55 protein-coding genes and 2 pseudogenes (1 of these 57 cut by a window edge) are annotated in these 56,444 nt (G+C 74.8%); 31 read left to right on the forward strand and 26 right to left on the reverse strand.

The window, feature by feature from the left end:
• Positions 1-265, reverse strand: partial view of an SDR family oxidoreductase gene (locus AC0GKK_RS00815; RefSeq protein WP_405416894.1) — the start only. It extends 527 nt beyond the left edge of the window; 265 of the gene's 792 nt are visible here — the first part of the coding sequence; the start codon lies at positions 263-265; the stop codon falls past the left edge of the window.
• 152 nt (positions 266-417) lie between these two features.
• Between AC0GKK_RS00815 and AC0GKK_RS00820 the strand changes: the two genes are divergently transcribed.
• The 3 genes from AC0GKK_RS00820 (at position 418) to AC0GKK_RS00830 (ending at position 4,611) form a co-directional block, all read left to right on the forward strand.
• A complete protein-coding gene (locus tag AC0GKK_RS00820) occupies positions 418-2,040 on the forward strand; it encodes an ABC-F family ATP-binding cassette domain-containing protein (protein ID WP_062395368.1) in 1,623 nt (540 codons plus the stop codon).
• Between the two features lie 303 nt (positions 2,041-2,343).
• Positions 2,344-2,553: a helix-turn-helix domain-containing protein gene (locus tag AC0GKK_RS00825; protein ID WP_010240451.1), complete on the forward strand. Its 210-nt coding sequence runs from the start codon at positions 2,344-2,346 to the stop codon at positions 2,551-2,553.
• 186 nt (positions 2,554-2,739) lie between these two features.
• Entirely contained in the window at positions 2,740-4,611 is a 1,872-nt protein-coding gene (locus AC0GKK_RS00830; protein ID WP_489882906.1) for an ABC transporter ATP-binding protein, read from the forward strand.
• Between the two features lie 22 nt (positions 4,612-4,633).
• Here AC0GKK_RS00830 and AC0GKK_RS00835 read toward each other — a convergent pair whose 3' ends face one another.
• The 3 genes from AC0GKK_RS00835 to AC0GKK_RS00845 are packed head-to-tail and all read right to left on the reverse strand — an operon-like array spanning position 4,634 to position 6,861.
• Positions 4,634-5,260, reverse strand: coding sequence for a DAK2 domain-containing protein (locus tag AC0GKK_RS00835; protein WP_346103675.1), 627 nt, complete (start codon positions 5,258-5,260; stop codon positions 4,634-4,636).
• On the reverse strand, positions 5,257-6,261 hold the full coding sequence (locus AC0GKK_RS00840) for a dihydroxyacetone kinase subunit DhaK (protein ID WP_405416898.1): 1,005 nt from the start codon (positions 6,259-6,261) through the stop codon (positions 5,257-5,259). The genes AC0GKK_RS00835 and AC0GKK_RS00840 overlap by 4 nt, the downstream gene beginning before the upstream one ends.
• A 27-nt stretch (positions 6,262-6,288) precedes the next feature.
• A complete protein-coding gene (locus AC0GKK_RS00845) occupies positions 6,289-6,861 on the reverse strand; it encodes a TetR/AcrR family transcriptional regulator (RefSeq protein WP_226357288.1) in 573 nt (190 codons plus the stop codon).
• Between the two features lie 123 nt (positions 6,862-6,984).
• Here AC0GKK_RS00845 and egtA point away from each other — a divergent pair, with 123 nt between their 5' ends.
• The 4 genes from egtA to egtD all read left to right on the forward strand — a co-directional run bounded on the left by egtA (position 6,985) and on the right by egtD (position 11,498).
• On the forward strand, positions 6,985-8,412 hold the full coding sequence (gene egtA, locus AC0GKK_RS00850; protein WP_405416900.1) for an ergothioneine biosynthesis glutamate--cysteine ligase EgtA: 1,428 nt from the start codon (positions 6,985-6,987) through the stop codon (positions 8,410-8,412).
• Positions 8,413-8,480: 68 nt separating this feature from the next.
• Positions 8,481-9,770 (forward strand): ergothioneine biosynthesis protein EgtB, encoded by a 1,290-nt coding sequence (gene egtB, locus AC0GKK_RS00855; protein ID WP_374231375.1) that lies wholly within the window; start codon positions 8,481-8,483, stop codon positions 9,768-9,770.
• Complete coding sequence (gene egtC, locus AC0GKK_RS00860; RefSeq protein WP_346103683.1) at positions 9,763-10,512, forward strand: ergothioneine biosynthesis protein EgtC; 750 nt, start codon at positions 9,763-9,765, stop codon at positions 10,510-10,512. Before egtB ends, egtC begins: the two co-directional genes overlap by 8 nt.
• Positions 10,509-11,498: an L-histidine N(alpha)-methyltransferase gene (egtD, locus tag AC0GKK_RS00865; RefSeq protein WP_251782414.1), complete on the forward strand. Its 990-nt coding sequence runs from the start codon at positions 10,509-10,511 to the stop codon at positions 11,496-11,498. Before egtC ends, egtD begins: the two co-directional genes overlap by 4 nt.
• On the opposite strand, the gene AC0GKK_RS00870 is transcribed toward egtD, so the two are convergent.
• Together AC0GKK_RS00870 and AC0GKK_RS00875 are read right to left on the reverse strand one after the other, a co-directional pair.
• A complete protein-coding gene (locus AC0GKK_RS00870; protein WP_405416901.1) occupies positions 11,485-11,661 on the reverse strand; it encodes a helix-turn-helix domain-containing protein in 177 nt (58 codons plus the stop codon). The two genes, egtD and AC0GKK_RS00870, sit on opposite strands and share 14 nt — an antisense overlap.
• Before the next feature lie 194 nt (positions 11,662-11,855).
• Positions 11,856-12,062: pseudogene (locus tag AC0GKK_RS00875) on the reverse strand (AraC family ligand binding domain-containing protein); the annotation flags it as partial.
• A 55-nt stretch (positions 12,063-12,117) separates the two neighbouring features.
• On the opposite strand from AC0GKK_RS00875, the gene AC0GKK_RS00880 reads away from it, so the two are divergent.
• Positions 12,118-12,690: a class I SAM-dependent methyltransferase gene (locus AC0GKK_RS00880; protein WP_346103687.1), complete on the forward strand. Its 573-nt coding sequence runs from the start codon at positions 12,118-12,120 to the stop codon at positions 12,688-12,690.
• A 10-nt stretch (positions 12,691-12,700) separates the two neighbouring features.
• The gene (locus AC0GKK_RS00885) at positions 12,701-13,159 is read left to right on the forward strand and encodes a cupin domain-containing protein (protein WP_489882907.1); all 459 of its coding nucleotides are present in this window, start codon (positions 12,701-12,703) and stop codon (positions 13,157-13,159) included.
• Here AC0GKK_RS00885 and AC0GKK_RS00890 read toward each other — a convergent pair.
• Positions 13,098-13,604 carry a hypothetical protein gene (locus AC0GKK_RS00890; protein ID WP_489882908.1) on the reverse strand — a complete coding sequence of 169 codons (507 nt, stop codon included), beginning with the start codon at positions 13,602-13,604 and terminating at the stop codon, positions 13,098-13,100. The genes AC0GKK_RS00885 and AC0GKK_RS00890 overlap by 62 nt on opposite strands.
• Before the next feature lie 497 nt (positions 13,605-14,101).
• Between AC0GKK_RS00890 and AC0GKK_RS00895 the strand changes: the two genes are divergently transcribed.
• The 5 genes from AC0GKK_RS00895 to AC0GKK_RS00915 all read left to right on the forward strand — a co-directional run bounded on the left by AC0GKK_RS00895 (position 14,102) and on the right by AC0GKK_RS00915 (position 19,148).
• On the forward strand, positions 14,102-15,127 hold the full coding sequence (locus AC0GKK_RS00895) for a reverse transcriptase family protein (protein WP_489882909.1): 1,026 nt from the start codon (positions 14,102-14,104) through the stop codon (positions 15,125-15,127).
• A gap of 243 nt (positions 15,128-15,370) precedes the next feature.
• On the forward strand, positions 15,371-16,495 hold the full coding sequence (locus AC0GKK_RS00900) for an MFS transporter (protein WP_489884073.1): 1,125 nt from the start codon (positions 15,371-15,373) through the stop codon (positions 16,493-16,495).
• A gap of 81 nt (positions 16,496-16,576) precedes the next feature.
• Positions 16,577-17,098 carry a hypothetical protein gene (locus AC0GKK_RS00905; protein ID WP_489882910.1) on the forward strand — a complete coding sequence of 174 codons (522 nt, stop codon included), beginning with the start codon at positions 16,577-16,579 and terminating at the stop codon, positions 17,096-17,098.
• Positions 17,099-17,353: 255 nt separating this feature from the next.
• Positions 17,354-17,773 carry a hypothetical protein gene (locus AC0GKK_RS00910; RefSeq protein ID WP_489882911.1) on the forward strand — a complete coding sequence of 140 codons (420 nt, stop codon included), beginning with the start codon at positions 17,354-17,356 and terminating at the stop codon, positions 17,771-17,773.
• 82 nt (positions 17,774-17,855) lie between these two features.
• Complete coding sequence (locus AC0GKK_RS00915) at positions 17,856-19,148, forward strand: HNH endonuclease signature motif containing protein (RefSeq protein ID WP_489882912.1); 1,293 nt, start codon at positions 17,856-17,858, stop codon at positions 19,146-19,148.
• Positions 19,149-19,171: 23 nt separating this feature from the next.
• Here the strand turns inward: AC0GKK_RS00915 and AC0GKK_RS00920 are convergent, their stop codons facing one another.
• The 8 genes and pseudogenes from AC0GKK_RS00920 to AC0GKK_RS00955 all read right to left on the reverse strand — a co-directional run bounded on the left by AC0GKK_RS00920 (position 19,172) and on the right by AC0GKK_RS00955 (position 27,488).
• A complete protein-coding gene (locus AC0GKK_RS00920) occupies positions 19,172-19,858 on the reverse strand; it encodes an NUDIX hydrolase (protein ID WP_489882913.1) in 687 nt (228 codons plus the stop codon).
• On the reverse strand, positions 19,851-20,237 hold the full coding sequence (locus AC0GKK_RS00925; RefSeq protein WP_489882914.1) for a VOC family protein: 387 nt from the start codon (positions 20,235-20,237) through the stop codon (positions 19,851-19,853). Before AC0GKK_RS00925 ends, AC0GKK_RS00920 begins: the two co-directional genes overlap by 8 nt.
• 126 nt (positions 20,238-20,363) lie before the next feature.
• On the reverse strand, positions 20,364-21,674 hold the full coding sequence (locus tag AC0GKK_RS00930; RefSeq protein WP_489882915.1) for an extracellular solute-binding protein: 1,311 nt from the start codon (positions 21,672-21,674) through the stop codon (positions 20,364-20,366).
• A complete protein-coding gene (locus tag AC0GKK_RS00935; protein ID WP_489882916.1) occupies positions 21,671-22,498 on the reverse strand; it encodes a carbohydrate ABC transporter permease in 828 nt (275 codons plus the stop codon). Before AC0GKK_RS00935 ends, AC0GKK_RS00930 begins: the two co-directional genes overlap by 4 nt.
• Complete coding sequence (locus AC0GKK_RS00940; protein ID WP_489882917.1) at positions 22,495-23,370, reverse strand: carbohydrate ABC transporter permease; 876 nt, start codon at positions 23,368-23,370, stop codon at positions 22,495-22,497. Before AC0GKK_RS00940 ends, AC0GKK_RS00935 begins: the two co-directional genes overlap by 4 nt.
• Positions 23,367-24,760 (reverse strand): annotated as a pseudogene (gene gad, locus AC0GKK_RS00945) (glutamate decarboxylase). Before gad ends, AC0GKK_RS00940 begins: the two are co-directional and overlap by 4 nt.
• Positions 24,761-24,793: 33 nt before the next feature.
• The gene (locus AC0GKK_RS00950; protein ID WP_489882918.1) at positions 24,794-26,179 is read right to left on the reverse strand and encodes an acyl-CoA synthetase; all 1,386 of its coding nucleotides are present in this window, start codon (positions 26,177-26,179) and stop codon (positions 24,794-24,796) included.
• Positions 26,180-26,204: 25 nt separating this feature from the next.
• The gene (locus AC0GKK_RS00955; RefSeq protein ID WP_489882919.1) at positions 26,205-27,488 is read right to left on the reverse strand and encodes an SLC13 family permease; all 1,284 of its coding nucleotides are present in this window, start codon (positions 27,486-27,488) and stop codon (positions 26,205-26,207) included.
• Between the two features lie 119 nt (positions 27,489-27,607).
• Here AC0GKK_RS00955 and AC0GKK_RS00960 point away from each other — a divergent pair, with 119 nt between their 5' ends.
• The gene (locus AC0GKK_RS00960) at positions 27,608-28,357 is read left to right on the forward strand and encodes an IclR family transcriptional regulator (protein WP_251782428.1); all 750 of its coding nucleotides are present in this window, start codon (positions 27,608-27,610) and stop codon (positions 28,355-28,357) included.
• A gap of 78 nt (positions 28,358-28,435) precedes the next feature.
• Here the strand turns inward: AC0GKK_RS00960 and AC0GKK_RS00965 are convergent, their stop codons facing one another.
• The gene (locus AC0GKK_RS00965) at positions 28,436-31,243 is read right to left on the reverse strand and encodes an aconitate hydratase (protein ID WP_489882920.1); all 2,808 of its coding nucleotides are present in this window, start codon (positions 31,241-31,243) and stop codon (positions 28,436-28,438) included.
• A gap of 330 nt (positions 31,244-31,573) precedes the next feature.
• On the opposite strand from AC0GKK_RS00965, the gene AC0GKK_RS00970 reads away from it, so the two are divergent.
• Positions 31,574-32,941, forward strand: coding sequence for a C40 family peptidase (locus AC0GKK_RS00970; RefSeq protein ID WP_251782430.1), 1,368 nt, complete (start codon positions 31,574-31,576; stop codon positions 32,939-32,941).
• On the opposite strand, the gene AC0GKK_RS00975 is transcribed toward AC0GKK_RS00970, so the two are convergent.
• The gene (locus AC0GKK_RS00975; protein WP_224402348.1) at positions 32,925-33,833 is read right to left on the reverse strand and encodes a LysR family transcriptional regulator; all 909 of its coding nucleotides are present in this window, start codon (positions 33,831-33,833) and stop codon (positions 32,925-32,927) included. The two genes, AC0GKK_RS00970 and AC0GKK_RS00975, sit on opposite strands and share 17 nt — an antisense overlap.
• Before the next feature lie 72 nt (positions 33,834-33,905).
• Here AC0GKK_RS00975 and AC0GKK_RS00980 point away from each other — a divergent pair, with 72 nt between their 5' ends.
• Positions 33,906-34,802: an EamA family transporter gene (locus tag AC0GKK_RS00980; RefSeq protein ID WP_489882921.1), complete on the forward strand. Its 897-nt coding sequence runs from the start codon at positions 33,906-33,908 to the stop codon at positions 34,800-34,802.
• Positions 34,799-34,975, forward strand: a complete 177-nt coding sequence (locus AC0GKK_RS00985; protein WP_405416929.1) for a VOC family protein — start codon at positions 34,799-34,801, stop codon at positions 34,973-34,975. The genes AC0GKK_RS00980 and AC0GKK_RS00985 overlap by 4 nt, the downstream gene beginning before the upstream one ends.
• 1 nt (position 34,976) lies before the next feature.
• On the opposite strand, the gene AC0GKK_RS00990 is transcribed toward AC0GKK_RS00985, so the two are convergent.
• A complete protein-coding gene (locus AC0GKK_RS00990) occupies positions 34,977-35,510 on the reverse strand; it encodes a hypothetical protein (protein WP_482637577.1) in 534 nt (177 codons plus the stop codon).
• Between the two features lie 323 nt (positions 35,511-35,833).
• On the opposite strand from AC0GKK_RS00990, the gene AC0GKK_RS00995 reads away from it, so the two are divergent.
• Positions 35,834-37,420, forward strand: a complete 1,587-nt coding sequence (locus AC0GKK_RS00995) for an HNH endonuclease signature motif containing protein (RefSeq protein ID WP_489882922.1) — start codon at positions 35,834-35,836, stop codon at positions 37,418-37,420.
• A 59-nt stretch (positions 37,421-37,479) separates the two neighbouring features.
• Here AC0GKK_RS00995 and AC0GKK_RS01000 read toward each other — a convergent pair whose 3' ends face one another.
• Entirely contained in the window at positions 37,480-37,878 is a 399-nt protein-coding gene (locus AC0GKK_RS01000; RefSeq protein ID WP_208827007.1) for a VOC family protein, read from the reverse strand.
• A 234-nt stretch (positions 37,879-38,112) separates the two neighbouring features.
• On the opposite strand from AC0GKK_RS01000, the gene AC0GKK_RS01005 reads away from it, so the two are divergent.
• The gene (locus AC0GKK_RS01005) at positions 38,113-39,723 is read left to right on the forward strand and encodes an ATP-binding cassette domain-containing protein (protein ID WP_489882923.1); all 1,611 of its coding nucleotides are present in this window, start codon (positions 38,113-38,115) and stop codon (positions 39,721-39,723) included.
• Here AC0GKK_RS01005 and AC0GKK_RS01010 read toward each other — a convergent pair whose 3' ends face one another.
• Positions 39,724-40,383, reverse strand: a complete 660-nt coding sequence (locus tag AC0GKK_RS01010) for a TetR/AcrR family transcriptional regulator (RefSeq protein WP_489882924.1) — start codon at positions 40,381-40,383, stop codon at positions 39,724-39,726.
• A gap of 106 nt (positions 40,384-40,489) precedes the next feature.
• On the opposite strand from AC0GKK_RS01010, the gene AC0GKK_RS01015 reads away from it, so the two are divergent.
• The 8 genes from AC0GKK_RS01015 (at position 40,490) to AC0GKK_RS01050 (ending at position 47,255) form a co-directional block, all read left to right on the forward strand.
• Entirely contained in the window at positions 40,490-41,242 is a 753-nt protein-coding gene (locus AC0GKK_RS01015; RefSeq protein WP_062395312.1) for a sulfite exporter TauE/SafE family protein, read from the forward strand.
• Between the two features lie 39 nt (positions 41,243-41,281).
• Positions 41,282-41,575, forward strand: a complete 294-nt coding sequence (locus AC0GKK_RS01020; RefSeq protein WP_489882925.1) for a hypothetical protein — start codon at positions 41,282-41,284, stop codon at positions 41,573-41,575.
• Positions 41,572-42,648 (forward strand): AAA family ATPase, encoded by a 1,077-nt coding sequence (locus AC0GKK_RS01025; protein WP_251782439.1) that lies wholly within the window; start codon positions 41,572-41,574, stop codon positions 42,646-42,648. Before AC0GKK_RS01020 ends, AC0GKK_RS01025 begins: the two co-directional genes overlap by 4 nt.
• Positions 42,645-43,559 (forward strand): DUF58 domain-containing protein, encoded by a 915-nt coding sequence (locus AC0GKK_RS01030; RefSeq protein WP_226357256.1) that lies wholly within the window; start codon positions 42,645-42,647, stop codon positions 43,557-43,559. Before AC0GKK_RS01025 ends, AC0GKK_RS01030 begins: the two co-directional genes overlap by 4 nt.
• Positions 43,556-44,545, forward strand: a complete 990-nt coding sequence (locus tag AC0GKK_RS01035; protein ID WP_405416939.1) for a VWA domain-containing protein — start codon at positions 43,556-43,558, stop codon at positions 44,543-44,545. Before AC0GKK_RS01030 ends, AC0GKK_RS01035 begins: the two co-directional genes overlap by 4 nt.
• A gap of 52 nt (positions 44,546-44,597) precedes the next feature.
• Positions 44,598-45,308, forward strand: a complete 711-nt coding sequence (fabG, locus tag AC0GKK_RS01040; protein WP_208820828.1) for a 3-oxoacyl-ACP reductase FabG — start codon at positions 44,598-44,600, stop codon at positions 45,306-45,308.
• Positions 45,309-45,379: 71 nt separating this feature from the next.
• Positions 45,380-46,156 (forward strand): enoyl-ACP reductase FabI, encoded by a 777-nt coding sequence (fabI, locus tag AC0GKK_RS01045; RefSeq protein WP_208820912.1) that lies wholly within the window; start codon positions 45,380-45,382, stop codon positions 46,154-46,156.
• 52 nt (positions 46,157-46,208) lie between these two features.
• Complete coding sequence (locus AC0GKK_RS01050; protein ID WP_405416940.1) at positions 46,209-47,255, forward strand: ferrochelatase; 1,047 nt, start codon at positions 46,209-46,211, stop codon at positions 47,253-47,255.
• Between the two features lie 86 nt (positions 47,256-47,341).
• On the opposite strand, the gene AC0GKK_RS01055 is transcribed toward AC0GKK_RS01050, so the two are convergent.
• Positions 47,342-47,893: a class I SAM-dependent methyltransferase gene (locus AC0GKK_RS01055; protein ID WP_489882926.1), complete on the reverse strand. Its 552-nt coding sequence runs from the start codon at positions 47,891-47,893 to the stop codon at positions 47,342-47,344.
• A 142-nt stretch (positions 47,894-48,035) separates the two neighbouring features.
• Here AC0GKK_RS01055 and AC0GKK_RS01060 point away from each other — a divergent pair, with 142 nt between their 5' ends.
• A complete protein-coding gene (locus tag AC0GKK_RS01060) occupies positions 48,036-49,601 on the forward strand; it encodes an alanine/glycine:cation symporter family protein (RefSeq protein WP_489882927.1) in 1,566 nt (521 codons plus the stop codon).
• An 18-nt stretch (positions 49,602-49,619) separates the two neighbouring features.
• Here AC0GKK_RS01060 and AC0GKK_RS01065 read toward each other — a convergent pair whose 3' ends face one another.
• The 5 genes from AC0GKK_RS01065 to AC0GKK_RS01085 all read right to left on the reverse strand — a co-directional run bounded on the left by AC0GKK_RS01065 (position 49,620) and on the right by AC0GKK_RS01085 (position 54,075).
• The gene (locus AC0GKK_RS01065) at positions 49,620-50,726 is read right to left on the reverse strand and encodes an MsnO8 family LLM class oxidoreductase (protein WP_489884074.1); all 1,107 of its coding nucleotides are present in this window, start codon (positions 50,724-50,726) and stop codon (positions 49,620-49,622) included.
• A gap of 557 nt (positions 50,727-51,283) precedes the next feature.
• A complete protein-coding gene (pip, locus tag AC0GKK_RS01070; RefSeq protein ID WP_489882928.1) occupies positions 51,284-52,246 on the reverse strand; it encodes a prolyl aminopeptidase in 963 nt (320 codons plus the stop codon).
• 2 nt (positions 52,247-52,248) lie between these two features.
• Entirely contained in the window at positions 52,249-53,268 is a 1,020-nt protein-coding gene (locus AC0GKK_RS01075) for a site-specific integrase (protein ID WP_489882929.1), read from the reverse strand.
• 4 nt (positions 53,269-53,272) lie between these two features.
• Positions 53,273-53,944, reverse strand: a complete 672-nt coding sequence (locus tag AC0GKK_RS01080; RefSeq protein WP_489882930.1) for a class I SAM-dependent DNA methyltransferase — start codon at positions 53,942-53,944, stop codon at positions 53,273-53,275.
• Positions 53,945-53,946: 2 nt separating this feature from the next.
• Complete coding sequence (locus tag AC0GKK_RS01085; protein ID WP_285898058.1) at positions 53,947-54,075, reverse strand: hypothetical protein; 129 nt, start codon at positions 54,073-54,075, stop codon at positions 53,947-53,949.
• A 240-nt stretch (positions 54,076-54,315) separates the two neighbouring features.
• Here AC0GKK_RS01085 and AC0GKK_RS01090 point away from each other — a divergent pair, with 240 nt between their 5' ends.
• Together AC0GKK_RS01090 and AC0GKK_RS01095 are read left to right on the forward strand one after the other, a co-directional pair.
• Positions 54,316-54,561, forward strand: a complete 246-nt coding sequence (locus AC0GKK_RS01090) for a hypothetical protein (protein WP_489882931.1) — start codon at positions 54,316-54,318, stop codon at positions 54,559-54,561.
• A 777-nt stretch (positions 54,562-55,338) separates the two neighbouring features.
• Entirely contained in the window at positions 55,339-56,382 is a 1,044-nt protein-coding gene (locus AC0GKK_RS01095; RefSeq protein ID WP_489882932.1) for a response regulator receiver protein, read from the forward strand.
• Positions 56,383-56,444: the final 62 nt, after the last annotated feature.

Genomic DNA, 56,444 nt, shown 5'->3' on the forward strand with positions numbered 1-56,444 from the left:
CGAACGCGGCCACCGTCGCCTCCGCCGCGGCGGCCCGGTGCGCCGCGTCCCCGACGTTGCCGGCGACGGCGAGCACCCGGCCGGTGCCGACCCCCGCGCCCGCCGCGAGCCCCGACGCCGCCGCGTCGAGCTCCGGGGCGCGCCGGCCGGTGATCGTCACCGACGCGCCGCGCGCCAGCAGCGCGGCGGCGACGCCATACCCGATGCCCCGCGAGGCGCCGGTGACCAGTGCCGCCCGACCGGCCAGGGAGGTGAGATCGGTCATGGGGCCCGACCCTACGTGGGGAATCCGGTGGACCCGGCCGGTACTGTGGACCCGTGATCCTGATCGAGTAGACCGGCGCACCCGGGCACCGCCGTGCCCGCACCCCGGTCCTCTCAGCGTCACTCCTCGTCCTCCGTCTGGAGCTCCTCCACGTGATCACCACGACCGACCTCGAACTGCGCGCCGGATCCCGCATCCTGCTCTCCGGTGCCACCCTGCGGGTGCAGCCCGGCGACCGGATCGGTCTGGTCGGGCGCAACGGCGCCGGCAAGACCACCTCGATGCGGGTGCTGGCCGGCGAGGGCGAGCCGTACTCCGGGCAGCGGAGCGCGAACTCCCCGGTCGGCTACCTGCCGCAGGACCCGCGCGAGGGCGACCTGTCGGTCACGGCCAAGGACCGGGTGCTCTCGGCCCGCGGCCTGGACGTGCTGCTGGCGAAGATGGAGAAGGCGCAGACGGCGATGGCCGAGCTGGCCGACCCGGCCGCGAACGACAAGGCGGTGCGCGAGTACGGGCGGCTCGAGGAACGGTTCTCCGCCCTCGGCGGCTACGCCGCGGAGTCCGAGGCCGCGCGGATCTGTACCCACCTGGGGCTGCCCGAGCGGGTGCTGGCCCAGCCGATGCGCACGCTCTCGGGCGGTCAGCGCCGGCGCGTGGAGCTGGCCCGGATCCTGTTCGCCGCCTCCGACGGCGGGTCGCAGTCGGCGACCACGCTGCTGCTCGACGAGCCCACCAACCACCTCGACGCCGACTCGATCACCTGGCTGCGCGGGTTCCTGCAGCAGCACGAGGGCGGTCTGGTCGTCATCAGTCACGACACCGACCTGCTGGCCGCGGTGGTGAACAAGGTCTGGTTCCTCGACGCGACCCGCGGCGAGGCCGACCAGTACAACATGGACTGGAAGCGCTACCTGGAGGCGCGCTCCACCGACGAGAAGCGTCGTCGCCGCGAGCGGGCCAACGCCGAGAAGAAGGCGTCCGCGCTGCACGTCCAGGCCGCCAAGATGGGCGCGAAGGCCACCAAGGCCGTCGCCGCCAAGAACATGGCCCGCCGGGCCGACGCCCTGCTCGCCGGTCTCGACGACGAGCGTCAGGCCGACCGCGTCGCGCACATCCGGTTCCCGACCCCGGCGCCCTGCGGGCGCACCCCGCTCACCGCGGAGAACCTGTCCAAGGCCTACGGGTCGCTGGAGGTGTTCACCGGGGTGGACCTCGCGGTGGACCGCGGGTCGAAGGTCGTGGTGCTGGGCTTCAACGGCGCCGGCAAGACCACGCTGCTGCGGATCCTGGCCGGCACCGAGGAGTCCGACTCCGGCGGGGTCGTGCCCGGCCACGGGCTGCGACGGGGCTACTTCGCCCAGGAGCACGACACGCTCGACATGGACGCCTCGGTCTGGGACAACATCCGCCACGCCAGCCCGGACGCCGCCGAGCAGCAGCTGCGGACCCTGCTCGGGTCGTTCATGTTCTCCGGGGAGCAGCTCCAGCAGCCCGCCGGGACGCTGTCCGGCGGTGAGCGGACCCGGCTCGCCCTGGCCGGTCTGGTGTCCTCGGCGGCGAACGTGCTGCTGCTCGACGAGCCGACGAACAACCTGGACCCGGCCAGCCGCGAGCAGGTGCTCGACGCGCTGCGCCGCTTCGAGGGCGCCGTCGTGCTCGTCACCCACGACCCGGGTGCGGTCGAGGCGCTGGAGCCGGACCGGGTGATCGTCCTGCCCGACGGCACCGAGGACCACTGGTCGGCCGACTACCTGGAACTGGTCCAGCTCGCGTGACCGGTCACCGCACGCAGCGGTGATCACCCGACCGGACCACCAAGATCATTGGAAGTGTCCGGGCCGTACCGCGTGTGGCTCCCGGAATCGTGCACTACCCGTTCCGACGGGGTAATCCTCTGCGCTGCTCGACGGATGACGATTCCGAACGGTACGCGCGGTGCTGCGCCGTTCGGGGTAACCGTTCGCCGATCGCATTTTCCGCGTTCTGGTCATAAATGGTCAACTGGATCATCATGGCCTGATCGTCGCGCCAGATGCGGCGGTCCGCGGGGGCATCCGCGGAGGGGATGAGGAGGGCCGATGGCCGAGCTGAAGAAGGGCGCCCGGATCACCGGGACGCAGCGGGGCAAACTCGCCGCCGACCTGAAGAAGAAGTACGAGAAGGGCGCCAGCATCCGTTCGCTGGCCGAGCAGACCGGGCGGTCGTACGGCTTCGTCCACCGGGTCCTGTCCGAGACGGGTGTGACGTTGCGCGGGCGTGGCGGCGCCACCCGTACCAAGAAGAAGTAGTCCTCTCGTCGGCGCCGCCGACCGGGTCGAGCAGCGAGCCCGGGGCGGCGTCGTCGTGTGTCCGGGGTGTGTCGTGGGGCGCCGCGCGCGGGACCACCGCGCCCGCCCGCCGTACGCGCCGTAACGTGAACCCTCGCCGTCCACCACCGGCGAAGGGGAACACCGTTGGATCGCCCGCTCGCTCTGATGCGCGGGGTCATCCGGGGGGCGGACTCGACGTCCATCCGCCGTGGCACCATCGCGCGGGGCACCTGGCCCCGGATCTGGGGCTTCGTCCGGCCCTACCGCCGCTGGCTGCTGTCCTACCTGGCCCTGACCACCGTCACCGCCGTGATCGGCGTCGCGACGCCGGTGCTGGCCGGGCGCGTGGTCAACACGATCGTCGCGGCGAACGAGCTGCCCGACGCCGCCCGCGTCGTGATGGTGATCGCCGGGGCGATCGCCGGGATGGCCGTCCTGGAGGCGTTGGTCGGGCTCGCCGGCCGCTGGTTCTCCGCGCGGCTCGGCGAGGGACTCATCGAGGACCTGCGGGTGGCGGTGTTCCGTCACGTCCAGTCGATGCCGCTGGCGTTCTTCGCCCGCACCCGGACCGGGGCGCTGGTCAGCAGGCTCAACAACGACGTGATCGGCGCCCAGACCGCCATCACCGGCACCCTGTCCACGGTGCTGTCCAACAGCATCCAGCTCGTGCTGGCCATCGCGGTCATGATCGGTCTGGCCTGGCAGGTCACCGTGCTGGCGATGCTGCTGCTGCCGGTGTTCGTGCTCCCGGCCCGGCGGATGGGGACCTGGCTCGCCGAGCTGCGCCGCGAGGCCGCCGAGCTCAACGCCACCATGGGTAACCAGATGACCGAGCGCTTCTCCGCGCCCGGCGCCACCCTGGTGAAGCTGTTCGGCGACCCCGACTCCGAGGCCGCGGTCTTCCGGGGCCAGGTGTCGCGGGTGCGCGACATCGGTGTCCGGTCGGCGATGGTGTCGCGGTTGTTCGTCACCGCGCTGCAGCTGGTGTCTGCGCTGGCCCAGGCCATGATCTACGGCCTCGGCGGCTACCTCGCGGTGACCGGGGCGATCCCGGCGGGCACCGTCGTCGCGCTCGGGCTGCTGCTGACCCGGCTCTACACCCCGATGACGGCGCTGGCCAACGCCCGCGTCGACGTGATGACCGCGCTGGTCGCCTTCGAGCGGGTCTTCGAGGTGCTCGACCTGCGCCCGATGCTGACCGAGCGACCCGACCCGGCCGTGCTGCCCGACGGCCCCGTCGACGTCGCCCTGCGCGGGGTCCGGTTCACCTACCCCAGCGCCACCGACGTCTCCCTGGCTTCGCTGGAGGAGGTCGCGGTGCTCGACCAGCGGGTCAACACCGAGGTGCTGCACGGCGTCGACCTGCACGTCCACGGCGGCGGGCTGCTGGCCCTGGTCGGGTCGTCCGGGGCCGGGAAGTCCACGCTCGCCTCGCTGGTCCCCCGTCTCTACGACGTCGACGCCGGCTCGGTCGAGTTGTCCGGGGTGGACGTGCGGGACCTGTCGTTCGCCACGCTGCGCGGCGCCGTCGGGATGGTCACCCAGGACGGGCACCTGTTCCACGACACCATCGCCGGCAACCTGCGCTATGCCTCGCCCGACGCCACCGACGACGAGATGATCGACGCACTGCGCCGCGCCCGGCTCGGCGACCTGCTCGACACGCTGCCCGACGGCCTCGACACGGTGGTGGGGGAGCGCGGCTACCGTCTGTCCGGCGGTGAGCGCCAGCGCCTGACCATCGCCCGGCTGCTGCTGGCCCGCCCGCGGGTGGTGATCCTCGACGAGGCCACCGCGCACCTCGACTCCGAGTCCGAGGCCGCGGTGCAGGAGGCGCTGGCCGAGGCGCTGGTCGGGCGGACCGCGATCGTCATCGCGCACCGGCTGTCCACCGTGCGGGCGGCCGACCGGATCGCGGTGCTGGAGGGCGGGCAGGTCGTCGAGTCCGGCACCCACGACGAGCTGCTGGCCGCCGACGGCCGCTACGCCACGCTCTACCGGACCCAGTTCCTCCCGGCGGCGACGACCGCGGGCTGAGCCACGCCGGCTGGCCCGGCGCTCAGGCCAGGCCCGCCAGCGGGTCCGCCACCTCGGCACCGGGCTCGGCCACCGCGGCGACGGCGGCGAACAGCAGCGCGACGCCGACCGCGCCGGGATCCGGCGCGCCCTTCGCGCGCTCGCCGACGTAGGACGCGCGGCCGTGCCGGGCCGCGAGCTCCGCGGTCCGCTCGGCGCCGTCGAGGGCCGCGGCCGCCGCGGCGGCGTACCCCGAACGGTCGAGCGCGGTCACGGCCGGGGCCAGCGCGTCGACCATCGTCCGGTCGCCCACCTCGGCCTCGCCGACCCGCTGGATCGCGGTCAGCCCGGCCCGGGCGCCCGCGGCGAACGCGGCCGCGTCGGCCGAGCCGTAGGACAGCGCGCGGGCGATCTCGGAGAACAGCAGGCCCAGCAGCGGGCCGCTGGTGCCGCCGACCTCGTCGAGGAAGACCTCGCCGAGCGCGCCGAACCCGCGCTGTGGTCCGCGCCCGGCCGACGCGACGGCCAGCCGGACCCCGGCGCGCAGGTTGTCGCCGTAGTCGCCGTCGCCGGAGTGCTGGTCGAGGTCGGTGAGCACGCCGTGGCCGTCCTCGACGGCCCGGGCGAAGCGGGCCAGCACGGCGTCCTGGTCGAGGGGGTGGCCGGTCATGAGGTCTCCGTCCGGGGGAAGGCGGCCGTCTGCGCCGGCGCGGCCCACAGGGCCGTCCACTCCGGGCGCATCCGGGTCAGGGTGAGCGAGAACCCGGCCATGTCCAGGGCGGGGACGAACGTGCCGACGAGCAGGCCCACCCGCTCCAGCCCGCGCGCCTCCAGCCCGGCGGCGGCCAGCTCGGCGAGCACGTAGAGCTCCAGCAGTGCCGTGCCCCCCATGCCGTTGACGACCAGGACGACCTGGTCGGGGCCGTCGGGCAGGCCCGCGACGACCTCGTCGAGCATCCGGTCGACGAGCTCCTCGGTGGGCGGCCGGTCGACCGAGTGCCGGGCCCGCTCGCCGTGGATGCCGACGCCGTAGTCGAGCTGCCCGTCGAGGGCGAACGCGGGCTCCCCGGTGCGCATCGAGGTCTGCGCGCGGGAGGCGACGGCGAGGCTGCGCGAGGCGGCGGCGACGTCCGCACCGAGCGTCGCGAGCTCGGCCAGCCCGGCGCCGGTGTCCGCGGCGGCGCCGAGGATCTTCTCGACGACGACGGTCGCCGCGGTCCCGCGCCGCCCGGTCGCGGTGTCGAGCCCGTCGGTGGCCAGGTCGTCGTCGACGAGGACGCGGGCGACGTCGACGCCCTCCATCCGCAGCCGCTCCGCGGCGATGCCGAAGTTGATCCGGTCGCCGGTGTAGTTCTTGACGATGTGGATCACCCCGTCCGGGCCCGCCGCGGCCCGGGACGCGTACAGCACGGCCTTGTTGTGCGGGGAGGTGAACACCGGCCCGGGGGCGACGGCGTCGAGCATCCCGCGGCCGAGGAACCCGGCGTGCAGCGGCTCGTGACCGGAACCCCCGCCGGAGACCAGCCCGACCCGCCTGCCGGGTGCCCGGTGGCGCGCGAGGAGGTGGATCGGGTCCTCGTGCAGCGCGACGAGGTCGGGGTGGGCCCGGGCGAACCCGCGGACGGCGGCCGGGACGGGGTCGTCGCCCGCCGGGTGGAAGGGGAACGGCATGGCGCCGATCATGCTGGCCGGGGGCGGTCAGCGCATCAACGGCGCGCGGACGGCGTTCTCCACGAGGTCGAGCACCGGGCCGAGGTCGTCGGCGGGCAGCCCCATCGCCAGGTGCGAGACCAGCCCCTCCAGCACCAGCTCCAGGTACTGGGCGAGCACCGGCACCGGCACGTCGTCGCGCAGCGCGCCGGCCGCGGCCTGGCGTTCCAGCCGGGCCCGGGTCGCGGCGGTCAGCGCGCCGGAGTGCTCCTGCCAGCGGGCCCGGAACTCCGGCTCGGTGCGCAGCCGTCGGGAGACCTCCAGGCGGGTGCCCAGCCAGCTGCGGTCCGAGCCGCCGCGCAGCAGGTCGCGCATCACCTGCACCAGGCCCTGCTCGGCGACGACGTCGGCCATCCGGGTGGCGTCCTGCTCGGCCAGGGCCAGGAACAGCGCCTCCTTGTCCCGGAAGTAGTGGAAGATCGCGCCACGGGACAGCCCGGTGTACTCCTCGAGCCGCCGGACGGTGGCGCCCTCGTAGCCGTGGTCGGCGAAGCAGGTCCGGGCACCGGTGAGGATCTGCTGCCGGCGTGCGGCGAGCTGGTCGGTGCTGACACGGGGCATGCCCCCAGTATTCCGTACGCTTGTCCTGCATGTGGGGACGGTAGTGTCGCCGGTCACCGGCGGTGCCGGCGACCATGATTTCATCGCGTGCGGGTGTCACACGGCGGGGGTAGCGTCGACGTGGTGACCCTGGACGACCAGAGCACCGACGGTGTGCTCCGCAGCGTGGGGGAGGCCGAGGCCTACGTGGCCTCGGTCTGCTTCAAACACGGCCCCCCGACCCTGGCCGGTGTCGAGATCGAATGGATGCTCCACCGACCCGGTCGTCCGGCCGACCCGGTCGACCTCGACGCCGTGCGTGCCGCGCTCGGCCCGCACTGCCCGGCCTCCCTGGACCCCGCCTCGCACGCGGCCCCGCTCCCCGCGGGCGGCACCGTGACCGTCGAGCCGGGCGGCCAGATCGAGATCTCCAGCGCTCCCGCTGACTCGCTCGAGGCCCTCCTCGGCGCCCTCGGCGCCGACTCGGCCCACCTCCACGGTCTGCTCGCCGAGCACGGCCTGCGCCCGCACGACCGCGCCGCCGACCCGGTCCGGCCCGCCCGGCGGCTGCTGGACCTGCCGCGCTACGCGGCCATGGAGTGCGTGTTCGACGGCGTCGGCCCGCACGGACGCAGCGGGATGTGCTCCACGGCCGCGGTCCAGGTCAGCCTGGACGCCGGCCCGGCCGCCGGGATCGCCGACCGCTGGGCGGTCCTGCACGAGCTGGGCCCGGTGCTGCTCGCGGCGTTCGCGAACTCGCCGGTGCAGCACGGCCGCCGGACCGGCTGGAAGTCCTCCCGGCAGGCGTGCTGGCTCAGCCTCGACCCCGCGCGGACCGCGCCGCCGCCCACCGCGACGCCCGGGACCGACCCGGCCGCCGCCTGGGCGCGCCGGGTGGTCACCACCCCGCTGCTGTGCGTGCGCGGCACCGGGACCTGGTCGGTGCCGGCCGGGGTCACCTTCGCCGACTGGGTGTCCGGCCGCGCCCGCGCCGGGGTCCTCGACCGGCCCCCGACACTGGCCGACCTCGACTACCACGTCTCGACCCTCTTCCCGCCGGTCCGCCCGCACGGCCACCTCGAGGTGCGCTACGTCGACGGTCAGGCCGGCGACGACTGGGCGCTGCCGACCGCGGTGCTGCTGGCGCTCACCTCCTCCGGTGCGGTCGTCGACCGGGCCCGGGAGCTGTGCGAGCCGGTCCGCGACGAGTGGGTCGCCGCCGCCCGCCACGGGCTGGACCACCCGGGCCTGGCCGCCGCGGCCGCCGGCCTGTTCCCGCTGGCCTGCGACGTGCTGGCCGCCGCGGACCATCCGCTGACCACCGCGCCGGGCCCGGTGCCGGCCCGGCTGCGCGAGGTCACCGAGCGGCGCGTGCTGCAGGGGCGCTGCCCCGCCGATGACACCGACCCCGCCGAGCAGGGTGCGGGCCCGACCGCCGATCCGTTCCCAGCGGGGCTCCATCTGGGTTCCGCCCTGCCCGGCGCGCCCGCCGCACGAGAGGTGACCGGTCGAGAACCCGGCCGGTCCGCCGTCGACACCGCCGACCAGGCTGCCCAGGAGGACGTGGCATGACCGCCGATCCCGCCGTTCCCGCCGGACCGCTGACCGGCCCCGCGACCCCGGGGGAGAGCCCGGAGACGATGCGTACCCGCGTCGCCGCCCTGCTGGGCCGCTCCCGCGAGCGCAGCACCGCGCTCACCGCCCTCGACGACGGCGAGCTGGCCGCCCAGCACTCGCCGCTGATGTCGCCGCTGGTCTGGGACCTCGCGCACATCGGGTCGATGGAGGAGCTGTGGCTCGTCCGCGACGTGGGCGGCCGCGAGCCGCTGCGCCCGGAGATAGACGGCCTCTACGACGCGTTCCAGCACTCCCGTTCCTCGCGGGTCGAGCTGCCGCTGCTCACCCCGGCCGAGGCCCGCGGCTACGTCGCCGAGGTGCGGGACAAGGCGCTCGACGCGCTGCACCGCAGCCCGCTGCGCGGCCGCCCGTTGGAGGCCGAGGGCTTCGCGTTCGGGATGATCGTGCAGCACGAGCAGCAGCACGACGAGACCATGCTCGCCACCCACCAGCTGCGCTCCGGGGGGCCGGTGCTCGACGCCGCCCCGCCGCCCCGCCCGGCCGGTGCGGTCGACCCGGCCGCGGAGGTGCTCGTCCCGGCGGGCCCGTTCGAGATGGGGACCTCGGCCGAGCCGTGGGCGCTGGACAACGAGCGGCCCGCGCACGTCGTGGACCTGCCCGCGTTCCGGATCGACGTGCACCCGGTGACCAACGGCGCGTTCGCGGCGTTCGTCGACGCGGGCGGCTACGACGACCCGCGGCTGTGGACCGACGCCGGGTGGGCGCACCGCACCGAGGAGGGACTGGTCGCGCCGCGGTTCTGGTCCCGCGACAGCGACGGCACCTGGTGGCGGCGCCGGTTCGGCGTCGTCGAGCGGGTGCCCGACGACGAACCCGTCGTGCACGTGTCCTTCCACGAGGCGCAGGCCTACGCCCGCTGGGCCGGCAAGCGCCTGCCCACCGAGGCGGAGTGGGAGAAGGCCGCCCGCCACGACCCGGCGACCGGCCGCTCGCGGCGCTTCCCCTGGGGCGACGACGAGCCGCGCGCCGAGCACGCCAACCTCGGACAGCGCCACCTCCAGCCCGCCCCGATCGGCTCCTACCCGGCGGGCGCGTCCGCGTTCGGCGTGCAGCAGATGGTCGGCGACGTCTGGGAGTGGTGCGACTCCGGCTGGCACCCCTACCCGGGGTTCAGTGTGTTCCCGTACCCCGAGTACTCCGAGGTGTTCTTCGGCGGGGACTACGCGGTACTGCGCGGCGGGTCGTTCGGCACCGACCCGGCGGCGATCCGGGCGACGTTCCGCAACTGGGACCACCCGATCCGCCGGCAGATCTTCGCCGGGTTCCGGCTGGTCCGCGACGCCGGTGTGTAGGCACCTCGCGTACCTGGGGGAGCCGGCCACACTGGCGTCGCTGGTCCTGGAGCCGGAGCACGGGCTGCTCGCGCAGTCCTACGCCCCGGCCGACATGCGCGGCGGCGGCACGATCAACGCCGACGGCCACGGCACCGGCTGGTACCCGCCCGGCAGCACGACGCCGGTGCGCGTCCGGTCGGCGTCGCCGCTGTGGGCCGACACCTCCTACGCCGCGCTGGCCGGGGCGACGACGTCGGGCGCCGTGCTCGCCGCCGTCCGCTCGGCGACGGTCGGGATGCCGGTGACGGCGACCGCCGCCGCCCCCTTCACCGACGGGCGGTGGCTGTTCAGCCACAACGGCGTCGTCCGCGGCTGGCCGGACTCCCTCGCGGCCGCCGCGGCGGCGCTGCCCGTCACCGACCTGATGACCCTCGACGCCCCCACCGACGCCGCGCTGCTGTGGGCGGTGGTCCGGCGCGGTCTCGCCGACGGCGCCGACCCCGCCGACCTGCTGGCCCGGGTCTGCGCCGACACCGAGCGGAGCGCACCCGGCTCGCGGCTGAACCTGCTGCTGACCGACGGCACGACGATCTGGGCCACGGCCTGGCGGCACGCACTCGCCGTCCGGGCCGGACCGGCGGGCGTCACCGTCGCCTCCGAACCCACCGATGCGTTCCCCGACTGGACACAGGTGCCCGACCGGCACCTGGTGGTGGCCCGACCGGGCCATCACGAGAGTCATGACCTAGGAGCTCCGTGAGCACTCCCGGCGCCATCCAGCTGGACGTCCACCTCTCCGACACCGATGCCGGCACCGCGCTGCGGTCCGACGTGACGCGCGGGCTCGCCGCGTCGCCGAAGGAGCTGCCGCCGAAGTGGTTCTACGACGCCCGGGGGTCCGAGCTGTTCGAGCGGATCACCGAGCTGCCCGAGTACTACCCGTTCCGCACCGAGCGGGCGCTGCTCACCGACTCCGTGGACGACATCGCCCGGTCCTCGGGGGCCGACACCGTCGTCGAGCTGGGGTCCGGGTCGTCGACCAAGACCCGGCTGCTGCTCGACGCGTTCGCCCGTGCCGGGACGCTGCGCCGCTACGTGCCCCAGGACGTCAGCGAGTCCGCCCTGCGCGGCGCCATCGACGAGCTGCACCGCGACTACCCGGAGCTGGAGCTGCACGGCGTGGTCGGCGACTTCACCCGCGACCTGGACCGGCTGCCCGGCGCCGAGCCCGGCGGGAAGCGGATGATCGCCTTCCTCGGCGGGACCATCGGCAACCTGATGCCCGGCCCGCGCCACGACTTCCTCCGCCACGTCCGCTCGGTGCTCCGGCCCGGTGAGCAGCTCCTGCTCGGCACCGGCCTGGCCACCGACCCGGCCGTGATGGTCCCCGCCTACGACGACGCCGCCGGGGTCACCGCGGAGTTCAACCGCAACGTGCTGCACGTGCTCAACCGCGAGCTCGACGCGACCTTCGACGTCGAGGCGTTCGACCACGTCGCCGTCTGGGACGCGGAGAACTCCTGGATCGAGATGCGGCTGCGCGCCACCCGCGACATGCGGGTCCGGATCGCCGACCTCGACCTCGACGTCGCGTTCGCGGCGGGGGAGGAGCTCGCCACCGAGATCTCGGCGAAGTTCACCCCCGCGACGGTCGACGCGTTCGCCGCCGCCGCCGGGTTCGCCACGACGCGGCGCTGGGTCGACCCCGACGCGCGGTTCGCGCTGACGCTGCTCACCGCCGCCTGAGGTCCGGCGGTGCTGCGCCGGCCGGGCGCAGCACCGCCGAGGGCGTGGTCCCGGTCTCCCGGCGGAACGCCGCGACGAACGCCGAGGGCGTCGCGTAGCCGACGTGCCGGGCGACCACGCCGACCGGGCGGCCCGCGGCCAGCTGCTCCAGCGCGACGCGCATCCGCAGCAGCGTCCCCGGGCCCGCTCGGGCGTCGCGGGCCCCGGCCCGGCCAGGTGTTCCAGCAGGGCGGCGACCAGCGGCTCGACCGCGAGCACGCACGGAGTGGGCCAGTCGATCGGGCAGCGGCCGGGCCACAGGTAGATCCCGCGCATCGCCGCGTTCTCGGTGGCGGCCGTGACGTGCGGGACCCCGGCCGGCAGCCACAGCGCCCGTCCGGGGCCGAGGACCCAGCTGGTGTCGGCGACGGTGACCCGCAGGACCCCGGCCGCCGCCCAGGCGAGCTGGTGGGCCGGGTGGGTGTGCTCGGCGAACGCGTACCCGCGGTCGAGTGGGATGCGGGAGACCAGCACCGCGGCGCCCGGCACGTCGGGGACGTGCGCGGGCAGGCCGGAACGCGACACGATGCGGCAGCCTCACGGCTCCCGGCCACCGCGGGTGGCGCCTAGCGTCGCGGGCATGGCCATGAACGCGCTGCACCGACGGATCTGCCGCTCCGACTCCTGGGCCGACCGGATGCACGGGACGACGCTGCCCTGGGCCGTCCGCGACGTCGACCTCACCGGCGAGGTCCTGGAGATCGGCCCCGGTTACGGCGTCACCACCCGCTGGCTCGCGCCGCGCACGGGGGCGCTGACCGCGCTGGAGGTCGACCCGGAGCTGGCCGCGGACCTGCGTGCGGACCTCGGGGGTGAGCTCGGCGTCGACGTCCGGCACGGCGACGGCGCCGCCCTGCCCTTCCCGGACGGCAGCTTCGACGCCGTCGTCTGCTTCACGATGCTCCACCACGTGCCGACGCCCGGCGAGCAGGACCGGCTCTTCGCCGAGGCCGCGCGGGTACTGCGTCCCGGTGGGACGTTCGCCGGCATCGACTCCCGGATGTCGCTGCGGTTCCGGACGATCCACATCGGGGACACCCTGACCGCGGTCGACCCGGCGACGCTGCCGCGGCGACTCGGGGCGGCCGGGCTCGTACGGCCGGAGACCGAGCCGGGTGCGCGGTCGTTCCGGTTCCGGGCCGGCCGCGGCTAGGGTCGGGTGCATGAGCACCGACTGGCGCCACGACGGCGTCCGGGTCATCCCCGGCGACATGCTCGACGCCAACACCCCGCAGACGCCCGGCATGCACCGCGCCGCCGCCGTCACCGGGGACCGGGCCGGCGCGCAGCGGCTGTGGGCGGGCACGGTGACCATCCACCCCGGTGCCCGCACCGGCGCGCACCACCACGGGGAGCTGGAGAGCGTCATCTACGTCGTCCGTGGCCGGGCCCGGATGACGTGGGGCGAGAACCTGGAGTTCACCGCCGAGGCCGGGCCGGGCGGGTTCATCTTCGTGCCGCCGTTCGTGCCGCACCAGGAGATCAACGCCCTCGACGACGAGCCGCTGGAGTGCGTGCTGACCCGCTCCGGTCAGGAGCCGATCGTGGTCAACCTCGACATCACCGGGGTGCCCGACCCCGAGCACGTCCCCTGGGTCGACTCCCTGCACCCACGGCACTGAGCAGCGTCACCGCGAGGGTGACCGCGAGCAGCGTCCCCAGCACGGCGTCGATCACCGGCCACGCCCGCACCGACGGGTCCAGCCCCAGGGTGAACACGGCCAGCGGATCCACGAGCCGCCCGCGGTAGGCGAGCAGCGTCGCCGGGCCCAGCGCGAGCAGCAGCCCCACGACCCGGCCCACGGTGCCCGCCGGCCCCGGGTGCCGGCGACCCCACAGCGCCGCGAGCGCGAGCAGCACCAGCCCCGCCAGGATCAGCGGGAGCCAGGCCCGCCACAGCCCGACCGGCAGCACCGGCACCGCCGTCCCGTGCCGGAAGACCAGGCCCGGGACCTGTTGGGCGACCACCAGGACGGCGACCACCGCGGCGACGACCGGCGTCCCACGCGACGGCACCCCGGAGGACGGCGGCCCCTCGGACGGCCCCTCGGACGGCACGGCACTCACGGGGGCCGACGATACGGGGCCGTCCCGGCCGTCCGGCCGTCACCGCGTCGGGTGGGCGCCGCGGGGCGGTCCGACCGGTAGCGTCGGTGCCGATGCGGCGGCGGACGGACGAGCAGGCGGCCGCCCCGGTTCCGGCCGGGGCCCGCGACTCCGGGGCAACCCCGGGGTGCACCGGCACGATGCAGCACGGCGTCCCGCGCGCGGGTGGCAGGACAGCGCTGCCGGCGGCGCGCGGCGGACGGAGAACACCGGTCGACCCCCGCCGCCGCATCACCCCGCCGTCCGGGGCCGCCGCACGGCACGGGGCCGCTGATGGCACCGGACCCGGCGGCGATCGCCGCGGCCGCCTGCGCCGGGCGCTGGGGCACGGACCCGCTGACCGAGCGGCTCGCCCGGCTCGGCGGCTGGTCGGGCCCCGACGAGCTGGCCGGCGTCGTGGGCGCCCTCGTCGCCCGGCGGCGCCGCGCCGGCACCGGACGGTCGTCCAGCCCGACCCGGTGTGGCGCCTGCCGGTGCCGCGCTGGACGGACCTGCCCGCCCTGGCCGCCGCCCTGCACCTCGACGACGGCGAGCTCGCCTGGTTCGCCGACCCCGGCGGCTGGCGGCGCCGCGCCCCGGACGGCCCGCTGACCCACTACCGGCGGCACTGGACACCGTCGCGCTCCGGGACGCCGCGCCTGGTCGAGGCACCCGCCCGCGGCTCGCCGAGCTGCAGCGCCGGATCGTGCGCAGCGTGCTCGACCGGATCCCGGTGCACCCGGCCGCGCACGGCCACGTCCGCGGCCGCAGCCCGCACACCCTCGCCGCGGAGCACCGGGCCCGGCCGGATGGTGCTGCGCCTGGACCTGGAGGGCTTCTACTCCCACGTCACCGGCGGCCGGGTCGCCGGACTCCTGCGGGTCGCGGGGTACCCGCCCGCCGTCGCCGCCGCCGTCGCCGGGCTCCTCGTCACCACCACCCCGCCCGGGGTGCTGCGCGCCTGCCCGCACCGGGGCGACCCCGCCCCGCGACGACGGCTGCTCGATCGCCTGGCCGCACCGCACCTGCCGCAGGGGGCGCCGTCGTCGCCGACGGTGGCGAACCTGCTCACCTACGGGCTGGACCGGCGGCTGAGCGGCCTGGCCGCCGCGGTCGGCGCCGTCTACGGCCGCTACGCCGACGACCTCGTGTTCTCCGGCGACGCGACGCTGCCGGTGCAGGGCCTGGCGCAGCGGGTGGCCGCGATCGCCGCGGAGGAGGGCTTCCGCGTCCGCCCGGACAAGACCCGGATCATGCCCGCGCACCACCGGCAGAGGATCGTCGGGCTCGTCGTGAACGGCAGCGAGCCCGCGGCGTCGCGCCGCGACCACGACGAGCTCCGCGCGATCCTGCACAACGCGGCCAGCACCGGCCCGGACGCCCAGAACCGGGCCGGGCACCCCGCGTTCCGCGAGCACCTGTTGGGACGGATCGCCTGGGTGGGGCACGGGCGCCCGGCCCGGGCGGCGCGACGGCGGGAGTTGTTCGACCGCATCGTCTGGTGAGCGGCCCGGGAGCGGAAACGGCGGGCGCCGGGGGAGCGCGGCGGCTACGGTGACGGCCGTGAGCAGCCCGGAGTCGAACAGGCGGTAGCCACCGGTCCCCACCGGTGGCGGCGACCTCCCCTGCCTGCTCCCGGTGACGAGGCCGGACCGGCGTCCGTTCCACGACCCCGTCACCCACGGAATTCCACCGTGCTGCTCGTCGTCCTCGCCTGCGCCGTGTGCGCGCAGGCCACCTCGGAGTTCATGCTCGCCGGGCTCGTCCCGGACATCGCCGCCGACCTCGGCGTCACCCCGCTCGCCGCCGGGTCGTTGACCTCGGCGTTCGCCGTCGGGATGGTCGTCGGCGCGCCGCTCGTGGCGCTCGCCGCCCGTCGGCTGCCACCGCGGCTCGCGCTGCGGGGGTTCCTCGCCGCGTTCGTCGCTGTGCACGTCGCCGGGGCGCTGGCCCCCGGACTCGGGGTCCTGCTGGTCACCCGGGTGCTCGCGGCGCTGTGCACCGCCGGGTTCCTCGCCGTGGCCCTGTCGGTCGCGGTCGCGGCCGTGCCGCCGGAGCGCACCGCCCGCGCGACCGCGACCCTGCTGTCCGGCACGACCCTCGCCCTGATCGCCGGCGTGCCGGCCGGGGCGCTGGTGGGGCAGGCGTTCGGCTGGCGGGCGACGTTCTGGTCGGTCGCGGCGGTCGCCGCCGTCGCGCTGGTGGGGGTCGTCGCCGGGGTCCCGGCCGACGACGGCGGCCGGGCACCCGCGCCCGGTCCGCGGGCCGAGCTGACGGTGCTGCGCCGGGGCCCGGTCGTCCGGACACTCGCGCTCGGCGCGCTGGTGAACGGCTCGACGTTCGCCGCGCACACCTACCTGTCCCCGCTGCTGGCGACGGCGGGCGGCCCGCCCGCGGTGCCCGCCGGCCTGCTGCTGTTCGGGGTCGGCGCCGTCGCCGGGGTGGGCGTCGCGGGCCGGTTCGCCGACACCCGCACCCGTCCGCTGCTGCTCGTCGCGGGCGGCGCGCTGCCGCCGGGCTGGGTGGCGCTCGCCGTCGGTGCCGCGCACCCGGTGGCGGTCCTCGCGCTGGTGGGCCTGCTGGGCGCGCTCGGGTTCGCGGTCGGCTCGACGCTGATCGCCCGGGCGCTGACGCTCGCCCGTGAGGCGCCGACCCTCGGCGGCGCGGTCGCCACCGCGTCGCTGAACGCCGGGGCGGCGGTGGGCCCGCTGCTGGGCGGTGCGGGACTCGCCGTCGCCGGGCCCACCGGTCCGGTGTGGACGGCGGCGGCGCTGGTCCTGGTCGCCGCGCCGCTGCTGGCGAACGTCGCCCGCCCGCCACGTGCTGCAACGGACCCTGTCATCACTTCCGATGAACGGCCGTCCGGCCGATAACGACGTGCTCCGTCCGGAGCGATCCACCGGGCGTACGGGCCGTGTCGGGCGGCCCCCGAGGTCGACCGGGGAGACCGCGCGATGATCCTGCACCGCCGCGCACGCCGTTCCGTGCCCCGCCTCGTCCTGGCCGCTGTGGTGCCGGCGACGACGGCCGCCGCGCTCTGCGTCGCGTCGTTCGCCTCCGCGGCGCCGGTGGTCGCCGGGCCGGCGGCCCTGCGGGCGGCGGCGTCGGGGCCGAGCGCGGTGGCGCGGGACTTCCCGGCGCCGGTGGTCCCGGACGGGATCGTGCCCGACGCGCCGCTGGAGTCGTTCGTCCCGGAGCCGGTGGTCTACACCTGTGAGCCGTGGGCCGACGCCGAGTTCGGGGACCCGGCACACCCGGACGACATCACCAACAAGGCCTGCCCCGAGCTGAACGCCGCGAAGGAGCAGGCGCAGCGGGAGTACCTCGAGCAGCAGCGACGGCAGAGTGGCGAGTACGTGGACCCGGCCGAGCTGGTCGCTCGCGGCCAGTACGAACCGGGCGCGGGCTACCCGGTGGGCTCGGCCGAGCGGGCGAGATGTCTGCAGAACCCTCTCGACCCGATCTGCGGGGGCTGAGCCGTGCACGCGACGCTCCTACGGTGGCTCTCACTGGTCGGGGTCCTCGTCGTACTCACGACCGGCGTGGTCACCGCGTTGGTCGTGATGCCTGCCTCGAATCCGGTCGCCGCACCGCCCGCGCCCCCCGCGGTCGCCGTGGTCGTTCCCCCACCGGTCGCCACCGCGGCGTCGGCGACGGGGGTGGACGCGGTCGAGCAGACTCCGCGCACGACGGCTCCCGCCGCGACCCCGGCGCCCGTCCCACCGTCGGCCGTGGCCGGGACGGACCTCGACGGGCTCTGGGCGCGCTGGCAGCAGCTGAACGACGTCTGCCGCGGCGAGACCGGCCCGGACAGCGACCGGGCCTGCGTCGACCGTGCCGAGGTGCAGGAACGCCATGCGCGACGCAGCGCCGACGAGTTCCTGACCGCGTGGCGGGCCGATGACGCCACCGGGATGCGCCGGCTCAGCGCCGACGACGCCACGGACAACGTCGGCCGCCCCCTGGTGCTGAACCTGCTCGCGTTCATCCCCGCCGGGTCGCGTGTCGAGCTGAACTACGACGTCGTCGGCTCCGGCCGGGTGTCCGCCTTCATGACGACGACCGGCGGCGGCCCCGCCCTCTATCTGGAGTGGGACATGGACTACGAGCGCGGATGGGTCGTGGCGAGCTACGCACCCGACGTGGGCTGACCACCGAGCCGCTCGTCGCCGTACACCGTCCGCGCAGCTCAACGGGCACTCATCGAACGCATGGTCGAGTAGAATCAGATGCGTGGACGAGCTCTGGAAGACCGACGACGAGGACCTTCTCGTCGCGATCGCGGCCGTCCAGGAACGGATCAACCGCGAGTCCGCGTCCCTGGTCGCACTCGTCGCGGAGGTCGCCACCCGCGGGCTGGCCGGGGCGAAGGGGTTCCGGGACACCGCGGACCTGCTGCGCACGGTGCAGAACGTCGCGCTGTCCACCGCCCGCGCCCGCGTCGACGCCGCCCGCAGCCTCTCGCCGCTGTTCCTGATCACCGGCGACCAGGTCGACCCCGAGCTGCCGGTGCTCGCGGAGGCGTTCGAGCAGGGCGCGGTGACCCCCGAGCACGTGCGCGTGATCATCCGGGTGCTCGCCTCGCTGCCCCCGCATCTCGGCGAGCACCGGCCGGTGCTGGAGGCCGACCTCGTCGCCCACGCCGGGACCCTGGATCCCGATGCGGTGGACACGCTCGGCAGGCGGGCCGTCGCGCTGCTGGATCCCGACGGGCCGCGTCCGCGGGAACCGAAGCCGACCCGGAACCGGCTCGCGTTGCGTCCGCAGGGGTCGGGGTTCGAGGCGCGGGGCTGGTTGGACACCGAGTCCGCCGCGGTCCTGCGCAGCGCGCTGTCGCCGCTGACCGCCCCGGTCCCGCCCGACGGCGCCGGGCAGGCCCGGGACGAACGCTCCACGGCCGAGCGCAACGGGGACGGTCTGGTCGAGCTGGCCCGTCGGTTGCTGGCGGTCGGGGACCTCGGCGTCGAGAACGGGCAGTCGGTGGCGCTGACCGTGACGGTGCCCCTGGAGACCCTGACGTCGGGTGCCGGGGCCGGGTTGCTCGGGTTCGGTGCGGGTGGGTCGTCCGCGGCGATTGCGGCGCAGGACGCTCTGCGGTTGGCGTGTGATGCGCGGGTGGTGCCGATCGTGCTGGCGTCGACGGGCGAGCCGTTGTTCGTCGGCCGGGAGTCGCGGTTGGCGAACCGGGCGCAGCGTCGGGCGTTGGCCCAGCGCGACGGCGGGTGCGCCTTCCCGGGGTGCGAGGCGCCGCCGCAGTGGTGCGTGGCCCACCACGTCCGGCACTGGGCCCACGGTGGATGCACCGACCTGACGAACCTGGTGCTGCTGTGTCCGCACCACCATCGCATGATCCACATCGGGGACTGGGCGGTCGAGATCGACGGCGGGTTCCCGGTGTTCCATCCACCGCCCTGGGCGCCGGGCGGGCCCCGGCGCAACCCGCTCCACCGGCCCGACCTGCCCGTCCCACGAAGCCCTCGGCACAGTGCTCCGGTGCTGCTCGACGCCGTCCTGGCCTCGTCGTGAGTGGCCTACGCGGGCCGCCGCGGTCACAGCGACTCCCACTCCAGCTCCGGGCCGGGCGGCCACGGCCGCTCCCACCCGCCCAGGCGCAGCACCGCGTCGACGACGTCGCCGGTGAACCCCCACACCACGTCGCCGCCCACCCGGAACCCGGGGCCCCGCCAGGCCCCGCCGCCGGCCCGGAGCCGAAACCGGTGCGCCGGGTCGGCCAGCACGGCCAGCGGCACGTGCAGCACCGCCTCGGTCTCGGCCGGGTCGACCGCCTGCAGCCGGGTCGGCGTCCGCCAGTGCCCGAGCACCGCGGTCACGTGGAACCCGGTCAGCAGGATCAGACGCGGCAGCATCGCGACGACGTCCACACCGGACGGGTCCAGCCCGGTCTCCTCGGTGGCCTCCCGCAGCGCCGTCGCGGCCGGGTCGGTGTCGCCCGGGTCCGCGCGGCCCCCGGGGAAGGAGATCTCCCCGGAGTGGTGGCGCAGACTGCGGGCCCGCCGCTGCAGGACGACCTCCGGGCCGTCCGGGCCCTGCCCGAGCAGCACCAGTACGGCCGACTGCCGGGGCCCGACGTGGTCGGCGGGCAGGTCGTTCGTGCTGATGTCGCGCGGCCCGGCGTGCTCCAGCCCGCGCAGCAGCGGACCCATCCAGTTCGGGGCCCGGCCGGGGTCGGGCCGGGCGGCGTCGAGCCAGCGCCGGGCCGCGGCGACGTCACACATACGGCCGGGTGATCATCTCCAGATAGTGACCGGCCGGGTCGAGGAAGTACACCCCGCGCCCGCCGTGCCCGTGGTTGATCTCCCCGGGACGGGTGCGCTGCGGGTCGGCCCAGTGCTCCGTCCCGTCCTCGACGAGCCGGGCGTACGCGCGGTCGAACAGCGCGTCGTCGACGAGGAACGCGTAGTGCTGCGGCTGGATCTCGGGCACCACGTCGAGCGGCAGGTCGGCGAACTGGAGGAGGACACCGCCGTCGAGGGCGAGGTTGGTGAACGGCCCCCAGGACGGCGCCTGCGCCGCCTCCAGGACGTGCCGGTAGAACGCGGCGGAGGCCACCCGGTCCCGGGCGGCGATGATCGTGTGGTTGAACGTGCAGGCCATACGGGTCTCCTGACGACAGCGGGGACCACGCGCACGACCTGCGGGAGGAGCTGCGCCCGCGGGCCCGTGCGGGACTGGCGGGAACTCCTTCCGGCTGGGCCCATCGGGGGCGCACAGCGGAGGTTATCAGCGCAGGGCCGCGTTGCCGATGTCCTGCGCCGCCCGCAGCCCCGGGCCGACGGGCACCCGGCCGGCGAACAGCTCGTCGAGCGCGGGCTCCATCGCCGTCGTCGCCGCGCCCACCTTCGGGCCGGACGGGGCCGGGGTCGTCGGGCCGTCCGCGACGAACTCCCGGGTGTCGACGCCGCGCCGGGCCCAGTAGTCGAACCAGCCCCGCTGGGCCGCGGTCACCGCGGGCAGCCCGGCGCCGCTGTCGCCCACCGGGGCGGCTCCCTCGGGGGAGCCCAGCCAGCGCAGCACCCGCAGGATCTCCGGGCGCTTCGGGCTGTCGGCGTTGCCGGCGGCCACGATGCTCGACACCACGCTGACCCGGCCCCGCGGGCCCTCGACCATGGGGGCGACGCCCCAGTCGAACGTGGCGCCCTCGGCGATGTTGGCCAGGTTGTAGGTGCCGCTCTGGAACAGCGCCATCCGGCCCTGCAGGAACTGGTCGCGGCTGAAGTCCGGGTTCTGGTTCGTGTCCGCCGCGGACGGCGCCACCCGCTCGGTGTTGATCATGTTCACCAGGTAGCCGAACGCCTGCTCGCCCGCGGGCGTCGCGACGTCGAAGGTCTCGTCGGGCGCCTGGAGCCGGCCACCCGCCGAGCCGAGGAAGTCGAGGTAGATCGCCTGCAGGTCCCGGGCGGCGTTGAAGCCGTACTGGCGCACGGTGCCCGGGTCGAACCCGGGCGTGCCCGCGCTGCGTCCGGCGGCGTCGCGGGTGAGCTTCCGGGCGGCGGGGAGCAGGGTGTCACGGGCCGGGTCGGTGGGGTCCCAGCGCAGCGCGGCCGGGTCGACGCCCGCCGCGCGGACGAGGTCCTTGTTGTAGAACACGGCGATCCGGCCGTCGGTCACCACCGGGACACCCCACAGGGTCCCGCCGCGGGTGTACTGCGCGGCGGCGGCGTCCACCCAGCCGGCGCGCTGGTCGGCGAGCGCGGCACCGACGTCGATCAGTCTCCCGGCGTCGGCGAACGCCCCGAAGTTCGACGAGTTGACCCAGTAGACGTCGGTCGCGGTGCCGGACGCGACGTCCAGCGGCAGCGAGGTGAAGTAGTCCGTGAACGGCACCTGCACGAGCTCGACCCGGATGTCCGGGTTGGCCTGCGAGAACGCCGCGAACGAACGCTCGTAGGCCGCCGCGACCCGGGTGTCCCACAGCCGCAGCGTCACCGTGGTGACGCCGTCGGCGTCGTCGTCGAAACGGGACGCCGGTGAGCACGCCGCCAGCAGCAGCACCCCGACCAGCGCCAGGGCGGCGCCCAGCCGCCGTCTCACCGGAACCCCGTGATCGTGATCGAGCGGACCACGCTGCGCTGGGACACCAGGAACAGCACGATCAGCGGGACGATCGCCACCGTCGTCGCCGCCATCACGACCGGCCAGTTCCCGTTGTACTGCGTCTGCAGCCCGGCGGTCGCCACCGTCATCACCTGCCAGGTCCGGCCGGAGGTGATGACCAGCGGCCACAGGAAGTTGTTCCAGTGCGTCACCACGGTGATCACGGCCAGCGTCGTGAGGATCGGCCGGCTCACCGGCACCACGACGTGCCGCAGGATCCCGACCGTCCCGGCGCCGTCGAGCCGGGCGGCGTCGATCAGGTCCTGCGGGATGGTCCGGAAGTGCTCACGCAACAGGAAGATCGCGAACGGCGACCCGAGCACGTAGGGCAGCACCAGCGCCCAGAACGTGTTCCGCAGCCCCACCTCGGTCATCATCAGGTACAGCGGGATCACCGTCACCGCCTGCGGCACCATCAGCGTCCCCAGGTACACCCAGAACAGCGCGTCCCGGCCGGGGAACTCCAGCCGCGCGAACGCGTACGCCGCCAGCACCGAGAACAGCAGCTGCCCCACCAGGACGACGACCACCACCTGGGCGGTCACCGCGATCGGGGTCACGAAGTCGTAGTCCCGGCCGAACAGGGTCACGATGTTCTCCACCGTCGGCGGGGCCGGCGGTGACAGCACCGGCGTCGACGCGAACTGCCGGGTCGACTTGAGCGCCGTCGTCACGCTCAGCACGAACGGCGCCAGCGTCGCCACCGCGCCCACCAGCAGCGCGACCAGCACGGCCGCGTCGACGAGCCTGTCCCGCCTCACGTGTCGAGCTCGTAGGTCGTGCGACGGCTGAACCACCGCTGCTGGGCCACGGTCACCACCACCAGGATCACGAACAACACCACCGCCATCACCGCGGCCTGCCCGACCGCGCGGTTCTCGAACGCCTCGCAGTAGATCCGCCCCGCGACGACGTCGGTGACACCCTGAGGGCCGCCGTTCGGCGTGAGGGCGTACACCGAGTCGAACACCTGGAAGCTGGAGATCACCCCGGTGACCAGCACGAAGAACAGCGTCGGGCGCAGCAGCGGCAACCGGATCCGCCACAGCAGCTGCCACGCCGAGGCTCCGTCGAGCCGGGCCGCCTCCACGATCGTGTCCGGGATGGCGCGCAGCCCGGCCAGGAAGAACAGGGCGACGTAGCCGACCTGGGTCCAGGCGGTCACCGCGGCGACCGACGGCAGCGCCAGCGCCGGGTCGGCCAGCCACTCGACGCGGATCCCGAGCAGCGCGTTGAGCGCGCCGTCGGTGGGGGACAGGATCCACCGCCACACCACGCCCAGCACCAGCGGCGCGCAGATCCACGGCAGCACGAAGACCACCCGGAACACCGTCGTCCCGGGCAGCCCGCGGTCCAGGAGCAGCGCCGCCGCCAGCCCGAGCACGGTCTGCACCGGGATGACGATGAGTACGAAGAACGCCGTCACCAGCAGGGACCGCGCGAACCGGCCGTCCGCGGCGATCGCGGCGACGTTGTCCAGCCCGACGAAGGTCCGCGGCCCGACCAGGTCCCACCGGAACAGCGCCAGCCCCAGCACGATCAGCACCGGGACCAGCAGGAACAGCACCACGCCCACCAGGCTGGGGGCCAGCAGCAGGTACGCGGTGCGGGTGTCCCGCCGGGACCGGCTCACGTCCCGTGGGCGAAGCCCGCGGCCTCACTCCCGCGGACGGGACCGGCCTGGCGGCGCAGCCGCTCCAGCAGCCGCGCCAGGTCGTCGAGCAGCAGCGCGGCCAGGTCGTGGCTGAACCCGTTGCGGACCACGATCCGCAGCGCCGCCAGGTCCTCCCGGTTCCCCGGGAACGTGTACGCCGGGACCAGCCATCCCGTCTCGCGCAGACCCGCCGACACGTCGAACACCGAGAACGGCTCGCCGTCGGCGACGGTGAACGCGAACACCGGCAGCTGCGAGCCGTCGGTGAGCAGCCGGAACGCGCCCGTCGCCTCGATCCGCCGGGCCAGCCCGGTCGCGATCTCCCGGCAGGTGCCCTGCACCCGGGCGTAGCCCTCGTGCCCCAGCCGCAGGAAGTTGTAGTACAGGGCGATCACCTGGCCGCCGGGGCGGGAGAAGTTCAGCGCGAACGTCGGCATGTCACCGCCGAGGTAGTTCACCCGGAACACCAGGTCCTCGGGCAGCGCGTCGGTGTTGCGCCACACCGCCCACCCGACGCCCGGGTGCACCAGGCCGTACTTGTGGCCGGAGGTGTTGATCGACGCCACCCGTGGCAGCCGGAAGTCCCACTCCAGGTCCGGGTCGCAGAACGGCGCGATCATCGCCCCGGACGCACCGTCGACGTGCACCGGCACGTCCAGCCCGGTGCGGGACTGCAGGTCGTCGAGCGCTGCGCACAGCTGCGCGACCGGCTCGTAACTGCCGTCGAAGGTGGACCCCAGGATCGCGACGACGCCGATGGTGTTCTCGTCGCACAGGGCGACGGCCTCGTCGGCGCCCAGGTGCAGCCGGTCACCCTCCATCGGGACCAGCCGCGGTTCGACGTCCCAGTAGTTCGCGAACTTGTCCCAGCAGACCTGGACGTTCACGCCCATCACGATGTTCGGCCGGTCCGCCGGGAGACCCGCCGCCTTCCGCCGGTGCTGCCAGCGCCGCTTGAGCGCCAGCCCGCCGAGCATGCACGCCTCCGACGACCCCGTCGTCGAGCAGCCCACGGCCCGTCCCGGGTCGGGGGCGTGCCACAGGTCGACGAGCATCCGCACGCACCGCTGCTCCAGGCCGCGGTCCGCGGGTACTCGTCCTTGTCGATCATGTTCTTGTCGAAGGACTCGGCCAGCAGCCGCTCGGCCTGGGGCTCCGCCCACGTCGTGACGAACGTGGCGAGGTTCAGCCGGGCGTTCCCGTCGAGCATCAGCTCGTCGTGCACGACCTGGTAGGCGACCTCCGGGTGCATCCCGGTGCCGGGGATGCGGAAGCGGGGGATGTCGACGGGCTCGGAGGCGAAGACCGGGTTGACCGGGACCGCGCGGTCGTCGCCGCGGTCCTCCGAGGGTGAGTGCGCACCGGGCATGATCCGAACCTAGGACCGACCGGCCCGGTCCGCTCAGGTTCCCAGCAGCTTCTTCTGGACCTTGCCCATCGGGTTGCGGGGCAGGGCGTCCAGGAACACGACCTCGCGCGGACGCTTGTGCCAGGACAGCTGCCCGGCGACGTGGTCGATGAGGGCCTGTCCGTCGCGGGTGTCGCCGACGACGTAGGCGACGATCCTCTGGCCGAGGTCGGGGTCGGGCGCGCCGACGACGGCGACCTCGGACACGGCGGGGTGGTCGAGCAGGACGGCCTCGATCTCGCCGGACCCGATCCGGTAGCCGCCGGACTTGATGAGGTCGGTGGACTCGCGGCCGACGATGCGGTGGAACCCGCCCGCGTCGCGGACGGCGAGGTCACCGGTGCGGAACCAGCCCTCGCCGGCCCAGCACTCGTCGTTCGCGTCCGGGCGGTTCAGGTAGCCGTCGAACAGCATCGGGCCGCGGACCTCGAGGCGCCCGACGGTCTCGCCGTCGTCGAGGACGTCCTCGGGTGCCTCGTCGGACGCGGGGAGCAGCCGGGTCTGCGCGCCCGGGACCGGCAGTCCGACCCAGCCGGCGCGGCGCTCCCCGGAGGCGTGCGCGGACAGGGTGATCATGGTCTCGGTCATGCCGTAGCGCTCCACCGGCGCCTGCCCGGTGAGCGCGGCGATCCGGTCGAACAGCGACGCGGGCAGGGGCGCGCTGCCCGACACCAGCAGCCGGGCGCGGGACAGGGCGCGGGCGGCGTCGGGCTCGTCGACGATGCGGTTCCACACCGTCGGCACCCCGAAGTACATCGACGCCCCGACCGCGGCGTAGCAGGCGGGCTGCGGCTTCACCGTGTGCACGACCCGCGACCCGCGGCGCAGCGATCCCAGCACACCCAGGATCAGGCCGTGCACGTGGAACAGGGGCAGGCCGTGGGCGACGGTGTCGTCGGGGGTCCAGTCCCAGACCTCGTACAGGGCGTCGAGGCCGGCGGCGATCGCGGCGCCGGACAGCTGGGCGCCCTTGGGGCGGCCGGTGGTGCCGGAGGTGTAGAGCAGCATCGCGGTGGCCGCGGGGTCGACCGGGCGCGTGCCGATCGGCTGCGACCCCGGGAGGACCACGGGGAGGTCGACGTCGTCGGGTCGTTCCCCGGCCCACGCGGTGGCGCCGGAGTCGGTGAGGACGTGGCTGCGCTCGGCGGGTCCGGAGTCCGGCGGCACGGGCACGACCGGCACGCCGGCGAGGATCGCGCCGGTGACGGCGACGACGGTGTCGATCGAGGCGGTCGCGTGCACCGCGACCGGGCCGTCCGCGGGGATGCCCGCGGCGAACCGGCCCGCCCGGTCGACGAGCTCGGCGCGCGAGAGCACGTCGTCGCCGACGGTGACGGCGCGGTCGAGGTCGTGGCTGTCGGTGAGCGAGGTGAGGAACAACGTCGTTCTCCTGGTGGTGACGGGGTCAGACCGCCATGGCGGGCAGCACGAGGGCTCCCACCAGCGCGATCGGGCCGATGACGACCATGGACAGGCCCCAGCGGGTCAGCAGCGCGGTCATGCGGGGACGTTCCTGCTCGTCGACGGTGGTGGCGACCAGCGTCGCACCCACCGTCGAGAAGGGTGACACGTCCACGATGGACGAGCAGACCCCCAGCGCGCAGATCAGCGCCCAGCCCGGGATCCCGCCCTGCTGGACCAGCGGGATCGCCAGCGGCACCAGCGCGGCGAGGATGCCGGTGGTCGACGCGAACGCCGACACCAGCCCGCACACCGCGCAGACCACGAGGGCGGCGAGCAGCGGGACGGTGAGGCTCGCGGCGAGGTCACCCAGCAGGTCGACCGAGCCGATCTCCTGCAGCACACCGACGTAGGTGATGATCCCGCCGACCAGCAGGACGGTGGACCAGTCGATCTCCTTCAGGGCGCCGCGGCCGCTGTCCGGGTCGACCAGGGTGAGCACCGCGCCGAAGGCGAAGGCCAGCACCCCGACGTCGGGCTCGGCGTCGAGCACCGCCAGCACGACGACCGCCGCGACCAGACCGAGCATCGCGACGACGGTGATCCAGTGCGTCATGCGGAACGGCTCGCGGGCCGGGGGCTCCTCGTCGCCGGGCGCCTCGGGCCCGGCGCCGCCGCCCGTCGTGACCGGGACGCGGCTGCGGGCGGAGAACATCAGGTAGGACGCGCCCAGCAGCACCAGGTTCGCGATGATCGCGACCGCGAACAGGGTCAGCGGGTTGAGGGCGATGCCCGCCGCCGACGCCGTCCCCCAGGTGACGATCCCGAACAGCGACGTCGGCGCGAACCCGCCCGCCGACAGCCCGGTGCCGATGGCCAGCGCCATCAGCATCGGGTCGATCCCGCGCCGGTGCGCCACCGTCATCCCGATCGGCGCCATGACCAGCCCGCCCAGTGGGGAGCCCATCGCCGACACCACACCGGTGAGCACGAAGAACGTCAGCGGCAGCGCCGCGGTCCGGTCGCCGACGACGACCAGCGCCCGGTCCACCAGCCGGCCGATGGTGCCGTTGGACTTCGCGATCCCGAAGAAGAACGTCACCCCGACCAGCAGGACCAGGATATCGACGGGGAAGCCCGCGACGATGTCGTCGAGCGGCAGGCCCGCGACGAGCAGCCCCATGCCGGCGGCGGCCGCGAACATGACGATCCCGATGTGGGACCGGCGGACCTCGGCGATCACGAAGACCGCCGCGAACACCACCAGCGTGATGACCTGCACCGCCATGCCTACCCCCGTTGGTACGCGCTTGTCGTATCGGTCCACTTGGTGGCACAGTGGTTCGTACAGTGGACCGTCTGGGAGCGGACAGTAGGTCGCCCGAACGGGGGAGGTCAACACCGGACATGGCTCCGACCAACAGCGTCGTCTCCGCGGTCCGCGTGCTGGAGGCGGTCGGTGAGCGGCAGCCCGTCGGGCTGTCCGACCTCGCCCGCGCCGTCGCGCTGCCGAAGTCCACCGTGCAGCGGATCCTGCGCACCCTGGGCGAGGTCGGCTGGTGCGTCGCCGACGACACCGCGCGCTGGCGGCTCACCTACCGGGCGTTCGCCGTCGGCAACCAGGCCCGCGACGCCGGGGGCCTGCGCGCGGTGGCGGTCCCGGTGCTGCACGAGCTGCAGCTCGCGACGGGGGAGACCGTGCACCTGGCCGCCCCGGACGGCCGCGAGCTGGTCCTGCTCGAACGGCTCGACACCGCGCACCGGCTGCGCGCGTTCCTGCCGCTGGGCCACCGCATCCCGCTGCACGCCTCGGCCACCGGCCAGGCCTACCTCGCCGCCTGCACCCCGGCGGAGGTCGACGCCTACCTCGCCGGCCCGCTGGAACCCTCCACCCGGCACACCGTCGTCGACCCCGACCTGCTGCGGGCCCGGATCGCCGAGGTGCGCGAGCGCGGGTGGTCGGTCAATCCCGAGGGGCTCTCCGACGGCATCGCCGCGGTCGGCGCCCCCGTCCTCGGTCCCGACGGCCGTCCGGTCGGGGCGCTGTCGGTGTCCGGCCCCACGGTGCGCATGTCCGAGGAGGTCTTCGACGACCACGGCCGCGCCGCCGCCGACGCCGCCCGGCGCATCTCCCGCGACCTGGGGGCCCGCCCGTAGGAACGACCCCGTAGGAACGACGGAGCCCGCCCCCTCGGTGAGGGGGCGGGCTCCGTGTGGTGGTGGGTGCTGCGCGCGTCAGCTCTTCAGCATGCCCCGCAGGACGTACTGCAGGATGCCGCCGTTGCGGTAGTAGTCCGCCTCACCGGGGGTGTCGATGCGGACCTTCGCGTCGAACTCGACGGTCTCGCCGGAGTCCTTCGTCGCGGTCACGTGCACCGACTTCGGGGTCTTCCCGTCGTTCAGCTCGGTGATGCCGGCGATGTCGAAGGTCTCGGTGCCGTCGAGCCCGAGGCTCGTCGCCGACTCGCCGTCCGGGAACTGCAGCGGGACGACGCCCATACCGATCAGGTTCGAACGGTGGATCCGCTCGAAGGACTCGACGATGACGGCGCGCACGCCCAGCAGCGCGGTGCCCTTGGCCGCCCAGTCACGCGAGGAGCCGGAGCCGTACTCCTTGCCGCCCAGCACAACCAGCGGGGTGCCCTGCGCAGCGTAGTTCTGCGCGGCGTCGTAGATGAACGACTGCGGCGCCCCGTCCTGGGTGAAGTCGCGGGTGTAGCCACCCGAGACGTCGTCGAGGAGCTGGTTGCGCAGCCGGATGTTCGCGAACGTGCCGCGGATCATCACCTCGTGGTTGCCGCGCCGCGAACCGAAGGAGTTGTAGTCCTTCTTCTCGATGCCGTGGGAGTCCAGGTACTCCGCGGCCGGGGTGCCCGGCTTGATCGCACCGGCCGGCGAGATGTGGTCGGTGGTGACCGAGTCGCCGAGCAGCGCGAGCACACGGGCGCCGGAGATGTCGGTGACCGGGTCCGGCTCGCCCTTCATGCCCTCGAAGTACGGGGGCTTGCGGACGTAGGTGGACTTCTGGTCCCACTCGAAGGTCCGGCCCTCCGGGGTGGGCAGCGCGCGCCAGCGGTCGTCGCCACGGAACACGTCGGAGTAGCTCTTGGTGAACATCTCCGAGGTGATCGAGGAGTCCACGACCGCGTTGATGTCCTCGGTCGAGGGCCAGATGTCGCGGAGGTAGACGTCGGCGCCGTCCGAGTCCCGGCCCAGGGGCTGGTTCTCGAAGTCGAAGTCCATCGTCCCGGCCAGCGCGTAGGCGATGACCAGCGGCGGGGACGCCAGGTAGTTCATCTTGACGTCGGGGTTGATCCGGCCCTCGAAGTTCCGGTTGCCCGAGAGCACCGAGACGACGGTGAGGTCGTTGTCGTTGACCGCCGCCGAGATCTCCTCCGGCAGCGGGCCGGAGTTGCCGATGCAGGTGGTGCAGCCGTAGCCGACCAGGTTGTAGCCGAGCTTGTCGAGGTAGGGCCAGAGACCGGCCTTCTCGTAGTAGTCGGTGACGACCTGGCTGCCCGGGGCCATCGAGGTCTTGACCCACGGCTTGGTGGTCAGGCCCTTCTCGACCGCGTTCTTCGCCAGCAGCGCCGCGCCGAGCATGACGCTGGGGTTCGAGGTGTTGGTGCAGGAGGTGATCGAGGCGATCACCACGGCGCCGTGGTCGAGCACGAACTCGCCGCGCGAGTCGGACTTCACGGTGACCGGCTTGGACGGGCGGCCCTCGCAGCCGTCCGCGGCCGACATGACGATCGGCGCGGCGTCGTCGTCGGCGAAGGAGAGCGCCGGGGCGTCGCTGGCCGGGAAGGACTCGTTCGACGACTCGTCGACGCCGGCGAGCGGGCTCGGGGCCACGCCGTCGTCGGTGTAGTCGTGCACGGTCTTGCGGAACGCCGGCTTGGCGTCGGTCAGCTCGATGCGGTCCTGCGGGCGCTTCGGGCCGGCGATCGACGGGACGACCGTCGACAGGTCGAGCTCGAGGGTCTCGGAGAAGACCGGCTCGTGGTCCGGGTCGTGCCAGAGGCCCTGCTCCTTGGCGTAGGCCTCGACCAGCGCGATCTGCTCGGCCGAGCGGCCGGTCAGCTTCAGGTAGCGGACGGTCTCCTCGTCGATCGGGAAGATCGCCGCGGTCGAGCCGAACTCCGGGCTCATGTTGCCGATGGTGGCGCGGTTGGCCAGCGGCACCGCGCCGACGCCGGCGCCGTAGAACTCGACGAACTTGCCGACGACGCCCTGGCGACGCAGCATCTCGGTGATCGTGAGCACCACGTCGGTGGCGGTCACACCGGTCGGGATCTCCCCGGTCAGCTTGAAGCCGAGCACCTGGGGGATGAGCATCGAGACCGGCTGGCCGAGCATCGCGGCCTCGGCCTCGATGCCGCCGACGCCCCAGCCCAGCACGCCCAGGCCGTTGACCATGGTGGTGTGGGAGTCGGTGCCGACCAGGGTGTCGGGGTAGGCCTGCCCGTTGCGCGGCATGACCACGCGCGCCAGGTTCTCGATGTTGACCTGGTGCACGATGCCGGTGCCGGGCGGGACGACCTTGAACTCGTCGAAGGCGCCCTGGCCCCAGCGCAGGAACTGGTAGCGCTCCTTGTTGCGGCCGTACTCGAACTCGATGTTGCGCTCGAACGCGTCGGCGGTGCCGAAGAAGTCGATCATCACCGAGTGGTCGATGACCAGCTCGGCGGGCGCGAGCGGGTTGACCTTGGACGGGTCGCCGCCCATCTCGGTCACGGCCTCGCGCATGGTCGCCAGGTCGACGACGCAGGGCACGCCGGTGAAGTCCTGCATGATCACCCGGGCGGGGGTGAACTGGATCTCGGTGTCCGGGTCGGCCTGCGGGTCCCAGTTCGCCAGGGCGGTGATGTGGTCCGCCGTGACGTTCGCACCGTCCTCGGTGCGGAGCAGGTTCTCGAGCAGGACCTTCAGGCTGAACGGCAGGCGCGCGGAGCCCTCCACCGCGGAGAGCCGGAAGATCTCGTAACCGGTGCCCCCGACGTCGAGCTGTCCTCGGGCGCCGAAGCTGTCGGTGCTGGCCACTTGGTGGTCCTCCCGTGGTGGTGGGCGGTCGCTTTGTCCGGTGCGGTGAACGCACCCCGCCTCGCGGGCCGGGGGTGCTCACCTGCGTCGTGCCGGAGTCTCGCGCACCGCCGTGCCGGCAGCAGCGCGGACCCTCGTGACGCAAATAGTACGCCTGTCCTATAAGCCTGGCGAGGCGGGTGTGGCCGGGGTCGCGGTGCCGTCACGGGTGTGGTGTCCCTCGTGCGGTGGACGGGTCCGGTGTGTCGCACGGGGTTCGGGTGACACGAGTGGCACTGTTCCCAGTCGATTCCCCGTCGATCCCGCCCGCCCCCCGGAAGGAACCTCCCCGTGACGCGCCAGCCGTCGGCGACCCTCGTCGTGGTGGCCGTGCTCGTCGCGGTCGCGCTGGCCTCGCCCGGGGTGGGCGCGGCCGCGACCGTCGTCGTGCCCGCCGCCGCGGTGCTCCCGGCCCAGCCGCCGCCCCCGCCGCCGCCGAACCCCGGCGACGACGAGCTGGAGCGCAGCCGCCAGTCGGTGCAGGACCGGGCCGCCGAGGTCGGCCGGCTCACCGCTCGCCTCGCCGAGCTCGACGCGCAGGCCGAGCAGCTGCAGATGGAGGTCGCGGGGCGCAACGAGGAGGCGCTCGCCGCCCGGGACACCGCCGACGCCGCCGGTCGCGAGGCCGAGACCGCCGCGGCCCGGGCCGCCGACGCCCGCGCCGCGACCGAGGCCGCGGGCCGCGCCGTCGACGACGCCCGGACCCGGATCGACGCCTTCGTCGGCGACGTCTACACCCACGGTCTCGACCTGGGCCCGCTCGGGCTGCTCTCGCGGGCGACCGACCCGCAGGACCTGATGGACCGGGCCCGGCTCACCGACGCGCTCAGCGAGGACCAGGCCGCGGTCCTGGAGCAGCTCCAGCAGGCCCGCATCGCCCAGGCCAACGCCGACTCCCTCGCCCGCGCGGCGCAGGAGGAGGCCGACCGGCGCCGCGCTGACGCCGAGCAGGCCTCGGCGGCGGCCGACTCCGCCGTCGACGAGGCCGTCGCGGCCGCCGACGCCCAGCAGACCCGGCTCGACGCGGTGCACACCGAACGCACCGACGTGCAGTCGCGGCTCGACGCCGCCGAGAACGCCGACGCCGGGCTGCGCGCCCAGCGTCAGCGCTACGAGGCGTGGCGGGCCGAGCAGGCCCGGCTGCAGGCCGAGGCCGACCGGCGGGCCCGGGAGGAGGCGGCGTCGCGGGTCGCGCAGGAGTCCGCGCCGTCGGACGGCCCCGCGCCGCGGCGCACCGGGTCGGCGGCGATCGAGACCGTGATCGACCGGGCGATGGCCCAGCTCGGCACCATCTACGCCTGGGGCGGCGGCAACTCGCGCGGACCGACCCGCGGGATCCGCGACGGCGGCGTCGCCGACGCCCACGGCGACTTCCGCAAGGTCGGCTTCGACTGCTCCGGTCTGATGCAGTTCGCCTTCGCCGGGGTCGGCATCAGCCTGCCCCGCTACAGCGGCAACCAGGCCAACGCCGGCCGGCTGGTGCCGATCTCGGACATGCGGCGCGGGGACATGCTGTCCTGGGCCGAGGGCGGTCGCACCCACCACATCGCCATCTACCTCGGCGACGGGAAGATGCTCGAGGCCCCGTACTCGGGCGCGAGTGTCCGGGTCACCCCGGTCCGCTACGACGGCCTGAACAAGGTCACCCGGCTGCTCTGACGGCCGCGGCCTCGCCGGTCAGCTCGTCGAGCACCAGCCGCACCGCGGGCCGGGTCACCGCACCGCGGGTCACGGCCCGCACCAGCCGGGCGGCCCGCACCCCGGCGAGCGGGCGCAGTGCGAGCCGGGCGCCGTCGCGGTGGTCGGTCGAGTAGCGGGGCAGCAGCGCGACGCCGTGCCCGTGCGCGACGAGCTCCTCGGTGACCGAGAAGTCGTTGATCCGCTGCACCACCCGCGGCACGGTGCCGGTGACCAGTGCGAGCGAGTTGAGCACGTCGTCGACCGGCCACCCGACGGCGACCGAGATCCAGTCGGCGTCGACCAGGTCGGACAGGTGCACCTCGGCGCGGTGGGCCAGCGGGTGGTCCGGGGGCAGGGCGACGTCGAGGGGCTCGCGCAGGAGCGGGTGCACGGTGAGCCGGCCGGTGCGCAGCGGGTCGAGCCGTTCGTCGTGGTGGGTGACGACGACGTCGGCGTCGGCCGCGGCGGCCGGGACCTCCTCCGGGCGCAGGTCGAGGTCGCGACAGGACAGCGCCAGCCCGGGGTGGGCCGACGCCCGGCGCAGCAGCCCGGGCAGCAGCAGCCGGGCCGCCGACGGGAAGAACACCACCCGGACCGTGCCCAGCGGCTGCTCGCGCAGGCCCGCGGTGGTCTCCTCCAGCCGGCCCAGCGCGTCGAGCACCTCCTGCGCCCCGTCGACGACGGCCCGCCCGGCCGCGGTGAGCCGCAGCCCGCGCCCGTCCGGCGCGGTCAGCTCCAGGCCCGCCTCCCGGGACAGTGCCTTGAGCTGCTGGGACACCGCGGACGGGGTGAAGTTCAGCGCCGCGGCGACAGCGGTGACCGAGCCGCGGTCGGCGAGCTCGCGCAGGATCCGGAGCCGCCGCACGTCCATGCAGGAACGCTACAACATCGTTTCAGTTGTTGTCGCTGGTCTGCATGGTCTCGGGACGGCAGCGTGGACGCCGTGACCGTTCGTGACCGCCTGCTCGCCGTCGTCGTCGCCGTGTTGTGGGGCGCCAACTTCATCGCCATCCACGTCGGGCTCCAGCACTTCCAGCCGCTGTTCCTGGCCGGGCTGCGGATGCTCGTGCTGGCGGTCCCGACGGTGCTCCTCGTGCCGCGGCCGCGGGTCCCGCTGCGCTGGCTCGTCGGCTACGGGCTCGGGTTCGGCACGGTGCAGTTCCTCTTCCTGTTCCTGGGGATGTACGCCGGGATGCCGACCGGGCTCGCGTCGCTGGTCCTGCAGGCGTCGGGACCGTTCACGCTCGTGCTGGGCGCGCTGCTGCTGCGCGAGAGGGTGACGCCGCGGCAGTGGGCCGGGATCGGCGTCGCCGTGCTCGGGCTGGGGTGCATCGCGCTGGCCCGCGCCCAGTCCGCGGCGCTGCTGCCGGTCGTGCTGACCCTGCTCGGCGCGCTCGGCTGGGCGGCCGGGAACCTGTGCAGCCGCCTGGCCCAGCGCGACGGCGAGGCGGTCGACCCGCTGCACCTGACGCTGTGGATGACCGTCGTGCCGCCGGTGCCGCTGCTGGCCGCCTCGGCGGTGGTGGAGGGTCCGGGCGCCTGGGGCGACGTCGTCGCGATGGTGACCCCCGACGGCGTCGCCGGGCTGGTCGCGCTCGTGTACCTGTCGCTGGTCGCGACGGTGCTCGCCGCCGGGATCTGGACCGGGCTGATGCGCCGCTACCCGGCCGGGCTCGTCGCGCCGCACTCGCTGCTCGTACCGGTGGTCGGGATGAGCCTGGCGATGGTGCTGCTGGGGGAGCGGCCGTCGGTGACCGAGCTGGTCGCCGGGGCGGTCGTCGTCGGCGGGGTGCTGGTGGCCTCCGCGCCCGCCCGGCGTCGGGTACCGGTGGCGGCATGAGACTGCGCTGCACCGCGCTCGTGGTCGACGACTACGACGCCGCCGCGGAGTACGAGCGGCTCGTGGCGCTCGGGGTGGAGTTCGAGGGACCGCCGCGGGTGGCGGCCCACGGCACGGTCGCGGTGTTCCGCGACGTCGCCGGGAACCGGTGGGACCTGCTCTCCGGGCCGTGAGTCAGGCGCGCCGGCGCCGTCGTCGGTTGCGGCGACGGCGGCTCGGGACGAGGAACGCCGCCGCGGTCCCGACCAGGGCGACGACCCCGAGCGCGACGAGGGCCGTCACGAACGCGCCCGTCGGCTCCGTGGTGGCCGGAGGCTCGGGCGGTGCCGCGGGCGCGGCCGCGACCTCGTGGGTGGCGGTGCAGATGTTGTCCTCGTACGGGCTCGCCGGGTTCAGCGGGTGGAACTCGTAGCGGGTCCCGGTGGCGTACGACCGGTCGACCGAGGTCGCGGTGTCCGGTCGGGGGGTGGGGGAGCCGACGACCTGGACGTCGCGGCCGTCGTCGGTACGGACCTGCGCGACGCGGCCGTCGGCGGAGGTCGAGGCGACGGTGCCGGTGAACGCGTGGGCGGAGCGGGGTGGGTCGGCGATGCACGAGGCCCTGGCCGCCGGGCTCGTCGTCCCGCTCGCCGCGGTCGCCGCACCCGTCGCGCTCGTCGGGGCGAGGAGCGCCAGGGCGGCGAGCAGCGGGACGGCGAGACGGGGCACGGGGTCATCCTCGCGCGTGCGGGGGTCGCGCGCCTCCGCCGTCCAGCCGAGTGGTCGGGTCAGGGACGCCGTCGTCGGAGCGGAGCTCGAGTCGTGGCGGGACGGCCTGGCCGTCGAGGCGCGACCGACGTGCTCCGGCGGGCGCGTCGGTCGGGGGCGCGGGGAGTGGTCGCGGGGGCGCGAGGCCCAGGCGTGATGAGGTCGGGGAGGTGGCGGCGCGAGCCGGTGCGCGGGGATCGTCCGCTGCCGGGCTGCGGCGGACGGGCGGATGCGAGCGCCGAACGACCTGGAAACGTCCAGCTGGGAGACCTATAATCGAACATATGATCGATCAGGTGGACGTGCTGAGCCACACCGATCCCGCCGACGACCCGGCCTGGCTCGAACACCGGCGCCGCCGTGAGGCGGTGGAGGAGGCGACCCGGTGCCCGCACGGTCTCGCGATCGACCTGTGCGGCGAGATGTGTGGTCCCGAGCCCCCGCCCGACCCCTCCGGCGGGATCGACGACGTCGCCTGGGAGGCGCTGCGGTGCCTGGTCGCCGGAGCCCCGCCCGACCGGCTCACCGACCTGCAGGTGCTCGACGTCCTGGAGGGCGCCGAGCACTGGGTGCGCCGTGCGAGTGCCCTGCGGATGCGGTCGGTCGCGCTGATCGCGGAGCGCCACCCGGCCGGGAGCGGGGCCGCACCGCCGGGCGCGGACCCGCGTGCGGTGCAGCCCGTCTCCCGGTGGTTGCCGGACCAGGTGGCGATCGTGCTGCGGGTCCCGCGCGACCACGCGCGGTCGCTGATCGGGCAGGCGCAGCGGTTCGCCCAGGTGCTGCCGGAGACCCTGGCCGCGTGGGAGTCGGGGGCGATCGACCAGGGCGCCGCCGAGGCGATCTCGTCGTCGACACTCGTCCTCGACGACGAGCGCGCCCGCCGGGTGCAGGCCGCGGTCCTCCCGGGGGCTCCGGAGGCGCACCGCCGGTTGCTGCGGGACCGGCTGCGCCGCCACATCGCCCGCGTCGACCCGGACGGCGCCCGCGAGCGCCACGAACGGGCCCGGTCGGAGCGGCGGATGTCGATCTCCCCGGGGGACGACGGCATGGGCTCGCTGTGGCTGGGCGGCACCGCCGCGCAGGTGGAGGCGTCGTGGCAGTGCGTCGACCGGCTCGCGCGCTCCCTGGACGACCCGTGCGACGACCGCACCCTGGACCAGAAGCGCGTCGACCTCGCCCACCAGCTGCTGCAGGGCACGCTGACGCTCACCGACGTCGGCACGGTCCGGGACGCGCTCGGCGCGGACGGGACGGGCACCGACGAGGACGGACTGCTCGCCGCGGTCGCGCGGGTGCTCGCCGCGAAGCCGGATCCCGAGGAGGCCGTAGGCCGACGTCCGCTGATCCAGGTCGTCGTCCCGCTCAGCACGCTGATGGGTGGTGCGGCACCGGCCGAGCTGGTCGGGCACGGCCCGATCCCCGCCGACCTCGCCCGCGCCCTCGCCGCCGGCGGTGTGTGGCAGCGGCTGGTGACCGACCCGCTGTCGGGCACGGTGCTCGACGTCGGACGCACCCGCTACCGGCCGCCGGTCGCGATGGCCGACCACGTCCGGGCGCGGGACTGCACCTGTCGCGGCCCCGCGTGCAGCCGCCGGGTCCGCGACCTCGACCACCACCGCCCCTGGGGAGCCGGGGACGGGCCGACCAGCGCGGAGAACCTGTTCGGGCTGTGCCGGGCCGACCACGCGCTGAAGGACGCGCCGGGCTGGCAGGTGCTCGCCGGGACCGACGGCAGCCTGACCTGGGTGGCACCGTGCGGCCGCCGGGCGACCACGCGGCCGTTCGACCACCGGGTCTTCACCGATCCGCTGCCGGACGCGGTCGACCACGACCACGACCACGACGCCGACGCCGTCGTCGTGCCCTTCTGATCACCGTGCCGAACGGGCAGGGTGGTCTGGCGGAGCCCCGCTCGGGCCGTGTCCGCTGCTCAGGCCGCCGGGGCGGCGAGCTGCCAGGACACGCCGAAGCGGTCCTCGACCCAGGCGAAGGGGCCGAAGCCGTAGTCGTCGAGCGGCATGAACTCCCGCCCACCGGTCGCGAGGGCCGCCAGCAGCCGCTCCTGCTCGTCGCCGGACTCGCAGTCCACCCACAGCGAGACGGCGGGGGAGAAGTCCCACTGGTGCACCGGCGGGCTGTCGCTGCACCGCAGGCGCTGCCCGGCGACGACGAACTCGGCGAGGACCACCGCCGTCGGGTCGTCGGGGCGGTGGGTGACCGAGACGATCTCGCCGTCGTCGAACAGGGAGGTCCAGAACTCCATCGCCTCGCTCGCGCTCGGGCCACGCGGCGGCTGGAAGGTCAGGAACGGCAGGGCGCGGGCGGGCATCGGTCCTCCGGTGGGACGGGGCGGGTGGGGCGTGTCCGAAACCGGACGACACGGACACCTGCCGGTGGGTAGGCTCGACACCATGGCACGAGGCATCTGGTCGCAGAAGGTCCGCACCGCCCGCTGACGGCGGCGCCCTTCACCCCTTCCGAACCGCGTCCGCCGTCCCGGTCCCCGCCGGGCGGCGCATCCCGTGCTGCCCGGCTCCGATCTCGGATGCCGCGGAGCCCTCTCGTGCACACCACCCCCGAACCGTCCTCACCCCTGCCCGCCGTCGACGCCGGCGCGGCCGCCCACGTGCGTGCCGAGGACGTCGTCGTCACCCGCGGGTCGCACCGCGTCCTCACCGGCGTGACGCTGACCGTCTCCGCCCGCTCGCGGCTCGCCGTCGTCGGGGAGAACGGGCGCGGCAAGTCCACGCTCCTGCACGTCCTCGCGGGCCTGCTCGCGCCGGACGCCGGGGTCGTGCACCGCGCCGGCACCGTCGCGCTGGCCCGCCAGGAGGTGCCCGCCCGCGGCGGCGAGACCGTCGGCACCCTGACCGCGGAGTCGCTCGCCGGCTCGCGGACGGCGCTGCGCGAGCTCGACGCGGCGACCGCGGCGCTCACCGACGGCGCGCCCGGCGCCGACGACCGGTTCGCCGCGGCCCTGGACACCGCGACCCGGCTCGACGCCTGGGACGCCGAACGCCGCGTCGACGTCGCCCTCGGTGCGCTCGGCGCCTGCACCGACCGCACCCGGCCACTGGAGACGCTGTCGGTGGGGCAGCGCCACCGCGTGCGGCTGGCGTGCCTGCTCGGTGCCCGCCACGACGTCCTGCTCCTCGACGAGCCCACCAACCACCTCGACGCGGCCGGGCTCGACTTCCTGACCCGCACCCTGCGCGCCCACCCGGGCGGGCTCGCCGTGGTCAGCCACGACCGGGCCCTGCTGCGCGACGTCGCCGACGAGTTCTGCGACCTCGACCCGACCTGCGACGGCGCGCCCCGGCTCACCGCGGGCGGCTACGACGGCTGGCGGACCGCGCGGGACCGGGCCCGCGCCGCCTGGGAGGCCGAGCACGCCGAACAGCAGGCCGAGCACCGTCGCCTCGCCGACGCCGTCGCCACCGCGCGGGACCGGCTCTCGACCGGCTGGCGTCCGGACAAGGGGACCGGCAAGCACGCCCGCCAGTCCCGGGCCCCGGGGGTGGTGCAGGCGCTGCACCGGCGCCGGGCCGAGCTCGACGCGCACCGGATCGACGTCCCGGTACCGCCGTCGTCGCTGCGCCGTCCCGACCTCGACGTGCGCCCCGGCGCGCCCCAGCTGCGCGCGCACGGGGTCGGCGTGCGGGGACGGCTCGCCCGTCCGGTCGACCTGGTCCTCGACGCGGGCGACCGGCTGCTCGTGACCGGCCCGAACGGGGCCGGGAAGTCGACGCTGCTCGCCGTGCTGGCCGGGGCGCTCGCTCCGGACGCCGGGTCGGTGCGCACCGCGAGCGGCGCCCGGGTCGTCCGGCTGGGGCAGGAGACCGCGGTGCCCGACCCGCGGCGGCCCGCGCGTGCCGTGCTGGAGCACGTCGGTGGTGGCGCCCACGGCCTGCTCGACGCGGCGGCGTTGCGGACCCCGGTGGGTCGGCTGTCGGAGGGCCAGCGCCGCAGGCTCGACCTGGCCCGCGCCCTGGCGGAGCGCCCGACGACGCTGCTGCTCGACGAGCCGACCAACCACCTGTCCGCGCGGCTCGTGGACGAGCTCACCGCGATGGTCAGGGACACCTCGGCGGCCGTCGTCGTCGCCACCCACGACCGGCAGCTGCTGCGCGACCTGGCCGACTGGCCGCGGCTGGAGCTCGACCCGGCCGGGTGATCAGGGCCGGAGCCCGGCCTCGACGGCGTCGAGGGTGCGGCGCAGCCCGGAGTCGAACAGCGGCTCACCGCCGCCGGGCCCGCGCACGACGGCGCCGCCGAGCAGCCGGGACAGCACCGGCAGGCGCTCCGCCCGGCCGGAGCGGCGGACGTCGTCGAGGGTGGGCAGGCGGTCCCCGGCCAGGGCCGCCGCGCCCCGGACGTAGCCGTGCAGCAGGTGCAGCACCTCGACGCCCGCGTGCAGCGGGTGCCCCGCCCCGACGACGTGCGCCAGCAGGGCCTCCGACCACGCGCACTCGGCGGGGCCGGTGGCGCGGGGACCGGCGAGCAGCCCGACGGTCCACGGGTGCTCGTCGAGCACGTCGCGCAGGGCGGCCGCCCAGATCTCGCAGCCCAGCCGCAGCCCGCAGCCCGACAGGTCCGGCGGCTCGCCCAGTGCGAGGTCCAGGACGAGGTCGACCAGCGCGTCCTTGCCGGGCACGTGCCGGTACAGCGACATCGGCGCGGACCCCAGCTCGCGGGCCAGTCGCGGCATCGACACCGCGCTCAGGCCGTCGGCGTCGGCGAGGTGCAGCGCCGTGGCGACGATCGACCCGCGGTCCAGCGTCCGGCGCACCGGGGCCGGGGGAGCGGCCCATCGGGGGTCGTCGACGGCGGTCACGCGTCGATCATGCCACGCACGCCGTAGGGAGCCCTACGCACGCTGCGTAAGCCCTACGCGTGCCGCACCGGGAGGAGTGCCGGTGTCCGGTTCGTAGGGTGTCCCGATGGAGTTGTGGGAGGTCGGGGTCATCGCGCTGGCCGGGCTCTGGGCGGGGTTGATCAACACCGTCGTCGGGTCGGGGACGCTGGTGACCTTCCCGGTGCTCGTGGCGTTGGGCTTCCCCCCGGTGACGGCGACGACGTCGAACGCCATCGGGCTGATCACCGGCTCGGTCACCGGCGCCGTCGGCTACCGCAAGGAGTGGGCCGGGCACGGTCGCCGCCTGGCGAAGTACGGCGTCGCGTCGTTCCTGGGGGCCGTGGTCGGTGCGGCGCTGCTGCTGTCGCTGCCGCCGGACGCGTTCGAGACGATCGTGCCGGTCCTGGTCGGCACCTCGGTGCTGCTGGTCGCCGTGCAGCCCCTGCTGGCCCGCCGGCTGCGCGACCGCCCGCGTCCGGACCGGACCGGCTCGCCGGTGCTCTACGTGCTGGTCTTCCTGGTGGGCGTCTACGGCGGCTACTTCACCGCCGCCCAGGGGATCATGCTGGTGGGGGTGATGGGGCTGCTCGTCGCGGACCCGCTCCAGCGGCTCAACGCCTTCAAGAACACCCTCGCCTCGGTCGTGAACATCGTCGCCGGGGCGATCTACGCCGTTGTCGCGCCGGTCGACTGGACGGTCGTCGGCATCATCGCGGTCAGCTCGATCGTCGGCGGGCTGCTCGGTGCGAAGGTCGGCCGCAGGCTGCCGCCCGCGGTGCTGCGGACCGTGATCGTCGTGATCGGGGTCGCGGCGATCGTGTTCCTGCTGGTGGAGTGAGCGCCCGGAACTGTCGGGGGTGTCTGCTCTCCTGGGGTCGTGGACGACGACCGCGCCGCCGAGCTGGCCGTGGCCCTCGCCGCGCTGGCCGGTCGTGAGATCGGTCCGGCCGAGGCGCGGGCCGTCGTCGCGCACGCACACGACCTGACCCCGGCCCGGGCGAACACGGTCTGGACCCGGCACCGGGCGGCGCCGCGGACCATGTCGCTGCGCGACTACCTGGCGATGACGATCCGGTTCACCGCGCAGGACCCCGCCGCGGGCGGGCCCGACCGCCCGGAGTCGCACGCCTCACCGGATCCACACGGCCGACACGGTGGGATGGGACCGTGAGCACGACTGCCTCGACCGGTCCGGACCCGATCACCCCCGCCCGCGACGCCGAGCGGCTCGAGCGTGCGGTGCTCGAGGTGAAGCGGGTGATCGTCGGCCAGGACCGCCTCGTCGAGCGGATGCTGGTGGGGCTCCTCGCGAAGGGGCACCTGCTGCTGGAGGGCGTCCCCGGCGTCGCGAAGACCCTCGCCGTGGAGACGTTCGCGACGGTCGTGGGCGGCAGCTTCTCCCGGCTGCAGTTCACCCCCGACCTGGTGCCCGCCGACATCCTCGGCACCCGCATCTACCGGCAGGGCCGCGAGGAGTTCGACGTCGAGCTCGGTCCGGTCGTCGCGAACTTCGTGCTCGCCGACGAGATCAACCGCGCGCCGGCCAAGGTGCAGTCGGCGATGCTCGAGGTGATGGCCGAGCGCAAGCTCTCCCTCGCCGGCCGCGACCACCCGATGCCCGACCCGTTCCTCGTGCTCGCCACCCAGAACCCGATCGAGAACGAGGGCGTCTACCCGCTGCCCGAGGCGCAGCGCGACCGCTTCCTGTTCAAGCTGATCATCGAGTACCCGGGCGTCGAGGAGGAACGGGAGATCATCTACCGGATGGGGTCCACCCCGCCGGTGCCCTCCCAGGTCCTCACCCCCGAGGAGCTGGTCCGGCTGCAGCGCACCGCGGCGGACGTGTTCGTGCACCACGCCCTGGTCGACTACGTCGTGCGGCTGGTCGTCGCGACCCGGCTGCCGTCCGAGCACGGCCTGTCCGACGTCGCGTCCTGGATCGCCTACGGCGCCTCGCCGCGTGCGTCGCTCGGCATCGTGTCCGCCGCCCGCGCGCTGGCTCTGGTCCGCGGCCGGGACTACGTCCTCCCGCAGGACGTGCTGGAGGTCGCCCCGGACGTGCTGCGCCACCGCCTGGTGCTGTCCTACGACGCGATCGCCGACCAGGTGCCGGTCGACCACATCGTCACCCGGGTCCTGCAGACCGTGCCGTTGCCGCAGGTCAGCGCCCGGCCCGGGGGAGGGCCCGAGGGCGCGTCGACGGCGTGGCCGCCCGCACCGGGTGCCGGCCAGGGCCCGGCGTGACGGCGGGGTCCGCCGACCTCGTCCGGCTCGAGGCCTCCCTGCGGACCCTGGAGCTCACCGTACGGCGCCGACTGGACGGGCTGCTCCAGGGCAACCACATCGGCCTGCTGCCCGGGCCCGGCACCGAGCCCGGTGACGCGCGGCCCTACCAGCCCGGTGACGACGTCCGCCGGATGGACTGGTCGGTCACCGCCCGCACCACCGCGCCGCACGTGCGCGAGACCGTCGCCGACCGCGAGCTGGAGACGTGGGCGGTGGTCGACCTGTCGCGCAGCATCGACTACGGCACCGCCCGCACCGACAAGCGGCACCTGGCGCTGGCCGGGCTCACCGCGGTCGCCCAGCTGACGACCGGCGGCGGGAACCGGCTCGGCGCCGTCGTCGCGAACGGGGAGTCGACGCTGCGGCTGCCCGCCCGCGGCGGCCTGGCGCACGCCCGCGGCCTGGTCCGCCGGGTCGCGACGATGCCGCCGGCACCCGAGGGCACCCGGGGCGACCTGTCCGGTGCGCTCGACGAGCTGCGCCGCCCGCCGCGCCGGCGCGGGCTGGTCGTCGTGGTGTCGGACTTCCTCGGCGAGCCGACCTGGGAGCGGTCCCTGCGGGCGCTGTCGGCTCGCCACGAGCTGCTCGCGATCGAGGTCGTCGACCCGCGGGAGCTGGAGCTGCCCGACGTCGGGACCGTCGTGCTCGCCGACCCCGAGACCGGGCGCCAGCGCGAGGTCGACACCACGCCGCTGCTGCGCCGCGAGTTCGCGGCCGCCGCCTCCGAGCACCGCGACCGGGTGGCCACCGCGCTGCGCCGCTGCGGGGCCGGGCACCTGACCCTGCGCACCGACACCGACTGGGTGGCCGACATCGTGCGGTTCGCCGTCGCCCGCAAGCACGCCGCTGCTCCGCGGAGGCTCGCGTGACGTTCACCGCCCCCTGGTGGCTGCTCGGGTTGCTCGTCGTCGCCGCGCTCGCGGCGGCCTACGTGTGGCTGCTGCGGCGGCGCCGTCGCGACGTCGTGCGGTTCACCAACCTGGAGCTGCTGGAGTCGGTCGCCCCGAAGCGGCCGGGCCGGTGGCGGCACCTCCCGGCGATCGCGCTGATCGCGGCGCTGGCGGTGCTCACCGTGGCGCTCGCCGGGCCGCAGGCCATGGCGAAGGTGCCGCGCAACCGGGCCACGGTGATGCTGGTGATCGACGTGTCGCTGTCGATGAAGGCCACCGACGTCGCCCCGACCCGGCTCGCCGCCGCGCAGGTCGCGGCCAAGCAGTTCGCCGACCAGCTGACCCCCGGCGTCAACCTGGGGCTGGTGTCCTTCGCCGGGACGGCGGCGGTGCTCGTCTCGCCCACGACCGACCGCAGCGCGGTCAAGAACGGCGTCGACAACCTGCAGCTCGCCGAGTCCACCGCGACCGGTGAGGCGATCTTCACGGCGATGCAGTCGATCGACACCTTCTCCCGCTCGCTGCAGGGCGGCCCGGACGCGGCGGGCGTGCCGCCACCGGCGCGGATCGTGCTGCTCTCCGACGGCACCCAGACCGTCCCGGGACCGGACGGGGAGAACGAGCCGCGCGGCTCGTTCACCGCGGCCGCCGAGGCGAAGAACCGCGGCGTCCCGGTGTCCACGATCTCCTTCGGCACCAGCTACGGCACGATCGAGCTCGACGGCGGGCGTACCCCCGTCGCCGTCGACGACGCCTCCATGGAGCGCATCGCCCAGCTCTCGGGCGGCCGGTTCTTCACCGCCGCCACCGAGTCCGAGCTGCGCGCGGTCTACTCCGACCTGTCCGAGGAGCTCGGCTACGAGGAACGCGAGGTCGACGCGAGCAGGCCCTGGATGATCGGCGGGTTCGTGCTCCTGATCGGCGGGCTCGGCGCGGGCATCCTGCTCGGCAGGCGACTGCCGTGAGGGTGATCTCCGCTCGCGGGTACCGGCCGGTAGTGCGTTAGGTTCACCCCCCGTGGGACGTAGCGTGCTCGTGACCGGAGGAAACCGCGGCATCGGCCTGGCGATCGCACAGGCGTTCGCGGCGGAGGGCGACCAGGTGGCGGTGACCTATCGCTCCGGGAAGGACGACATCCCCGACGGGCTGTTGCCGGTGCACTGCGACGTCACCGACGCCGAGTCCGTCGACGCCGCGTTCACCGAGGTCGAGGCCGCGCACGGCCCGGTCGAGGTGCTGGTGTCCAACGCCGGCATCACCGACGACGGCCTGCTCATGCGGATGGCCGAGGAGTCCTTCACCAAGGTCGTCGACGCCAACCTCACCGCGGCCTACCGGGTCGCGAAGCGGGCCTCGCGCGGGATGCTGAAGGCCAAGAAGGGCCGGATGATCTTCGTATCGTCGGTCGTGGGCCTCTCCGGCTCGGCCGGGCAGGTCAACTACGCCGCCTCGAAGTCCGGGCTCGTCGGCCTGGCCCGCTCGGTCGCCCGCGAGCTGGGCAGCCGCGGCATCACCGCGAACGTGGTCGCCCCCGGGTTCGTCGACACCGACATGACCCGTGCGCTGCCCGAGAAGCGGCGCGAGGAGATCCTGGGGACCATCCCGCTCTCGCGCTACGCCGACACCGGCGAGATCGCCTCGGTCGTCGCCTTCCTCGCCTCGCCCGGCGCCGGTTACGTCACCGGAGCGGTCGTCCCGGTCGACGGCGGCCTGGGCATGGGGCACTGAGCGAGGTCCGCGGAGCGGACATCGGCACCGTGCCCACCGGCCCGGGCATGCAGAACTCTCGAAAGGACGTCATGGGACTGCTCGACGGCAAGCGGCTGCTGATCACCGGTGTGATCACCGACGCCTCGCTGGCCTTCCACTCCGCCAAGATCGCCCAGGAGCAGGGCGCCGAGGTCGTGCTCACCGGTTTCGGCCGGATGCGGCTGGTCGAGCGGATCGCGATGCGGCTGCCGAAGCCCGCACCGGTCGTCGAGCTGGACGTGTCGGACCAGGAGCAGCTGGACTCGCTCGTCGAGCGGATCACCCCGCACCTGGGCGACGAGCCGCGCCTCGACGGCGTGCTGCACTCCATCGGGTTCGCCCCGCCCGGCGCGCTCGGCGAGGGCGCGTTCCTCAACGCGCAGTGGGAGGACGTCGCCACCACGATCCAGGTGTCGGCGTACTCGTTGAAGTCCCTGGCGATGGCGTGCAAGCCGCTGCTCGGCCCGGGCAGCTCGATCGTCGGCATGGACTTCGACAACCGGCAGGCGTGGCCCGCCTACGACTGGATGGGCGTCGCGAAGTCCGCGCTCGAGTCGGTCACCCGATACCTGGCCCGCGACCTGGGCCGCGACGGCATCCGGGTCAACCTGGTCGCCGCCGGCCCGGTGAAGACGATGGCCGCCAAGTCGATCCCGGGCTTCTCCGCGTTCGAGGACGTGTGGGACAAGCGCGCCCCGCTCGGCTGGGACATGAACGACCCGGTGCCGGTCGCCAAGACCGTGTGCGCCGCGCTGTCGGACTGGATGCCGACCACCACCGGTTCGATGATCATGGCCGACGGCGGGGTGCACGCCGTCGGCGTGTGAGCCGGTACCGGCCCGCGCGCGTCGGCGCGGGCCGGGGTCGATAATCGGGGTCGTGCCCGAACAGTTCGACGCGATTCTGCTGCTCAGCTTCGGCGGCCCCGAGGCCCCCGACGAGGTTCGCCCGTTCCTGGAGAACGTGACCCGGGGGCGCGGGGTCCCACCGGAGCGCCTCGATGCCGTCGAGGAGCACTACCAGCACTTCGGCGGGGTCTCGCCGATCAACGCCCGCAACCGCGAGCTGGTCGCGGCGATCGCCGCGCGCACCGAGCTGCCGGTGTACTTCGGCAACCGGAACTGGGGGCCCTTCGCCGAGGACACCGTGCGCGAGATGGCCGAGGACGGCGTCGGGCGGGCGCTGGTGTTCGCGACCAGCGCCTACGGCGGCTACTCCGCCTGCCGCCAGTACCACGAGGACATCTCCCGGGCCCGGGACGCGGTCGGCGACGCGGCCCCCGAGCTGGTCAAGCTGCGCCACTTCTACGACCACCCGGACTTCGTGCGCGCCAACGCCGACGCCGTGCGGACCGCGTGGGCACAGCTGCCCGAGGACCGTCGCGAGGTGGCGCGGCTGGTGTTCACCGCGCACTCCATCCCGACCTCGGCCGACGCGGCCGCCGGGACCCCGGCCGACGGCGGGCACCGCTACTCCCGCCAGGTCGCCGAGGCCGCGGCGCTGGTCGCCGCCGAGGTGGGCGTCGACGAGTTCGACGTCGTCTGGCAGTCCCGCTCCGGTCCGCCGCAGGTGCCGTGGCTGGAGCCCGACATCGTCGACCACATCGACGACCTGCACGCCAAGGGTGTGCCCGCGGTCGTCGTCGCGCCGGTCGGGTTCGTGTCCGACCACGTCGAGGTCGTGTGGGACCTCGACAACGAGGCGGCCGAGCGTGCCGCCGAGCACGGCATGGGCTTCGCCCGCGCCGCCACCGCCGGACCCGACCCACGCTTCGCCGACATGGTGGTCGAGCTCGTGCGGGAGCACTCCGACGGCGTACCCGCCCGGCGGCTGGGCACCGGCCCGTCCGCCGGGTGCACCCGCAACGGGGCGCCCTGCGCGGTCGACTGCTGCGTGCCGCAGCGGCGGCCCGCCCGGCCGAGCTGATCAGCGCCGCCGCACCCGGGCCAGATGGGCGGGGACCTCGACCCTGGTCCCGGCCGGCTCGCCGTAGGACCCGGCCAGGCCGGCGGTCACGATCCCCGGTAGGACGCCGGTCCGACGGTCTCCACCGTCCAGTCCGGTCCGGTGAACGCGGCCCGGATGTCGGCCGCGTCGATCACCGGGCCGAACTCGGCGGCGGCGCCGGTCCGGGCCAGGGCGAGCACGTGCACCACGCCGCCGGGACGCACGACCCCGGCCAGCGCGCGGGCGTAGCGGGCCTGGTCACCGGGGTCGAACAGGTGGAACAGGGCACTGTCCACCACCGTGTCGAACGGGCCGAGGCCGTCCGGGGCGAGCGCGTCGGCGACGACGAACCGGGCGTCCACGCCCGCGGCCGCGGCCCGCTCCCGGGCCCGCCGGACCGCGGTCGGGGCCGCGTCGGCGCCGAGCACGTCGTACCCGAGCCCGGCGAGCAGGATCGTGTGCTCGCCGGTGCCGCAACCCGGGTCGAGGACGGTGCCGGTGACCGCCCCCGAGCCGACGAGTGCGACGACCGCCGGCTGCGGCTCGTCGATCACCCAGGGCGGGTCGCCGTCGCGGTAGGCCTGGTCGAACAGGGAGACGGGCGGGGTCAGCTCCATCGGATGCTCCTCTCGGGGGACGTCCCGGGAGCATCCGACCTCCACCTCGGTCGAGGTCAAGGTCCCGGCCGATATCGACGATCCGGTAACCGTTCGTCCGTATTCTTGTGGTTCGTGTCCACATGGGGTGAAGTTCCGCCCCATGACCTCCGTACCGACCACGGCACCGCCGCAACCCGGCGTGCTCGAGAGCATCGAGCTGTCCATCAACTCGGTGTTCGATCCGATCTCGACCGGGCTGTCGAACATCGTCTTCTACGAGGTGACCGTCCTCGGAGCGGACTTCCCGCTGATCGTGGGCTGGCTGATCCTGGCCGGGGTGCTGTTCACCCTCTACTTCGGGTTCGTCCAGTTCCGCAGCATCGGGCTCGCCCTGCGGATCGTCCGTGGCCGCTACACCCGGCGCGACGAGCCGGGGGAGATCACCCACTTCCAGGCCCTGGCCTCCGCGTTGTCGGGCACCGTCGGTCTGGGCAACATCGCCGGCGTCGGTGTGGCGGTCACGATCGGTGGTCCCGGCGCGACGTTCTGGATGATCGTCGCCGGGCTGCTCAGCATGGCCACCAAGTTCGTCGAGTGCACCCTCGGCGTGAAGTACCGCGAAGTGCACCCCGACGGCACGGTGTCCGGCGGTCCGATGCACTACCTGCGGATCGGTGTCGCCGAGCGGATCCCCAACGCGTTCGGCCGCGGCCTGGGCAAGGTCCTGGCCGCCGGTGCGGCGGTGATGATCCTCTTCTTCGGCGTCGCCGGCGGGAACATGTTCCAGGCCAACCAGACCTTCGCCCAGCTCCGCAACGTCACCGGGGGCGAGACCGGTCTGCTCGGCAGCGGCGGCGCCGCGTTCGTCTTCGGTCTGCTGCTGGCCGCGCTCGTCGGGGCGGTCGTGTTCGGGGGCATCAAGTCCGTCGGTGCGGTCACGGGTCGTCTCGTCCCGGCGATGGCGATCGTCTACGTGACCGCCTGCCTCGTCGTGATCGCCGCGAACATCGCGCAGGTCCCGACGGCGTTCGGGCTCATCCTCTCGGGAGCGTTCTCCGCCGAGGGCGTGGTGGGCGGTGCGCTCGGCGCCATGATCGTCGGTTTCCAGCGGGCGGCCTTCTCGAACGAGGCGGGCCTGGGCTCCTCGCCGATCGCGCACTCGGCGGTGCGGACGAGGAACCCGGCCACCGAGGGGTACGTTGCCCTGATCGAGCCGTTCGTCGACACCGTGGTCATCTGCACGATGACCGCGCTGACCATCGTGATCGCCGGTACGCCCTTCTGGCAGCAGGCCCAGGCGACCGCCTTCGCCAGCGGCGGCTCCGACGTGGCCGACGGCGTTCTCATCACCTCCGACGCGTTCGCCACGGTGCTGCCGTGGTTCCCCTACGTGCTCGCGGTCGCGGTGTTCCTGTTCGCTGTCTCCACGATCATCACGTGGGGCTACTACGGGCAGAAGGCCTGGACCTACCTGTTCGGCAAGAACGTGGTGTCCGAGCGCGTCTACCAGACGGTCTTCTGCTTCTTCGTGGTCGTCGGCTCGGTGCTGACTCTGGGCAGCGTGCTCGACTTCGCCGACGCGGTGCTCTTCCTGCTCGCCTTCTTCAACATCCTGGGCCTCTACGTGCTGGCCCCGGTGGTCAAGAAGGAGGTCCGGGCGTTCCGCGCGAAGCTCGCCTCCGGCGAGGTCGCCGAGGTGGAACCGTCCGAGCGGGCGATGCTCTGACCCGTCGCGTGGGCCCGGTCAGATCCGGGCCCACGCCCGGGCGAGCAGCTCGTAGGACCGCAGGCGGTCGTCGAGGGTGGGGGCGACGGTCTCGACGACGAGCTCGTCGGCCTCCGCGGCCTCGACGATCGCGGCGAGCCGGCTCGCCACCGCGTCCGCCCGGCCGACGACGCGGGTCCGCAGGCGGTCGTCCAGCGCGACCTGCTCGTCCGGGTCCAGCGGGGGGAGACCGGCCCGCTCGTCGGCGGTGGGGTAGTGGTGCGCGCCGGCGTCGAGGGCGAGCCCGCGCAGCCAGACGTCGTAGCCGGAGCCCAGTGCGGCGGCCTCGTCCTCGGTGTCCGCGGCCAGCGCCGACACCGCGATCGCGACGTGCGGGCGGTCCCGGTAGGGGCCCGGTACGAACCGCTCGCGGTACAGGTCGACCGCCTCGAGCACGGTGGTCGGCCGGGAGAAGTAGGCGACGCCCATCGGCAGCCCGTTGCGCGCGGCGTACTCGGCGCTCTCGCCCGCGCCCGCTGCATGCACCCAGACCTGCGGGGTCACGGCGTCGAGCAGGTCGACCGGCGTGCCCTGCAGTCCCGGCTCCTTGCCTGCGAGCAGGCGCAGGAGCTGGTCGCAGCGCCCGCTGAAGGTGCCCAGGCCGCGTTCGAGCAGCCGGGCCTCGACGTGCGGGCGGTCGTGGTCGAACCCGACGGTGCGCGGCGTGCGGGCGGCGACCGACCGGCCCAGCCCGAGGTCGGTGCGGCCACCGGACAGGGCGGACAGCAGCGTCGCGTCCTCGGCCAGGCGCAGCGGTGGGTGGTAGGCGACCAGGGTGGCGGCGACGCCCAGCCGGATGCGCTCGGTCCGGGCCGCGAGGTGCGAGAGCAGCACCATCGGGCTGGTCGACCCGAGCGCCGGGTTGAGGTGGTGCTCGCCGACCCAGTAGCGCAGCATGCCGAGCGCCTCGGCCTGGCGTGCGAGCACGATCGCGTCGGAGACGACGTCGGCTGCGGTTCCGCCGGGCCGGACCGGGTTCAGGTCCAGGCACGACAGCGGGATCGTGGACAGGGTGCACTCCTGCGACAGGCGGGGTGCACGGAGTCGGCACCGGGGCTCGTCCGAATCTAGAGCCGCCGCGGGCAGGGGGTCAACGCGCCGGGAGCCGGAGCGCCGGGCCTCACGTTGTCAAGGAATCATTGACGCCTACGCGCGGTCAACCGAGCGGCGACACCCGCCGGCCGCGGAGCCGGGGGAGGGGAGGCCGGCCCGCGCTGTCGGCCGGAACGACCGTGGCCGGGCCGGTCGTGCCGGCGGTACCCCGGCCGGCGCGGATCACCAGGCGGTCCGGGCCGGTCCGGTGCGAGGCGGGGGGTCGGTCCGGCCTCGGCTCCCCGGCCCGGCCGGTCGTCGACGCCCCGTGCCCGTGCGTCGACAGGACACGTGGTCGGGCCGCCGGGGTGGACGGGTTCTCGCGCCGATCGCGTCCAGGGCGGGGGCGCGGTCCGGGCGGCCGTGCGGACGAGGGGTCGCCGGCGACTCCCACGTCGCAGCCCTCCTCTGTCAATGAAACATTGACGCCAGCGAATCGTCGATGAAACGACGACAACCGAACCGCCAGGACCGGGAGGGGCCGGTGCCGGCCGGGGAGATCCGGTGGCCGGGGCCGGCGACCGGTGTGCGGTGCGGGTGCGGATCCCGGGTCAGCGGGGTCGGTCGGTGGCCCGGTCGAGCGCGTCGACGACGGCGTCGGTGAACGCCCCGGCGCCGCCGTGCCCGGCGTCGTCGATGATCCGCAGCTCGCTGCCCGGCCAGCGCCGGTGCAGGTCCCAGGCGATGTCCGGAGGGCCGGAGACGTCGTACCGGCCGTGGACCAGGGTCCCGGGGATCCCGGCGAGCCGGGTCACGCCGCGGAGCAGGGCGTCGTGGGGGAGGAACGCGGCGTGCCGCCAGTAGTGCGTGACCAGCCGGGCGAAGACGAGCCGGAACGCCGGGTCCTCGTAGCGTCGGCTCGGCCGGTGGCCCGGTGCGAGGGAGACGTGGGTGTCCTCCCAGCGGCACCACTCGCGGGCGGCGTCCTCACGGACGGCCGGGTCGGGGTCGGCGAGCAGGGTCGCGTAGGCGTCCACGAGGCGGATGTCACGCAGGTGGGCGGGCACGGCGCCGGCGAAGCGGTCCCACACGGCGGGGAAGATCCGGCGCATGTCCTCGGTGATCCAGCGGACCTCCCGCTCGGCCGTCGTGGTGACCGCGGCGAGGACGAGCGCGTCGACGCGCCGCGGGTGGGCCTGGGCGTAGGCGAGGGCGAGGGTGCTGCCCCAGGAGCCGCCCCGCACGACCCAGGAGGGGACGGCCAGCAGCTCGCGGAGCCGCTCGATGTCGTCGACGAGCAGCTGTGTGGTCTGGGTGCGCCCCAGGTCGACGGCGGGGTCGGAGGCGAGCGGCCTGCTGCGGCCGCAGCCGCGCTGGTCGAGCAGCACGATCCGGTACCGCTCGGGGTCGTAGTACCGGCGGGCCCCGGCCGAGGCGCCCGAACCGGGGCCGCCGTGCAGGTCCAGCGCGGGCCGCCCGTCGGGGTTGCCGCAGGTCTCCCAGTGGAGGGTCTGGCCGTCGTCGGTGGTGAGGGTGCCGGCGTCGTAGGGCTCGATCGGCGGGTGGAGGGGCACGGCTACAGACCTGCCAGCAGGGCGGCGGAGTTGTCCTCCCAGGCGTTGTCGATGCGGATGTAGGCGCCGACGGTGGCCAGGGAGCGGTGCCGGGTCTGGTGGGCGATGGCCCGGTCGGAGGCGCCGCGCTGGTGGGCGTAGGTGACGTGGCCCGCGCGCAGGGAGTGCGCCGACCAGGGGCCGGGGCCGATGTCGGCACGGGCCACCGCGCGCTGGACGATCTCGTTGACCGACTCCGGGTGCAGCGGCCGGTCGGTCACCCGGTTGCCGCGGGTGACCTTGCGCAGCACCGGGCCCTCGGTGATCCCGGCTGCGTCGAGCCAGGTCCGCAGCGCGGTGACCGGGCAGCGCGCGGCCCGGTGCGCGTGCGGGAGGACGACGAGCTCGGGCTCGGTGCCGTACGGGTTGGTCTTGGACCGGGGGATCGACAGGACGCGGCCGCGCGGGTGGTCGGCGACGTCGGCGACGGTGAGCGCGGCCAGCTCGGAGCGGCGCAGCGCGGAGAAGAACCCGACCAGCAGCAGGGCCCGGTCGCGCAGGCCGGCGAGGTCGTCCTCACCCGGGCGGGTCGCGTAGCTGCGGGTGGTGGGACAGGCGTCGACGACGTCGTCGAGGTCGGGGGGCATCAGCGGCCGGGCCTGGACCGGCGGGGCACCGTGGGTGCGGCGGATGCCTTCCCAGACGGCGGTGACGCGGCGGGCGTCGGTGGGATCGGGCAGGTCGCGCATGACGTGCACGAACCGGATCGAGGAGAGCCGGCGGCTGATGGTCCCGACCTTCGCCCCGGCCCCGGCGAGCTCGGTGATGTAGCCGGACAGCGCCTCGGGGGCGGCGGGCAGCGCCTCGTGCCTGTGCCGGGCGCACCAGCCGCTGAACTCCCGCCAGTCCGAGGCGTAGCCGCGACGGGTGTTGGCCGACCGGGCGGCCGCGACGTAGGCGGCCTCCTGCTCGGTCAGTGGGAGGTCCACCTGCGGCGCGAGCAGCTCGGCGCCGGGGACGCCGGTGGGGGCGGGGTCGGTCACGGGGTCATCCTGCCGGTCCCGGTGCCCGCGCCACGATCACCACGCCCGGGCCGGTCCGTTCGTCGGGGTGCAGGAGGAGCTCGGCCTCGGGGTGCAGCCCGGCCCGCCCGAGGAGGTCGCGCAGCTGCTCGGGCCGCCACAGGTGGGTGGTCCAGCGGACGGGCACCCCGCCGTAGCACTCGGTGCGTTCGAGCTCGCCGTCGCCGACGTGGGTCGCCAGGATCAGCCGCCCACCGGGGGCGAGGGCGCGGGTGAAGGAGGCCAGGACGTACGGCAGGACGTCGCGGGGCAGGTGGAACAGCGACCACCAGCCCAGGACCCCGGCGAGCGAGGCGTCGGGGACCGCGAGCTCGGTGGCCGAGCCGACCGAGAACCGGCAGTGCGGATACAGCCGCCGGGCGTGGGCGACCATGGCGGGGGAGAGGTCCATCCCGGACGCGTCGACACCGCGCTCCACGAGGTGGGCGGTGACCTGCCCCGGCCCGCAGCCGACGTCGAGGACCGGCCCGCGGCCCGCGACGGCGTCGGCGAAGGTGTCCATGGCGGCCCGGAGCCAGGGGTGGGTGCGGACGTCACCGAGGCCGGTGGTGACGACCACGTCGACGTAGTTGTCGGCGACGCGGTCGTAGGAGTCGCGGACGGCGTCGAGGTCGGCGGGGCGCGGGACCGGGGGCACGGTCAGTGCACGACCGCGGCGACGAGGAGCAGTGCGGCGGCCAACGCCGCCGTCAGCACCCGGCCCTGCCGGGTCTGCGGGCGCAGTCCCCACCCGACCCGCTTCGGCCCGAACCACGGTGACCTGCCCATCGCCGCTCCTCCCGCCCGCTTCCCGGCCAGGCTATCGCCGGTGATCGGGGCCCGGGGCCGCGCGGCCACGCTCGACCGTTCACGGCGGCGGCGTGGCGGGGCGACCTGGGAGGGCTCCCGACACCGATGGCCCGAGGATCCGCAGCACTGCCGCAGGACCCGGTGGGATGGCGGCAGCCGACACCGATGTCCTGCAATGAGGAGGATCTCGTGGTGAACAGAAGGCAGTCCATCCGTCGGATGGCGACCCTCGCCGTCGCATCCGTGGCGAGCGTCGGCGTGCTCGGCTTCGCCGGTGCCGGCGTGGCTCAGGCCGGCGAGCACATCACGTCCGCGGGCACGTTCCAGAGCAGATCGGCATGCGAGTCGGCGATCGCTTCCTTCACTGCGACCCCGGTCGGGGGGAAGTACGTCTGCGCCTCGAACGGCAACCCGGCGTCGCAGGCCGAGCCGACGTACACCGCCTACTACCACTACTGGGACTGACGCAATCCCGCCTGCGACGCGGTGCCGGGGTCACGTTCCCCAGAGGGATCGTGTCCCCGGGTCGTCGCGTGGACAACCGCACGGGCCGGAGCGTGTTCGACGGGAAGGTCGATCGGGTCGCGCCCGGACGGCGTCTCCGGGCGCTGCCTGCCCCCCCGGCAGGCGCTGGAGGCGCCGGCCCGTCAGCAGGTCCCGCGGTGGACGACACGCCCCGCTCGCGGTCGGGGCGGTCACGGCGCCGGTCGAGCGGGTCGGGCGGTGCCGGGTCGTGGCGCACCGCCGGGGTGGCGGCATCGCCGTCGCGGCCGCGGCGGCCATGCTCGTGCTCGTCGGGCCGCACGGCCTGCCCGACGACGGGGGACCGGGCGGGGTCCCTCGCGTCCGGGGACTCCCTCGACCGGCCCCGTCGGATCGGCAGCTCCGGGCCCGGGTGGCCGCCCTACGTCGGGGGAGCGGCCGGGCCCGTCGAGCGCCTGGACCTGCCCGCCGCCGGCCGGGCGGGAACAGCCACATGCCGACGGCGGACACCAACAGCGACGTGGTCGCGACGATGATCGCGGAGTGGCCCGGCGCCTCCGTGCCGGCCCGACCGCACACCGCCCCGGCGGTCCCGCTCCACCACGGTTTCCCGCGGGCTCCCGCGCCCCGGCGACGGTCGGTACACCCGTGGGCCTGAAACCCGGGATTCTCTGCATTATCCCGTGTTTGACAAGTTCAAATAAACAAACCTGAAACCAGGTGTCAGTTCGTATAACCGGAACCGCTAGCATGGCCGACGTGACGGACACGGTGGTGCGGTGCGGATACAGCCGGTGCCGGGCGGAGCTGCCCCCGCCCGGGCCGCAGGGCGGCCGTCCGCGGTCGTTCTGCCGGGACACCCGGTGGGAGCAGGGGCGGACGTGCGCGCAGATGGCCCGCGCCGAGCGGGAGGCCCTCGGTGCTCTCGGCCTCGACACCGGGACCGGGGCGTTCGCGCTCGACGCGGACCGGCTCCGCGAGCACGTCGGCGCGCTCGCCGGGCCGGTGGCCGAGCTGTCCGGGGCGCTGGCCGCTGTGCTGGACCGGCTCGACGAGATCGAGCGCGACGCCCTGGCCGCCACCGAGGCAGCCCGCGCGGGCGCCGCCGAGTCCGACGCCGCCCGTCGGCAGGCCGACACCGCCCGGGAGACGGCCGAGCACCGGGCCCGTGAGGCGGACCGGGCCGCGACCGAGGCCCGGCAGGAGCGGGCGGAGGCGGTGACCCGGGCCGAGGAGGCCGCCGCCACCGCCCTCGCGGCGACCGAGGCCCTCGGTGCGGCGCGGCAGCAGGCCGCCGACGCCGTCGCCGCCCGGGACGCCGCCGTCGCCGACGCTCGCGAGGCCCGGGACACCGCCGCGACCGCCATCCGGGACCGGGAGGCAGCGGTGCTCGCCGCCCGGACCGCCGAGCACGAGCGCGATGCCGCCCTCGCCCGCGCCGACGCCGCCACCCGCGACCGGGACCGCCTGGACGCCGACCTGACGGCGCTGCGGGCCGACCACGCCGCGGTCGTCGCCGACCGGGCGGGTCTGGTCGAGACCGTCGTCGAGCAGCGCAGCCGGCTCGCCGCGCAGCGCGACCTGCTGACCGAGGCCCGCGCCGTCGCCGACGGGCTGCGCGCGCAGCACGAGAGCGCCCGCACGGCGGCCGAGGAGCTGACCCGCCGGCTCGACGACACCCGCCGGGAGCGGGACGGGCTCGCCGCGGAACGGGACCGGCTGCGTGCCGCGGCACCGGTGCCGGGCCCGGCCCGGATGCACCCCGACGACCTCGCGGCCCTCGCGGCCGCGGTGCGGGGGTGAGGCCCGGCGGCCGGCGACCGGGACGGCCGGGCTGCTGGAACTGACCACCGCGCCGGAGCTCG

It is taken from the genome of Pseudonocardia sp. P-1 (genome assembly GCF_058111925.1).

Bases quoted from the DNA above. Each gene is read 5' to 3' on its own strand.
- AC0GKK_RS00870 (WP_405416901.1), bottom strand. From the start codon at position 11,661: ATGCGCGTCGCGCTGGAGCAGCTGGCCGCGGGCCGCCCGGTCGGCGTG.
- AC0GKK_RS01060 (WP_489882927.1), top strand. From the start codon at position 48,036: ATGACCTCCGTACCGACCACGGCACCGCCGCAACCCGGCGTGCTCGAG.
- AC0GKK_RS01055 (WP_489882926.1), bottom strand. From the start codon at position 47,893: ATGGAGCTGACCCCGCCCGTCTCCCTGTTCGACCAGGCCTACCGCGAC.
- AC0GKK_RS01015 (WP_062395312.1), top strand. From the start codon at position 40,490: ATGGAGTTGTGGGAGGTCGGGGTCATCGCGCTGGCCGGGCTCTGGGCG.
- AC0GKK_RS01000 (WP_208827007.1), bottom strand. From the start codon at position 37,878: ATGCCCGCCCGCGCCCTGCCGTTCCTGACCTTCCAGCCGCCGCGTGGC.
- AC0GKK_RS00985 (WP_405416929.1), top strand. From the start codon at position 34,799: ATGAGACTGCGCTGCACCGCGCTCGTGGTCGACGACTACGACGCCGCC.
- AC0GKK_RS00840 (WP_405416898.1), bottom strand. From the start codon at position 6,261: ATGCCGTTCCCCTTCCACCCGGCGGGCGACGACCCCGTCCCGGCCGCC.
- AC0GKK_RS00835 (WP_346103675.1), bottom strand. From the start codon at position 5,260: ATGACCGGCCACCCCCTCGACCAGGACGCCGTGCTGGCCCGCTTCGCC.
- AC0GKK_RS00925 (WP_489882914.1), bottom strand. From the start codon at position 20,237: ATGGCCTGCACGTTCAACCACACGATCATCGCCGCCCGGGACCGGGTG.
- AC0GKK_RS00830 (WP_489882906.1), top strand. From the start codon at position 2,740: ATGCGCGGGGTCATCCGGGGGGCGGACTCGACGTCCATCCGCCGTGGC.
- AC0GKK_RS00905 (WP_489882910.1), top strand. From the start codon at position 16,577: ATGATCCTGCACCGCCGCGCACGCCGTTCCGTGCCCCGCCTCGTCCTG.
- AC0GKK_RS00825 (WP_010240451.1), top strand. From the start codon at position 2,344: ATGGCCGAGCTGAAGAAGGGCGCCCGGATCACCGGGACGCAGCGGGGC.
- AC0GKK_RS00845 (WP_226357288.1), bottom strand. From the start codon at position 6,861: ATGCCCCGTGTCAGCACCGACCAGCTCGCCGCACGCCGGCAGCAGATC.
- egtB (WP_374231375.1), top strand. From the start codon at position 8,481: ATGCGTACCCGCGTCGCCGCCCTGCTGGGCCGCTCCCGCGAGCGCAGC.
- AC0GKK_RS00880 (WP_346103687.1), top strand. From the start codon at position 12,118: ATGGCCATGAACGCGCTGCACCGACGGATCTGCCGCTCCGACTCCTGG.
- AC0GKK_RS00975 (WP_224402348.1), bottom strand. From the start codon at position 33,833: ATGGACGTGCGGCGGCTCCGGATCCTGCGCGAGCTCGCCGACCGCGGC.
- fabI (WP_208820912.1), top strand. From the start codon at position 45,380: ATGGGACTGCTCGACGGCAAGCGGCTGCTGATCACCGGTGTGATCACC.
- AC0GKK_RS00995 (WP_489882922.1), top strand. From the start codon at position 35,834: ATGATCGATCAGGTGGACGTGCTGAGCCACACCGATCCCGCCGACGAC.
- AC0GKK_RS01090 (WP_489882931.1), top strand. From the start codon at position 54,316: ATGGCGACCCTCGCCGTCGCATCCGTGGCGAGCGTCGGCGTGCTCGGC.
- AC0GKK_RS00960 (WP_251782428.1), top strand. From the start codon at position 27,608: ATGGCTCCGACCAACAGCGTCGTCTCCGCGGTCCGCGTGCTGGAGGCG.
- AC0GKK_RS00955 (WP_489882919.1), bottom strand. From the start codon at position 27,488: ATGGCGGTGCAGGTCATCACGCTGGTGGTGTTCGCGGCGGTCTTCGTG.
- AC0GKK_RS00920 (WP_489882913.1), bottom strand. From the start codon at position 19,858: ATGTGTGACGTCGCCGCGGCCCGGCGCTGGCTCGACGCCGCCCGGCCC.
- AC0GKK_RS00885 (WP_489882907.1), top strand. From the start codon at position 12,701: ATGAGCACCGACTGGCGCCACGACGGCGTCCGGGTCATCCCCGGCGAC.
- AC0GKK_RS00900 (WP_489884073.1), top strand. From the start codon at position 15,371: ATGCTCGCCGGGCTCGTCCCGGACATCGCCGCCGACCTCGGCGTCACC.
- AC0GKK_RS01085 (WP_285898058.1), bottom strand. From the start codon at position 54,075: ATGGGCAGGTCACCGTGGTTCGGGCCGAAGCGGGTCGGGTGGGGACTG.